This window comes from Sphingomonas sp. A2-49 (assembly GCF_025548555.1).
In the GTDB taxonomy this organism is placed as follows: domain Bacteria; phylum Pseudomonadota; class Alphaproteobacteria; order Sphingomonadales; family Sphingomonadaceae; genus Sphingomonas.
Window position 1 is genome coordinate 55,470 of the sequence record NZ_JAJLPA010000008.1, and the last position, 56,964, is coordinate 112,433.

Annotated in this window: 51 protein-coding genes (2 of these 51 running past the window's edge); 33 read left to right on the forward strand and 18 right to left on the reverse strand. The window is 70.9% G+C overall.

The features are described from left to right. The 8 genes from LPN01_RS09170 to LPN01_RS09205 form a co-directional block, all read left to right on the forward strand. A protein-coding gene (locus LPN01_RS09170) for a PilZ domain-containing protein (protein ID WP_262828079.1) crosses the window boundary here: on the forward strand, positions 1-404 show its 3' portion. It extends 208 nt beyond the left edge of the window; 404 of the gene's 612 nt are visible here — the last part of the coding sequence; the start codon falls outside the window, past its left edge; the stop codon is at positions 402-404. Between the two features lie 48 nt (positions 405-452). Further along, positions 453-1,475, forward strand: a complete 1,023-nt coding sequence (gene ruvB / locus LPN01_RS09175) for a Holliday junction branch migration DNA helicase RuvB (RefSeq protein ID WP_262828080.1) — start codon at positions 453-455, stop codon at positions 1,473-1,475. Positions 1,476-1,552: 77 nt separating this feature from the next. Next, positions 1,553-3,826 carry a phosphoenolpyruvate--protein phosphotransferase gene (ptsP, locus tag LPN01_RS09180; RefSeq protein WP_262828081.1) on the forward strand — a complete coding sequence of 758 codons (2,274 nt, stop codon included), beginning with the start codon at positions 1,553-1,555 and terminating at the stop codon, positions 3,824-3,826. Positions 3,827-3,914: 88 nt separating this feature from the next. Next, positions 3,915-4,775 (forward strand): helix-turn-helix domain-containing protein, encoded by an 861-nt coding sequence (locus LPN01_RS09185; protein ID WP_262828082.1) that lies wholly within the window; start codon positions 3,915-3,917, stop codon positions 4,773-4,775. 75 nt (positions 4,776-4,850) lie between these two features. Next, positions 4,851-5,819 carry a hypothetical protein gene (locus LPN01_RS09190; RefSeq protein ID WP_262828083.1) on the forward strand — a complete coding sequence of 323 codons (969 nt, stop codon included), beginning with the start codon at positions 4,851-4,853 and terminating at the stop codon, positions 5,817-5,819. Further along, positions 5,782-6,795 carry a tRNA lysidine(34) synthetase TilS gene (gene tilS, locus LPN01_RS09195; RefSeq protein ID WP_262828084.1) on the forward strand — a complete coding sequence of 338 codons (1,014 nt, stop codon included), beginning with the start codon at positions 5,782-5,784 and terminating at the stop codon, positions 6,793-6,795. The genes LPN01_RS09190 and tilS overlap by 38 nt, the downstream gene beginning before the upstream one ends. A 183-nt stretch (positions 6,796-6,978) precedes the next feature. After that, positions 6,979-8,946 carry an ATP-dependent zinc metalloprotease FtsH gene (gene ftsH, locus LPN01_RS09200; protein WP_262828085.1) on the forward strand — a complete coding sequence of 656 codons (1,968 nt, stop codon included), beginning with the start codon at positions 6,979-6,981 and terminating at the stop codon, positions 8,944-8,946. Positions 8,947-9,142: 196 nt separating this feature from the next. Further along, complete coding sequence (locus LPN01_RS09205; RefSeq protein WP_262828086.1) at positions 9,143-9,499, forward strand: hypothetical protein; 357 nt, start codon at positions 9,143-9,145, stop codon at positions 9,497-9,499. Between the two features lie 9 nt (positions 9,500-9,508). Here LPN01_RS09205 and LPN01_RS09210 read toward each other — a convergent pair whose 3' ends face one another. Further along, positions 9,509-10,579, reverse strand: a complete 1,071-nt coding sequence (locus LPN01_RS09210; RefSeq protein WP_262828087.1) for a DUF3667 domain-containing protein — start codon at positions 10,577-10,579, stop codon at positions 9,509-9,511. 62 nt (positions 10,580-10,641) lie between these two features. On the opposite strand from LPN01_RS09210, the gene LPN01_RS09215 reads away from it, so the two are divergent. The 13 genes from LPN01_RS09215 to LPN01_RS09275 all read left to right on the forward strand — a co-directional run bounded on the left by LPN01_RS09215 (position 10,642) and on the right by LPN01_RS09275 (position 20,182). After that, positions 10,642-11,916, forward strand: coding sequence for a glutamate-5-semialdehyde dehydrogenase (locus tag LPN01_RS09215; RefSeq protein ID WP_262828151.1), 1,275 nt, complete (start codon positions 10,642-10,644; stop codon positions 11,914-11,916). A gap of 81 nt (positions 11,917-11,997) precedes the next feature. Then, complete coding sequence (locus tag LPN01_RS09220; RefSeq protein ID WP_262828088.1) at positions 11,998-12,213, forward strand: hypothetical protein; 216 nt, start codon at positions 11,998-12,000, stop codon at positions 12,211-12,213. Next, entirely contained in the window at positions 12,204-12,488 is a 285-nt protein-coding gene (locus LPN01_RS09225) for a type II toxin-antitoxin system RelE/ParE family toxin (protein ID WP_262828089.1), read from the forward strand. The genes LPN01_RS09220 and LPN01_RS09225 overlap by 10 nt, the downstream gene beginning before the upstream one ends. Next, a complete protein-coding gene (locus LPN01_RS09230) occupies positions 12,485-13,093 on the forward strand; it encodes a nicotinate-nucleotide adenylyltransferase (protein ID WP_262828090.1) in 609 nt (202 codons plus the stop codon). The genes LPN01_RS09225 and LPN01_RS09230 overlap by 4 nt, the downstream gene beginning before the upstream one ends. 71 nt (positions 13,094-13,164) lie before the next feature. After that, positions 13,165-13,506: a ribosome silencing factor gene (rsfS, locus tag LPN01_RS09235; RefSeq protein ID WP_262828091.1), complete on the forward strand. Its 342-nt coding sequence runs from the start codon at positions 13,165-13,167 to the stop codon at positions 13,504-13,506. Between the two features lies 1 nt (position 13,507). Continuing rightward, positions 13,508-13,930 (forward strand): 23S rRNA (pseudouridine(1915)-N(3))-methyltransferase RlmH, encoded by a 423-nt coding sequence (locus LPN01_RS09240; RefSeq protein ID WP_262828152.1) that lies wholly within the window; start codon positions 13,508-13,510, stop codon positions 13,928-13,930. Between the two features lies 1 nt (position 13,931). Then, complete coding sequence (locus tag LPN01_RS09245) at positions 13,932-15,143, forward strand: murein hydrolase activator EnvC family protein (RefSeq protein ID WP_262828092.1); 1,212 nt, start codon at positions 13,932-13,934, stop codon at positions 15,141-15,143. A 103-nt stretch (positions 15,144-15,246) separates the two neighbouring features. Beyond that, complete coding sequence (locus tag LPN01_RS09250) at positions 15,247-16,596, forward strand: S41 family peptidase (RefSeq protein ID WP_262828093.1); 1,350 nt, start codon at positions 15,247-15,249, stop codon at positions 16,594-16,596. Further along, a complete protein-coding gene (locus tag LPN01_RS09255) occupies positions 16,593-17,087 on the forward strand; it encodes a disulfide bond formation protein B (RefSeq protein WP_262828094.1) in 495 nt (164 codons plus the stop codon). Before LPN01_RS09250 ends, LPN01_RS09255 begins: the two co-directional genes overlap by 4 nt. Next, positions 17,084-17,635 (forward strand): demethoxyubiquinone hydroxylase family protein, encoded by a 552-nt coding sequence (locus LPN01_RS09260; protein WP_262828095.1) that lies wholly within the window; start codon positions 17,084-17,086, stop codon positions 17,633-17,635. The genes LPN01_RS09255 and LPN01_RS09260 overlap by 4 nt, the downstream gene beginning before the upstream one ends. A gap of 13 nt (positions 17,636-17,648) precedes the next feature. Next, positions 17,649-18,173 carry a hypothetical protein gene (locus LPN01_RS09265; protein WP_262828096.1) on the forward strand — a complete coding sequence of 175 codons (525 nt, stop codon included), beginning with the start codon at positions 17,649-17,651 and terminating at the stop codon, positions 18,171-18,173. 90 nt (positions 18,174-18,263) lie between these two features. Then, positions 18,264-18,776, forward strand: a complete 513-nt coding sequence (locus tag LPN01_RS09270; RefSeq protein ID WP_262828097.1) for a hypothetical protein — start codon at positions 18,264-18,266, stop codon at positions 18,774-18,776. Between the two features lie 5 nt (positions 18,777-18,781). After that, positions 18,782-20,182: a glycosyltransferase family 39 protein gene (locus LPN01_RS09275; protein ID WP_262828098.1), complete on the forward strand. Its 1,401-nt coding sequence runs from the start codon at positions 18,782-18,784 to the stop codon at positions 20,180-20,182. Positions 20,183-20,186: 4 nt separating this feature from the next. Here the strand turns inward: LPN01_RS09275 and LPN01_RS09280 are convergent, their stop codons facing one another. Next, positions 20,187-20,825: a DedA family protein gene (locus LPN01_RS09280; RefSeq protein ID WP_262828099.1), complete on the reverse strand. Its 639-nt coding sequence runs from the start codon at positions 20,823-20,825 to the stop codon at positions 20,187-20,189. A 74-nt stretch (positions 20,826-20,899) separates the two neighbouring features. Here LPN01_RS09280 and LPN01_RS09285 point away from each other — a divergent pair, with 74 nt between their 5' ends. Next, a complete protein-coding gene (locus LPN01_RS09285; RefSeq protein WP_262828100.1) occupies positions 20,900-21,694 on the forward strand; it encodes an aldo/keto reductase in 795 nt (264 codons plus the stop codon). A 25-nt stretch (positions 21,695-21,719) separates the two neighbouring features. Here the strand turns inward: LPN01_RS09285 and LPN01_RS09290 are convergent, their stop codons facing one another. From LPN01_RS09290 to LPN01_RS09300, 3 genes are all read right to left on the reverse strand, one after another. Next, positions 21,720-23,111: a UdgX family uracil-DNA binding protein gene (locus LPN01_RS09290; RefSeq protein ID WP_262828101.1), complete on the reverse strand. Its 1,392-nt coding sequence runs from the start codon at positions 23,109-23,111 to the stop codon at positions 21,720-21,722. A 20-nt stretch (positions 23,112-23,131) separates the two neighbouring features. Further along, entirely contained in the window at positions 23,132-23,617 is a 486-nt protein-coding gene (locus LPN01_RS09295) for a hemerythrin domain-containing protein (protein WP_262828102.1), read from the reverse strand. Positions 23,618-23,678: 61 nt separating this feature from the next. Continuing rightward, positions 23,679-24,926 carry a putative DNA modification/repair radical SAM protein gene (locus tag LPN01_RS09300; protein ID WP_262828103.1) on the reverse strand — a complete coding sequence of 416 codons (1,248 nt, stop codon included), beginning with the start codon at positions 24,924-24,926 and terminating at the stop codon, positions 23,679-23,681. A 136-nt stretch (positions 24,927-25,062) separates the two neighbouring features. Between LPN01_RS09300 and LPN01_RS09305 the strand changes: the two genes are divergently transcribed. Then, complete coding sequence (locus LPN01_RS09305) at positions 25,063-25,236, forward strand: hypothetical protein (RefSeq protein ID WP_262828104.1); 174 nt, start codon at positions 25,063-25,065, stop codon at positions 25,234-25,236. A 13-nt stretch (positions 25,237-25,249) separates the two neighbouring features. Here LPN01_RS09305 and LPN01_RS09310 read toward each other — a convergent pair whose 3' ends face one another. From LPN01_RS09310 to LPN01_RS09325, 4 genes are read right to left on the reverse strand one after another with little or no spacing between them, the layout of a single operon-like run. Further along, positions 25,250-28,636, reverse strand: coding sequence for a chromosome segregation SMC family protein (locus tag LPN01_RS09310; RefSeq protein ID WP_262828105.1), 3,387 nt, complete (start codon positions 28,634-28,636; stop codon positions 25,250-25,252). A 43-nt stretch (positions 28,637-28,679) separates the two neighbouring features. Further along, the gene (locus LPN01_RS09315; RefSeq protein WP_262828106.1) at positions 28,680-29,405 is read right to left on the reverse strand and encodes a DsbA family protein; all 726 of its coding nucleotides are present in this window, start codon (positions 29,403-29,405) and stop codon (positions 28,680-28,682) included. Positions 29,406-29,419: 14 nt separating this feature from the next. Beyond that, on the reverse strand, positions 29,420-30,103 hold the full coding sequence (locus LPN01_RS09320; RefSeq protein ID WP_262828107.1) for a DsbA family protein: 684 nt from the start codon (positions 30,101-30,103) through the stop codon (positions 29,420-29,422). A 2-nt stretch (positions 30,104-30,105) separates the two neighbouring features. Continuing rightward, positions 30,106-30,618, reverse strand: a complete 513-nt coding sequence (locus LPN01_RS09325) for a DUF721 domain-containing protein (RefSeq protein ID WP_262828108.1) — start codon at positions 30,616-30,618, stop codon at positions 30,106-30,108. A gap of 26 nt (positions 30,619-30,644) precedes the next feature. Here LPN01_RS09325 and mutY point away from each other — a divergent pair, with 26 nt between their 5' ends. From mutY to nudC, 3 genes are read left to right on the forward strand one after another with little or no spacing between them, the layout of a single operon-like run. Next, a complete protein-coding gene (mutY, locus tag LPN01_RS09330) occupies positions 30,645-31,715 on the forward strand; it encodes an A/G-specific adenine glycosylase (RefSeq protein WP_262828109.1) in 1,071 nt (356 codons plus the stop codon). Beyond that, on the forward strand, positions 31,712-33,070 hold the full coding sequence (locus LPN01_RS09335) for a serine hydrolase domain-containing protein (RefSeq protein ID WP_262828110.1): 1,359 nt from the start codon (positions 31,712-31,714) through the stop codon (positions 33,068-33,070). The genes mutY and LPN01_RS09335 overlap by 4 nt, the downstream gene beginning before the upstream one ends. Next, positions 33,067-33,939: an NAD(+) diphosphatase gene (gene nudC, locus LPN01_RS09340; protein ID WP_262828111.1), complete on the forward strand. Its 873-nt coding sequence runs from the start codon at positions 33,067-33,069 to the stop codon at positions 33,937-33,939. The genes LPN01_RS09335 and nudC overlap by 4 nt, the downstream gene beginning before the upstream one ends. A gap of 19 nt (positions 33,940-33,958) precedes the next feature. On the opposite strand, the gene LPN01_RS09345 is transcribed toward nudC, so the two are convergent. From LPN01_RS09345 to LPN01_RS09375, 7 genes are all read right to left on the reverse strand, one after another. Next, positions 33,959-35,269, reverse strand: a complete 1,311-nt coding sequence (locus LPN01_RS09345; RefSeq protein ID WP_262828112.1) for a glycoside hydrolase family 130 protein — start codon at positions 35,267-35,269, stop codon at positions 33,959-33,961. A 99-nt stretch (positions 35,270-35,368) separates the two neighbouring features. Then, positions 35,369-36,586 carry a DUF885 domain-containing protein gene (locus LPN01_RS09350; RefSeq protein ID WP_262828113.1) on the reverse strand — a complete coding sequence of 406 codons (1,218 nt, stop codon included), beginning with the start codon at positions 36,584-36,586 and terminating at the stop codon, positions 35,369-35,371. Beyond that, positions 36,583-40,359: a LamG domain-containing protein gene (locus LPN01_RS09355; protein ID WP_262828114.1), complete on the reverse strand. Its 3,777-nt coding sequence runs from the start codon at positions 40,357-40,359 to the stop codon at positions 36,583-36,585. The genes LPN01_RS09350 and LPN01_RS09355 overlap by 4 nt, the downstream gene beginning before the upstream one ends. A 113-nt stretch (positions 40,360-40,472) precedes the next feature. Then, positions 40,473-41,798 (reverse strand): MFS transporter, encoded by a 1,326-nt coding sequence (locus LPN01_RS09360; protein ID WP_262828115.1) that lies wholly within the window; start codon positions 41,796-41,798, stop codon positions 40,473-40,475. Between the two features lie 31 nt (positions 41,799-41,829). Next, on the reverse strand, positions 41,830-42,618 hold the full coding sequence (locus LPN01_RS09365) for a 2-keto-4-pentenoate hydratase (RefSeq protein WP_262828116.1): 789 nt from the start codon (positions 42,616-42,618) through the stop codon (positions 41,830-41,832). Positions 42,619-42,704: 86 nt separating this feature from the next. Continuing rightward, positions 42,705-44,141 carry a mannitol dehydrogenase family protein gene (locus LPN01_RS09370; protein WP_262828117.1) on the reverse strand — a complete coding sequence of 479 codons (1,437 nt, stop codon included), beginning with the start codon at positions 44,139-44,141 and terminating at the stop codon, positions 42,705-42,707. After that, positions 44,138-45,616 carry a UxaA family hydrolase gene (locus LPN01_RS09375; RefSeq protein ID WP_262828118.1) on the reverse strand — a complete coding sequence of 493 codons (1,479 nt, stop codon included), beginning with the start codon at positions 45,614-45,616 and terminating at the stop codon, positions 44,138-44,140. Before LPN01_RS09375 ends, LPN01_RS09370 begins: the two co-directional genes overlap by 4 nt. A 100-nt stretch (positions 45,617-45,716) precedes the next feature. On the opposite strand from LPN01_RS09375, the gene LPN01_RS09380 reads away from it, so the two are divergent. The 6 genes from LPN01_RS09380 (at position 45,717) to LPN01_RS09405 (ending at position 52,623) form a co-directional block, all read left to right on the forward strand. Beyond that, positions 45,717-46,748 (forward strand): LacI family DNA-binding transcriptional regulator, encoded by a 1,032-nt coding sequence (locus LPN01_RS09380; protein WP_262828153.1) that lies wholly within the window; start codon positions 45,717-45,719, stop codon positions 46,746-46,748. A gap of 100 nt (positions 46,749-46,848) precedes the next feature. Further along, positions 46,849-48,318, forward strand: coding sequence for a glucuronate isomerase (gene uxaC, locus LPN01_RS09385; RefSeq protein ID WP_262828119.1), 1,470 nt, complete (start codon positions 46,849-46,851; stop codon positions 48,316-48,318). A gap of 26 nt (positions 48,319-48,344) precedes the next feature. Next, the gene (gene kduI / locus LPN01_RS09390; RefSeq protein WP_262828120.1) at positions 48,345-49,184 is read left to right on the forward strand and encodes a 5-dehydro-4-deoxy-D-glucuronate isomerase; all 840 of its coding nucleotides are present in this window, start codon (positions 48,345-48,347) and stop codon (positions 49,182-49,184) included. Positions 49,185-49,189: 5 nt separating this feature from the next. After that, entirely contained in the window at positions 49,190-49,945 is a 756-nt protein-coding gene (kduD, locus tag LPN01_RS09395; protein WP_262828121.1) for a 2-dehydro-3-deoxy-D-gluconate 5-dehydrogenase KduD, read from the forward strand. A 127-nt stretch (positions 49,946-50,072) separates the two neighbouring features. Next, positions 50,073-51,083: a sugar kinase gene (locus tag LPN01_RS09400; RefSeq protein ID WP_262828122.1), complete on the forward strand. Its 1,011-nt coding sequence runs from the start codon at positions 50,073-50,075 to the stop codon at positions 51,081-51,083. Further along, positions 51,070-52,623, forward strand: coding sequence for a carboxylesterase/lipase family protein (locus LPN01_RS09405; protein ID WP_262828123.1), 1,554 nt, complete (start codon positions 51,070-51,072; stop codon positions 52,621-52,623). Before LPN01_RS09400 ends, LPN01_RS09405 begins: the two co-directional genes overlap by 14 nt. Positions 52,624-52,648: 25 nt before the next feature. On the opposite strand, the gene rarD is transcribed toward LPN01_RS09405, so the two are convergent. Together rarD and LPN01_RS09415 are read right to left on the reverse strand one after the other, a co-directional pair. Further along, positions 52,649-53,539, reverse strand: a complete 891-nt coding sequence (gene rarD / locus LPN01_RS09410) for an EamA family transporter RarD (RefSeq protein ID WP_262828124.1) — start codon at positions 53,537-53,539, stop codon at positions 52,649-52,651. Positions 53,540-53,609: 70 nt separating this feature from the next. Then, a complete protein-coding gene (locus LPN01_RS09415) occupies positions 53,610-53,951 on the reverse strand; it encodes a cupin domain-containing protein (protein WP_262828154.1) in 342 nt (113 codons plus the stop codon). 374 nt (positions 53,952-54,325) lie between these two features. On the opposite strand from LPN01_RS09415, the gene LPN01_RS09420 reads away from it, so the two are divergent. Beyond that, positions 54,326-56,964: the 5' portion of a TonB-dependent receptor gene (locus LPN01_RS09420; RefSeq protein ID WP_262828125.1), read on the forward strand. Its footprint extends 391 nt past the window's final position; only the first 2,639 of its 3,030 coding nucleotides appear in the window; the start codon lies at positions 54,326-54,328; its stop codon lies off the right edge, out of view.

Genomic DNA, 56,964 nt, shown 5'->3' on the forward strand with positions numbered 1-56,964 from the left:
TCGAGGTGCGCGGCCTGCCGGAGGTCGCGGCGACGGTGCGCTGGGTCGCGGGCTTTCGCGGCGGCGTCGAGTTCGACCGGCCGCAGGATCTCGCCACCGTCTTCTGCCTGCGCGACGATCAGGGGCACGTCTCGCGCACGCCGCGCTTCGCGATGCACGCCAGTGCGGGGATGCGGATCGGCGACAGGCGGCTCGCGGTCGACATCCTCGACATCTCGCCCGGCGGGGTGAAGCTGCGCAGCGACATCGCGGTTCATACGGGACAGGCGGGCAGCGTGCTGCTGCCCGAACTCAACGCCGCCGCCTTCGGCTCGGTATGCTGGACGCGCGAGGACCGGTTCGGCTTCCGCTTCTGCACGCCGCTGCCGCTCGCCAGCCTGTCGCGCGTGCTGGGCTGCGGATAGCGGCGTTCCGGTTTGCCCGGGGCGGCGGCGGGCGCTACGGAACGTATCGTGACCGACGATCGCCTCCTCACCGCCAGCCGCCGTCCCGAGGATGTCGATGCGGCGCTGCGTCCGCGCAGCCTCGATGAATTCGTCGGCCAGCAGGCGGCGCGCGAGAATCTGCGCGTGTTCATCGAGGCGGCGCGCGGGCGCGGCGACGCGCTCGACCACGTCCTGTTCTTCGGCCCGCCCGGGCTCGGCAAGACGACGCTGGCCCAGATCATCGCGCGCGAGATGGGCGTCGGCTTCCGCGCGACATCCGGCCCGGTGATCGCCAAATCGGGCGACCTCGCCGCGCTGCTCACCAACCTCGAGGACGGCGACGTCCTGTTCATCGACGAGATCCATCGCCTGCAACCCGCGGTCGAGGAGGTGCTGTACCCGGCGATGGAGGACCGCGCGCTCGACCTGATGATCGGCGAGGGGCCATCGGCGCGCTCGGTCCGCATCGACCTGCCCAAATTCACCCTCGTCGGCGCGACGACGCGGCAGGGCCTGCTGACGACGCCGCTGCGCGACCGCTTCGGAATCCCGGTGCGGCTGCAATTCTACACCGTCGAGGAACTGACGCGCGTGGTGACCCGCGCCGCCGGGCTGCTCGACCTCGGCATCGCCCCCGACGGCGCGAGCGAGATCGCCCGGCGCGCGCGGGGCACGCCGCGCATCGCCGGGCGGCTGCTGCGCCGGGTGCGCGACTTCGCCAACGTCGCGGGCACGCCGACCGTCGACCGGATCGCCGCCGACCGCGCGCTCAACCGGCTGGAAGTCGATTCGCTGGGGCTCGACGCGATGGACCGGCGCTACCTGCACATGATCGCGGATATCTATCGCGGCGGTCCGGTGGGGGTCGAGACGCTCGCGGCCGGCCTGTCCGAACCGCGCGACACGATCGAGGAGGTGATCGAGCCGTACCTGATCCAGCTCGGGCTGGTGGCGCGCACGGCGCGCGGGCGCGTGCTCAACGCCGGCGGCTGGAAGCACCTGGGCCTCAACCCGCCCGCCGGATCGCAGGACGGCCTGTTCGACCTGTAGGCGGGGCGCGACCCCTCGCGCCGCTCCCAAGACAATGTTGCGTGGCACCCTCGCGCCGCATCTGTTAGCCCTGTCGCATGCCCAGCTCGGCCGTCGCCTCCGCCCGCGAAATCCTGACCCGCCTTCACGACGTGATGGCGGGCCGCAACCCGGCGCAGGCCAAGCTCAACGCCGTCGTCGGCATCATCGCGGAGGCGATGGATAGCGAGGTCTGCTCGATCTACCTGCTGCGCGACGGCGTGCTCGAACTGTTCGCGACGCGCGGGCTCGACCAGACCGCGGTGCACGTCACCAAGCTGGCGCTGGGCGAGGGGCTGGTCGGCACGATCGCCGAGGACGTCGAGGTGCTGAACCTCGACGAGGCCGCCAGCCATCCCGATTTCGCCTACAAGCCGGAAACGGGCGAGGAACGCTACCACAGCTTCGCCGGCGTGCCGATCATCCGCCGCGAACGCGCGGTCGGCGTGCTCGCCGTCCAGCACAGCGAGCAGCGCAAATACCAGGACGTCGAGATCGAGGCGTTGCAGACGGTCGCGATGGTCCTGTCCGAACTGATCGCCAACGCCGGGCTGATCGACACCGCGCAGACCGGCGGCGATCGTCCGCAATCGACCGCCGCGGTGCGCCTGCTCGGCCAGAAGCTGGTCGAGGGGATGGGATCGGGCCACGCCGTCTTCCATCAGCCGCGCATCGTCGTCGAGCATACCGTCGCCGAGGATGTCGATGCCGAGCGGCACCGCGTCTACGCCGCGTTCGACAAGATGCGCGAACAGATCGACCGGATGACGCGCGAGGCGGAATTCGGCGTCGGCGGGGAACACGAGGAGGTGCTCCAGACCTACAAGATGTTCGCCTATGACGAGGGCTGGGCGCGGCGGATCAACGAGGCGATCGACAGCGGCCTGACCGCGGAGGCGGCGATCGAGCGCGTCCAGCAGCGCACCCGCCAGCGCATGCGCCAGATCGACGACCCGTTGCTCGCCGACCGGATGCACGACCTGGAGGATCTCGCCAACCGGCTGTTGCGCATCGTCTCGGGCCAGATGGGCACCGCGGCGCAGATGGGGCTGCGCCAGGATACGATCCTGATCGCGCGCAACCTCGGCCCCGCCGAACTGCTCGAATACGACAAGCGCCGGCTGAAGGGCGTGATCCTGGAGGAAGGATCGCTGACCGCGCACGTCACCATCGTCGCGCGCGCGATGGGGGTGCCGGTGCTCGGCCGGGTCCGCGACGTGCGCCGGCTGATCGCGGAGGGCGATCTGCTGCTGCTCGATTCGGTTGCGGGCAACGTCTTCGTCCGCCCCTCGTCGGGCATGGAGGAGGCGTTCGAATCGAAGCTGGCGCTGCGCCAGAAGCGCAAGGCCGCCTTCGCCGCGCTGCGCGACGTGCCGCCGGTGACGCAGGACGGCCATCGCATCACGCTAATGGTCAACGCCGGGCTGCGCGACGACGTCGCGGCGCTCGACGTCACCGGCGCGGACGGCATCGGCCTGTTCCGCACCGAATTCCAGTTCCTCGTGTCCGCGACGCTGCCGCAGCGCGAACGCCAGCAGCGTCTGTACAAGGAGGTGCTGGACGCGGCCGGCAATCGCCCGGTGATCTTCCGCACCGTCGACATCGGCGGGGACAAGGCATTGCCCTATCTCAACAAGGCCGACGCGGACGAGGAGAATCCGGCGATGGGGTGGCGCGCGCTGCGCCTCGCGCTCGATCGCGACGGCCTGATGAAGGTGCAGGCGCGCGCGCTGATCGAGGCGGCGGCGGGGCGCACGCTCAACGTCATGTTCCCGATGGTGTCGGAGGCATGGGAGTTCGACGAGGCGAAGGCCCTGTTCGAGGCGCAGCGCGCCTGGCTGGCGGCACGGGTCCGCCGCGCGCCCGCCGGCATCCGCTACGGCGCGATGCTCGAGGTGCCCGCGCTCGCCGAACAACTCGACCTGCTGCTGCCGGAGATTGACTTCCTGTCGGTCGGCACCAACGACCTGACCCAGTTCCTGTTCGCCGCCGACCGCGCCAACCCGCGGCTGGCCGAACGCTACGACTGGCTGAGCCCGTCGATCCTGCGCTTCCTGGCGCGCGTCGTCGCACCGTGCCGCGCGGCGGGCGTCGACCTGGGCGTCTGTGGCGAGATGGGCGGGCGACCGGTCGAGGCGATGGCGTTGATCGGGCTGGGCATCGACCGCCTGTCGATCACGCCCGCGGCGATCGGTCCGATCAAGGCGATGGTGCGCAGCCTGGATCATGCCGCGCTGCGCGCGTTCGTCGCCGGGCTGATCGCACGGCCGCCGCGCGACATGCGCGCCGCGCTGACCGACTGGGCGGTGCAAAGCGGCGTCGATCTGGCCTAAACCGCCGTCGAACCGGGTGCCGCTTGCGTTGACTTGCAGCAAGGCATCGGGGAATGTCGCGCTCCGCAGCACTCCCTTGGAGACACGAATGGACGAGGTCGATCCCGGCCATCCCAACCCGAACCCTGTTCCGCCGGCCCGACCGGGGGACCGGTTGCGCGATGCGCGGGAAAGCAGGGGGCTGAGTCTGGCCGAAGTCGCCGCGCGGACCCGCGTGCCGCAACGGCATCTGGAGGCGCTGGAGGCGGGGGATTATACCGCGCTGCCGTCGCCGACCTATGCCATGGGATTTTCCAAGGCCTATGCGCGCGCGGTCGGCGCGGACGAGGTGGCGGTGGCGCAGGACGTGCGGCGCGACCTCAACCGGCTCGGCCCGCGCCAGCCGGAATACGTGCCCTACGAGACCGCCGATCCCGCCCGCGTGCCATCGCGCGGCGTGGCGGTGTTCGGCGTCGGCGTCGCGCTGGCGGTGCTGATCCTCGTCGGCCTGTTCTACGGCACCAACGTGTTCCGCGGCCGCACCGACACCGTCGCGGCGAACGATGCGGTGGTCAGCCAGCCGATCGCGCCGACGCCGACGCCCGTCGCCACCCCGGCGGCGCCGACCGGCGGGCAGGTGGTGCTGGCCGCCACCGACGAGGTCTGGCTGCGCGTCTACGATGCCGACAACAAGACGCTCTACCTCGGCACGATGAAGCCGGGCGAGCGGTTCGACGTGCCGGCGGGCGCGAAGAACCCGATGATAAACGTCGGCCGTCCGGACAAGCTGGCGGTGACGCTCAACGGGTCGGCGATCCCGCCACTGGGCGACGGGTCGCGCCCGATCAAGGACGTGCGCGTCAGCGGCGAGGCGATCGCCGCGCGGCTGGCGGGTGCGGCGCCGGGTGCGGGCGGCGCGACGCCGTCGGCGCAGGAGCCGGCGGCGACGGGCAATTCGTCCGCGCCTTAAGGCTGGCGACAGGTCCGTGGATGCAGCTATGACGGTGCGCTGGTGAGCGACCATGCGCCGGGGGGTGCCAAGATTATGCGTACATTCGTCCGGGCGCTCGCCGCCCCAGCCCTGATCGGAGTGACGGCGGTGCTGCTGCCGACCGCCGGATTCGCGCAAAGCGCGGTCGAGGGCCGCGTCGGCAAGCTCGAAAGCGAGATGCGCGCGGTGCAGCGCAAGGTGTTCCCGGGCGGCGCGGGCCAGTATCTCCAGCCCGAGATCACGCGTCCCGACGTGCCGCAGGCGGCGGGCGGCGTGCCCGCGACCAGCGCGGTCGCCGACCTGACCGGCCGCGTCACCGCGCTCGAGCAGCAGATGGCGTCGATGACCGACCAGATCGAACAGAACGGCTACAAGGTCCGCCAGCTCCAGGAGGCGTTCGACGCCTACAGGCGCAGCACCGATGCGAAGCTCGCCGGGCTGGCGAGCGCGCCCGCGTTGGCGACGACGCCCGCCTCCACCCCGCTCGGCGAGGACGTGGCGGCGGCCGGAGCGACCACGCGGCCCGGTCGCACGCCGCGGACGCCGCCCGCCGACCCCGCCGTCGTGCGCGACGTCGAGCCTGCGACGACGTCCGCCGCCGCCGCGACCGGTGTCGAGAAGCCGGCGACCGGCGACACGCCGGAGGACGAATATCTCTACGGCTACCGGCTGTGGGCGGCGAAGCAATATCCCCAGGCCGAGGCGCAGCTGAAGAAGATGGTCGCCGCCTATCCCAAGCATCGCCGCGCCAGCTATGCGCAGAACCTGCTCGGCCGCGCCTATCTGGACGAGGGCAAGCCCAGCCTGGCGTCGATGGCCTTCTACGACAATTACAAGAAGATGCCGGACGGCGAACGCGCCCCCGACAGCCTCTATTACCTCGCCCAGTCGCTGATGAAGCTCAACAAGCCCGCCGATGCCTGCAAGGTCTATGGCGAGCTGACCGACGTCTACGGCACCAAGGTTTCCGCGCAGATGAAGGCCGATGTCGAGAAGGGCCGTACCGCCGCCAAGTGCAAGTGAACCGTTCGCGCTAGAAGCCGAACGGTTCCATCACGACCTCATCCGCGCGCTGGGGCACGAGCCCCGCGGCGCGGTGCTCTTCGCCGTGTCCGGCGGGCCGGACAGCATGGCGATGCTGACGCTCGCCGCGGCGACGTTCGGCGCGCGGGTGCGCGTGGCGACGGTGGATCACCGGCTGCGCGCCGCGGCGGCGGACGAGGCGGCGATGGTCGCCGGTCATTGCGCCGCGATCGGCGTGGCGCATGCGACCCTGGTGCCCGCGGAACCGATCGCCGGCGCCAGCATCCAGGCCGCGGCGCGGCACGCGCGCTATCGCCTGCTCGCCGGTCATGCCGCCGCGATCGGGGCGGAGGCGCTGGCGACCGCGCATCACGTCGACGACCAGGCCGAAACCTTCCTGATGCGCGCGGCGCGGGGATCGGGCATCGCCGGGCTGGCGGGGGTGCGGCCGCGCGCGACGATCGATGGCGCCACCGTGCTGCGCCCGCTGCTGGAATGGCGGCGCGCCGAACTGCGCGCGATCGTGCGCCGTGCCGAGGTGCCGTTCGTCGACGATCCGTCCAACCACGATCCCGCGCATGATCGCACCCGGTTCCGCCGGCTGCTCGACGCCAACGAATGGCTGGGACCGCCGCAGCTCGCGCGGTCCGCGGCGGCCCTGGCGGAGGCGGACGGCGACGTCCGCGCGATCGTCGCCTGGCTGTGGGCGAGTCGCGCGACGCAGGGCGGCGGCGGCGTGCGGATCGCGGTCGACGGCCTGCCGCGCGAATTGACCCGCCGGCTCGCGCGCCGGGCGATCGGCACCGTCATCGCCGAAGCCGGGATCGTCGCGCCCAAATGGAGCGAATCGGCGAATGTCGAGGCGCTGCTCGACGCGCTGGCGGCCGGCCGGCGCGCGACCCAGGCGGGCGTACTGGTCACGCCGCAGGGGGACGAATGGCGCTTTCGCCCCGCTCCGGCGCGCCGCGCGACCTGATTCGCGCACCCGCGATTCGCGCGCAAGTCCGATTCGCTGCGGCGTCCGAATGGTCGCTGTCGTCGCTTTCGCCGTCCGGCGCCGCCAAAACGCACGGATTCGCCGTCGGGCGGCCCGAATCGGCGGTCTCGTTCCATTGCCATTAACCTGCGTGTGCTTATCTTGGCCGCCGAAAGGTCTTCCATGAACGACAACGATAAGCAGCCACAGAATGACGGCGGCAACGGCGGGGGGAACCCCTGGATGAAGAGCCTGCTCATCTGGGTCGGCATCCTGCTCGCGCTCGCGCTGTTCGTGACGATGTTCGACGGTCGCACCACCCAGGCCGGCGGCAACACCGTCGCCTATTCGAAGTTCCTCGACCAGGTCGACGAGGGCACGGTGAAGGATGTCGCGATCAGCCGCGACATGATCACCGGCACCTATTCGAGCGGCGACAAGTTCCGGACCTATCCGATCCAGGATCCGACGCTGGTCCCGCACCTGCGCGAAAAGAACGTGACGATCGCGGCCAAGCCCGACGAGGGCACGTCGATGTGGATGCTGCTGCTCTACCAGTCGCTGCCGTTCCTGCTGTTCCTCGGCATCGCGTTCTTCGTGCTGAAACAGATGCAGAAGAACACCGGCGGCGGGGCGATGGGCTTCGGCAAGAGCCGCGCGCGGATGCTGACGCAGAAGGAAGGCAAGGTTACCTTCGACGACGTCGCCGGCATCGACGAGGCGCGCTCGGAACTGACCGAGATCGTCGACTTCCTGAAGGATCCGACCAAGTTTGCGCGCCTCGGCGGCAAGATCCCCAAGGGCGCATTGCTTGTCGGGTCGCCGGGCACCGGCAAGACGCTGCTCGCCCGCGCGATCGCGGGTGAGGCGGGCGTGCCGTTCTTTACCATCTCCGGCTCCGATTTCGTCGAGATGTTCGTCGGCGTCGGCGCCAGCCGCGTCCGCGACATGTTCGAACAGGCCAAGAAGAGCGCGCCGTGCATCGTCTTCATCGACGAGATCGACGCGGTCGGCCGTCATCGCGGCGCCGGTCTCGGCAACGGCAACGACGAGCGCGAGCAGACGCTCAACCAGCTGCTGGTCGAGATGGACGGGTTCGAGGCGAACGAGGGCATCATCATCGTCGCCGCGACCAATCGTCCCGACGTGCTCGACCCCGCGCTGCTGCGTCCGGGCCGCTTCGACCGCCAGGTCGTCGTGCCGCGCCCGGATATCGAGGGCCGCATTAAGATCCTCGAAGTGCACATGAAGAAGGTGCCGCTGGCGCCCGACGTGGATGCGCGCGTCATCGCGCGCGGTACGCCCGGCTTCTCGGGCGCCGATCTCGCCAATCTCGTCAACGAGGCGGCGCTGATGGGTGCGCGCAAGGGCAAGCGCCTGGTCGCGATGGCCGAATTCGAGGAAGCCAAAGACAAGGTCATGATGGGCGCCGAGCGTCGCAGCATGGTCATGACCGAGGACGAGAAGAGGATGACCGCCTATCACGAGGCTGGCCATGCTATCGTCTCGGTGCACGAACAGGCGTCCGATCCGATCCACAAGGCGACGATCATCCCGCGCGGCCGCGCGCTGGGCATGGTGATGCGCCTGCCGGAGCGCGATTCGTACAGCTATCACCGTGACAAGATGTACGCGAACCTCGCCGTGGCGATGGGCGGCCGTGTCGCCGAAGAGATCATCTTCGGCTACGACAAGGTGTCCTCGGGCGCCTCGGGCGACATCCAGTACGCCACCGGCCTCGCCCGCGACATGGTCACCAAATGGGGCATGTCGGACAAGGTCGGCCCGGTCGAATACGCCCAGCCCGAGGGCGAATCGTTCCTCGGCTATTCCTCGTCGCAGCCGGTGCGCATGTCGAATGCGACTGCGCAGCTGATCGACGACGAGATCAAGCGGATCGTCGAGGGCGGCCTGTCGCGCGCCAAGCAGCTGCTGACCGACCATGTCGACCAGCTTCACCTGCTCGCCGGTGCGCTGCTCGACTATGAGACGCTGTCGGGCGACGAGATCAAGAAGCTGATCGCGGGCGAGGAAATCGGTCGGGCCGATCCCTCCGGTCCCAAGAGCAGCGTGCCGCGCGCCGGCACCTCGATCCCCAAGACGCGTCGTCCGGGCGGTCCGTTCGGGGCGCCGACTCCGCTCGGCGCCTGATCCGCGGGAAGCGCCCCGCCGGCGCCTGTCGATCGTCCTGCATGGGCGGCATTCCTTCGGGATGCCGCCCATGTCCTTTCGGGGCGGGAGCGCAACGAGCGCGGGGCTATCCCCTTCGCCGGTTCATCGCGCCGTCAGCCACCCGCGCGTATCGCGCGCGCTTTCCCAGCGAAAGTTTGTGGTTATGTCGCGTAACATGATGATCGCCCTCGCGCTGTCGTTCGGGCTCGCCGCGCCGGCCTCCGCCGCGATGACGGTGGGCACCTTCCTCGCCAAGGCGGCGCCGTTGCGCGCCAATCCCTTCACCGCGCTGACCAATCCCGATTATCAGGTGCTGAAGGCCGAAGCCGATGCGGCGACGCGCCAGTTGCGTGCCGAGGGCGCGGCGCGATCCGCCGCCGGCAAGCCGCCGATCGCCTGCATGCCCGAGGGGGAAAAGATCGGCATCCTCCAGATGCTGGGCGGGCTGGACGCATTGTCCGCTGCGGAAAAGCGGCTGCCGCTGAAGGAGGGGTACGCCCGCGTCCTGGCGCGCACCTATCCGTGCGGCTGATCGCCCGGGTCAGTCGGTCAGGCCGTGGACCGTCAGCAGGATGAAGAACGCGAGCAGCGCCGCCCAGGCGAACACCAGCAACGCCACGGTCCGCCACAGCGCGGAGCGTTTGCGCAGCGAATAGGCGCCGCGCAACTGCCGGAACATGTGCACCGGCGGCAGCAGGAACACCGCGAGCACGATCCAGCCGCTGCCGATCCCGGCCACGCCGAGCAGGCTGAGCGCGATGACCATCAGCATCATGAAGGCGAGGCTGTAGGTCACGAAGATCGCATGGTCGTACAGGCCGAACCGGCGCCGCCACAGGAACAGCAGCGCCACGAACGGGGTCGAGATCGGGATCAGCAGCCAGCTGTACTTATACGCGCTCGATTGCAGCTTGTAGAGCGCCAGCCCGGGGTTCTTGTTCGCTTTCTCGATGCCGTGATCGAGCGCGGGCCATCCGGTCTTCGCGTCGGTCAGCTTGAATTCGTCGCCGCTCGTGTCGCCGGCCTGCGTCCGCTTCAGGGCCTCGACCGCGGTGCGCAGGTCGGCGATGTCGCGGTCGGCCTCCTGCGTCGGCTTGCCGCGCGCGGCCAAGTCGGCGCGATGCGCGACGGCGACGTCGAGCGCTTTCTGCGCCTGGTCCGCGCCGCGCGCGAAGCCGACGATCTTGCTGCTCATCCGCTCGGGCGAAAATGCCTCGGCGATGTCGCCGCCCAGCGCGCTGATGGTCGCGAACATGAGGAAGACGGTGAACAGGAACAGCGCCAGCGGCGAGACGAAGCGGGCGCGCTCCCCCGCGACATAGCGCCGGGTCAGGTCGCCCGGTCGCCATACCAACATCGGCAGCGTCCGCCAGATCTTGCCCTCGAAATGGAATACGCCGTGCGCGATCTCATGCCCGATCGCGCCGACCGAGCGGTGGACGTGCGCACCCTGGCCGCACGCGTGGCAATGCGCGCCGATCAGCCGCGTCCCGCAATTGAGGCACAGGCCGCCGTGCGCATGCCCGCCGCCTTCCCCCGCATGCGGCTCCACCGTGCGGGCGGCGAGCGCCCCCGTGATGAAGTCCGCTGCTGCTGTGATATCCCCCGACATGGCACCATGCCTAGCAAGCCCGGGATCGTGGCGCGAGGGGGCTCGTCGTGCTAACCTTCGGCATGGCCGATGCTGAGAATCCGACACATTTGATCGCCGACATGGCCCGCCGCGCCCGGATCGCGGCGCGCACGCTCGCCGCGTTGCCGACCGCGACCAAGGCCGCCGGGCTCCACGCCGGGGCCGCGGCGCTGCGGGCGGCCGAGTCCGCGATCCTCGCGGCGAACGCGCGCGACATGACGGCCGGGGCGGGGTGCGGGCTGGCGGCGGCGATGCTCGACCGGCTGCGGCTCGACGGGGCCCGCGTCGCCGCGATGGCGGCCGGGGTCGATGCGGTGGCCGCGCTCGCCGATCCGGTCGGGCGGACGATCGACCGGAGCGAACGGCCGAACGGCCTGCGGCTGGCCCGCGTACGGGTGCCGATCGGCGTGATCGGCATCATCTATGAATCGCGCCCCAACGTCACCGCCGACGCGGCGGCTTTGTGCGTGATGGCGGGCAATGCCGCGATCCTGCGCGGCGGGTCGGAGGCGGTGCACAGCAACCGCGCGATCCACACCGCGCTGGTCGCGGGCTTCACGGCGGCGGGGCTGCCCGCGGACGCGGTGCAGCTGGTGCCGACGACCGACCGTGCCGCGGTCGGTGCCATGCTGGTGGCGGACGGCAGCGCGGGCGGCGCCATCGACCTGATCGTGCCACGCGGCGGCAAGAGCCTCGTCGCGCGGGTACAGGCGGAGGCGCGGGTACCGGTGCTCGCGCATCTCGACGGGATCAACCACGTCTATGTCGACGCCTCCGCCGATGCGGGCATGGCGCGGGCGATCGTGATCGATGCCAAGATGCGCCGTACCGGCATCTGTGGCGCGATGGAGACGCTGCTGATCGACCGCGATTTCGCCGCGCCGGCCGATCTGGTCACGGCCTTGCGCGACGCGGGGTGCGAGGTGCGCGGCGATCCGGCGGAGGCGTCGATCGGTCCGATCGTCGTGCCCGCGACCGCGGCGGACTGGGACACCGAATATCTCGACGCGATCGCCTCGGTCGCGCTGGTCGACGGCGTCGACGGCGCGATGGCGCATATCGCGCGGCACGGCTCGCACCACACCGATGCGATCGTCGCCGATGACGCGGCGGTGGCGGAACGGTTCCTCGCGGGGGTCGATTCGGCGATCGTGCTGTGGAACGCCTCGACCCAGTTCGCCGACGGCGGCGAATTCGGGCTGGGGGCGGAGATCGGGATCGCGACCGGCCGCCTGCACGCCCGCGGGCCGGTCGCGCTGGAGGGGCTGACGACCTACAAATGGGTCGGTCGCGGGACGGGGCAGGTGCGCGGTTGAGTTGAGAAGCGGTCCGCTTGCGCCTATACTCCGCTCATGGCGAGCCTGTATCCCATTCATACCGAACTCGATGCCGAAACGATGGCGATCGTCGATCGGGTCGCTCGGCGGCGCGGGATGAGCAGCCAGGCATTCGCGGCGGAGGCGATCCGGCGTGCGGCGGAGAGTGACGACGACTTCGACGCGTTCATCCAGGCCGGCGTGGACGCGCTGGATCGGGGCGAGGGTATCGCACATGACCAGGTGATGGCGGAACTCGACGGGATGATCGCCAAGCATCGGGCACGATGCGGATAATCTGGTCGCCGCCGGCGCTGGACGATCTGCGTGGTATCGACGACTGGCTGACGCGGGAGGCCACGCCGGACTTCGCGGTCCGGACGCTGGTGACGATCCGCCACCGTGTCCGGATCCTCGAAAATTTTCCGCGCGCCGGTCGCCCGATCGAGCGCGACCATCGCATCCTTCGCGTCTACGGCACGCCGTATCTGATCCGGTACAGGATCGCCGATCCGGTCGCGGAAATCGTTCGTATCCATCACGAGCGCGAAAACTGGCAACTCGATTCATGACCCCCACCGGCCTGCTCGGCGGTTCGTTCAATCCGGCGCATCGCGGGCATCGCGGGATCACGCTGGCGGCGATCCGCGCGCTCGACCTGGACGAGGCGTGGTGGCTGGTGTCGCCGGGCAATCCGCTGAAAAGCGGCGCGCGCGACATGGCGCCGCTGGCCGCGCGGCTCGCCTCGGCGCGGGCGATGGCGCGGCGGGCGCCGATCCGCGCGACCGCGATCGAGGCGCGGATGCACACCCGCTACACGTTCGACACGCTGCGCGCGCTGCGCCGCCGATACCCGCGTCGGCAGTTCGTCTGGCTGATGGGGGCGGACAATCTGGCGCAGTTCCACCGCTGGCGCGGGTGGCGCGATATCGCGCGCACGATGCCGATTGCGGTGATCGCGCGTCCGGGGTATGAGCGACAGGCCCGCGCGAGTGTCGCGATGGGTTGGCTGCGACGCTTCCAACGGCCCGCAAGCCATGCGAAGCATTGGACGACGTGGAGTTTGCCGGCACTCGTGCTGTTGCGCTTCCGCCCCGACCCGACCTCCGCGACCGCGGCCCGAGCGGCCGATCCCGACTGGCACCGGCACGTCGCCGTTCCAGCAACCCAGGAGTGACCTTGGCGAGTAACCCACAAGCCGTGCGACCGGCCGACCCGGCCGAAGTCGAGGCTTTGCATCGGCTCATCATGGCGTCGCTCGACGACGACCAGGCCGAGGAGGTCATCACGATCCCGCTCGCCGGCAAATCGTCGATCGCCGATCACATGGTGATCGCAAGCGGACGGTCGACGCGTCAGGTCGCGTCGATGGCGCACAAGCTGGCCGAGAAGATCAAGGCGGAATTCGGCCGCAGCGTCCGGATCGAGGGCCTGCAGACCGCCGACTGGGTGCTGATCGACGCGAACGACGTCATCGTCCACCTGTTCCGGCCCGAGGTCCGCACCTTCTACAACCTGGAACGGATGTGGCAGTTCGGCGATACCGTGTCGTCGTCGCTGAAGCCGCTGCCGCCCGCTACCGAGGCCTGACATCCTCCTCCACATCGTCGCGCGCGGGCGGATCGGGCGTTCGCCCGAGGGCGAACTCGTCGACCGCTATCTGAAGCGGATCGGCTGGCCGACGCGCGTCACCGAACTGCCCGATACCGGCGGCAAGCCGCCAGCGCTCGACGGGCAGACGATCCGCGTGATGCTCGATGAAAAGGGCGAGGTGCTGGGATCGGTCGACTTCGCGCGCCGGCTGGAACGCTGGCGCGACACCGGCACGCGCGAGGTGCGGTTCCTGATCGGGGCCGCGGACGGCTTCGGCGACGCCGAGCGGGCGGAGGCGGACCTGCTGCTGTCGTTCGGTCGCGCGACCTGGCCGCACATGCTGGCGCGCGCGATGCTGGCCGAGCAGCTGTTCCGCGCGACGGCGATCCTCGCGGGCCATCCCTATCATCGGGAAGGGTGAGATGACCGCAATCGCGTCCCCGCCTTTCGCCGCAGCGCCCCGCCGACGGGAACGACGGACGGCCCTGCTGGTCGTCGCGGCGCTCGCCCTGACGCTCCCCCCCGCACAGGGGCAGACGCTCCCCGATCAGCGCCAGCGCCTCGTCAGTGCCAAGCGCGCCGCCGCGCTCGCCGGCCGACGTGCCGCCGATCTCGCGCGCCGCGCCGCGGCCGAACGCGATGCCGCGGACAAGGCGCGCGCGGAGGAAGCCGCGCTCGCGGCGCGGGTGACGGCGGCCGAGGCCAATCTTGCCGCGGCGCAGGCGCGCCAGGCGATCGTCGCGCGGCTGCTCGCCGACCAGCGGGCGACGCTGGGCCGGGCGCAGGCGCCGGTCGCACGGCTGCTGGCTGCGCTGACCGCGCTCGCCCGCCGCCCGACGATCGTGGCGATCGCGCAACCCGGTTCGGTGGACGACCTCGTCCACGTCCGTGCGGTCCTCGGCGGCACGCTGCCGGTCGTCCATGCGCGGACGCAGGCGGTGCGCGACGCGATCGCGCGCAGCCGCACGCTCCAGGCCGATGCGCGGCTCGCCGCCGCGGCACTGCGCGACGGGCGGGCGCGGCTGGAGGCGGACCGCACCGCGCTCGCCCGCCTGGAGGCGACGCACCGCCGCCGCGCGCAGGCACTGGGGCGCGGCGCGATGAGCGAATCGGACCGCGCGCTGGCGCTCGGCGAACGTGCCCGCGATCTCGTCGATTCGCTCGACGAGCGCGATATCGCGCAGGCGACCGCCGCCGATCTCGGCCGCCTCCCGGGCCCGTCGCCGCGGCCGCTGGCGCCCGGCGCGACGATGCCGCCGCCGCCGCTGCGGGGCGCCTATCGCCTGCCGGTGCGCGGTCGCCTCGTCACCGGGCTCGACGAACTGTCCGATGCGGGCATCCGGTCGCGCGGGCTGACCTTTGCGGTCGCGGCGGACGCGCCGGTGGTCGCCCCCGCCGCGGGCCGGGTGCGCTACGCGCGCGTGTTCCGCGGCTTCGGCACGATCGTCATCCTCGATCACGGCGACGGCTGGACCAGCCTCGTCACCGGCCTTGCGACCGCCGACGTCGCGGCGGGGCAGCGGATCGCCGCCGGGACGCCGATCGGCCGGGCGGGGACGGGCGACGATCCGCGCGTCACGGTCGAACTGCGTCGTCGCGGCCGGCCGATGGACATCGCCGCGCTGCTCGGCTGAACCGGCGGACGCGTGCGTCAGCGCGCGTTCAGCGTCGGTGCGCTTTGCTGTTCCCCGAGAATAGAGCTAAACGTACCGGGTTTTCCCGCCTTCAGGATGTTCGATGGCCCGTCCGCTGCTTACCGCGACCGCAATCCTCGGCTCGCTGTCCCTGATCCCGCTCGCGACGGAGGCGATGGCGGCGGTGGATACCGACACCTATCGCGAATTCGACCAGTTCCTCGACGTGTTCAACCGGATCAAGGCGGATTACGTCGATAAGGTCGACGACCAGAAGCTCATCAAGGGCGCGATCGCGGGCATGCTGGCGAGCCTCGATCCGCATTCCAGCTATGTCGACGCGCTCGACTACGACAATCTGCGCATCCAGACCGAGGGCAATTACGGCGGCCTCGGCCTGACCGTCCAGATGGAGGACGGCGCGGTCAAGGTGGTGGCGCCGCAGGAGGATACGCCCGCCTGGCGCGCCGGCGTCAAGTCGGGCGACTATATCACGCACATCGACGGCAAGCTGATCTATGGCGAGACGCTGGACGAGGCGATCGGGCTGATGCGCGGCAAGCCGGGCACCAAGATCAGCCTGACATTGGTGCGCCCCGGCCAGGACAAGCCGGTCGAGGTGACGATGAACCGCGAAATCATCGTCCAGAAGCCGGTGAAGTGGGAGGTGCGCGGCCAGGTCGGCTATATCAACATCAACACCTTCTCCGAAAGCACGGGCGCGGACACGCGCGCCGCGATCATGGCGATCGACAAGAGCCTGGGGCACCGCCCGCTCGGCTATGTCGTCGACCTGCGCGACAACGGCGGTGGCCTGTTGACGCAGGCGATCGCGGTCAGCGACGCGTTCCTCGACCATGGCGAGATCGTGTCGCAGCGCGGCCGCGAAAAGAGCGACATCGAACGCTATTTCGCCAAGTCCGGCGACGACGCGCACGGCCTGCCGGTGGTCGTTCTGACCAACCCCGGCACCGCGTCTGCATCCGAGATCGTCGCCGGCGCATTGCAGGACCATCACCGCGCGCTGGTGATGGGCGAACGCAGCTTCGGCAAGGGATCAGTACAGACCCTGCTCCAGCTCGGCCCGCAGACCGCGCTGCGCCTGACCACGGCGCGCTATTACACGCCGTCGGGGCGCAGCGTGCAGGAAGGCGGGATCGAACCCGACATCCGCGTGCCGCAGATCAGCGATCCCGACTTCAAGACGCGCCCGGTGTTCCGCGAGGCCGACCTGCGCCGCCACCTCATCAACGAGGTGAAGGCCGACAACAAGGTGCTCGAGGAGGACGTCAAGGACGATCCCCGCTTCGCGATGACCGCGGAGCAGCTGAAGAAACAGGGCATCGACGACTTCCAGCTCTATTATGCGCTGAAGACCGTCGCGCGATTGGGCGGGCCGGTACAGGTCGCCGCCGCGACCCGGCCGGTGCCGTCGGCGACGAAGCCCAAGTGAGCCGTCCGCTGACCCCGCCGCAGCGGCGCGCGCGGCTGATCGCGTTGCTGCTCCCCGCCGCGCTGCTCGCCGGCGCCTGGGGATCGCAGCTGATCGGCCACCTGTATCCGTGCGAAATGTGCCATTGGCAGCGCTGGCCGCATTATGCGGCGCTGGGCATCGCGGCGCTCGCCTTCGTCGTCCCGCAGCGCAGCGTCCAAAAGATGCTGGTGATCGTCGCGGCGCTGCTGATCGCCGTGTCCGGCGCGATCGGCGTCGCGCATGCGGGGGTCGAATACCATTGGTGGAACGGCTTCACCGCCTGCACCCAGACGGTCGACCTGCGCGGGCTGGGGCCGGAGGCGCGCCTCGATGCGCTGATGAAGGCGCCGGTGGTGCGCTGCGACGTCGCGCAATGGACCTTCGCGGGAATTTCGCTCGCGGGGTTCAACGCGATCCTGTCATTGGGCGGCGCGATCACCATCTTGTGGCTGATGAGGAGAGCGCGATGACCCCGCAGGCTGCACCCCGCTGGCGCCCCGGCGACCGGCGCGAACCCGTCCCGGCGATGATCCGCGTCGACCAGGCGGGCGAATATGGCGCGACGCGGATTTACGCTGGCCAGCTCGCCGTGTTCGGCGACCGACATCCGGCGAGCCGGGCGATCCATCACATGGCGGCGCAGGAGGAACGCCATCGCGCCTTCTTCGATGCGCTGATCGTCGAACGCGGCGTGCGGCCGACGCTGTTCCAGCCCTTCTGGGACAAGGCGGGCTTCGCGCTAGGCGCGATCACCGCGGCGATCGGCCCCAATGCCGCGATGGCCTGCACGGCGGCGGTGGAGACCGAGATCGACATGCATTACCAGGAACAGCGCGATGCGCTGGGCGACAGCGACCCGCAATTGTCGGACGCCATCGCCGATTTCCAGGCGGAAGAGCTGGAGCACCGCGACCATGCGCTGGCCAACGGCGCGGAGAATGCGGTCGGCTATCCGATGCTGAGCGGCCTGATCCGGTTCGGCTGCAAGGTCGCGATCGCCGCCGCGAAGAGGATTTGAGAGAGGAATGCCGATGCGCGCACTCATCGCTACCGGGCTGTTGCTGACGGCGGGACCCGCGCTGGCCCAGACCACGGGGGCCCAGACCACCACGGTCCAGACCACGACCGCGCGGGCCGCGACGCCGCAGGCATCGGCCACGGCTCAGCCGGCGCTGCCCGGCGCGGCCAAGCCGGTCGTCATCGCCGCTCCCGGCGAGGTCGCCCGCCGCGCGCCGGTCAACGGCGTGCTCGTCCTCTATGGCAACGAACGCTGCCCGACCAACACCGACGGTGCCGAGATCGTCATTTGCGAACGCCGCAGCGCGCGCGAACAATTTCGCGTTCCCAAGGAGCTGCGCGAATTCCAGGTGACGCCGCAGAACGAGAGCTGGGCGGCGCGTGCGCAGGGCACGCTCGACGCGGGCGTCGGCGCCAACAGTACCGGCAGTTGCTCGACCGTGGGTGCGAGCGGCCAGACCGGTTGCTTCCTCCAGAACGCCCGCGCCGCGCGCAAGGAAAACCAGGCCCGCAAGATCGAGGAAGCACGCGTCCCCTGAGCCGGCGCCGGCCGCGGGCGCGGTTCGACGCCCTTGCCTCTCGCGTCGCAGGCGATACCCTGTCCTTACGGGTAACCGGGGGGACACGGCGTGGCGACGATCATCGATACCGGCGCCGTTCGGGCGAGCCCGCAGGCGCCCGACACGTTCGAGCGGGTGCTCGCGGCCGGGGCGGTCGTGCTGCTGGCCGCGGTGTTCGCCGCGCTGGTGCGGGGGCATGCGCAATGGGGCACGGTACCCGGCATCGTCTGGGCCCACATCGCCACCATCCTCGTGGCGCTCGCGCTGACCCCCGTTCTCCTGCTCGGCCGCCGCGGCGGTCGCCGCCACCGGTGGCTCGGCCGCATCTGGGCCGCGGCGATGCTGCTCACCGCGGCGCTGTCGTTCGGCATCCACCTGGGCAACCCCGGCGGGTTCAGCGTCATCCACATCCTGTCCGCCTGGGTGCTGATCCAGGCGCCGCTGCTCTGGCATAGCGCCCGCACGCACCGGGTCGCGCGCCATCGCCGCCACGTCCGCGGGCTGGTGACCGGCGCGCTGCTCGTCGCCGGCGCGTTCACCTTTCCCTTCGACCGGCTGCTCGGCCGCTGGCTGTTCGGCTGAACCCGATGCGCCGCGTGCGTATCGTGCTGTTCGCGCTGGTCTGGTTCAGCTGCGTCTGGTTCGGATCGTGGGAGCTCAACGCCAATACCGCGACGCGTCTGTTCGCGGCGATCAGCCTCGTCGAGGACGGCGACGCGACGATCGACGAATTCGCGCCGCTGACGATCGACAAGGCGATGTTCGACGGCCACGTCTTCCTCGACAAGGCGCCGGGCATGACGCTGATGGCGCTGCCCGCGGTGCGGATCGCCGATGCGTCGACGGGGGAGCGCGCCGCCACGTTCGGCGCCGCGCCCGCCGGACCGGCGTTCGAACGCTACCTGCGGCTGCGGACGCGGCTCGCGGTGGCGACCGGGCCCGCGCTGTTGACCGCGCTCGCCGCGGTGCTGCTGTTCGACATGGCGCAGGGAATCAGCGGCAGCGCCGCCGCGGGCCTGTTCGCCGCGCTCGGCTATGCGCTGGGCACGCCGGTCTGGGGCTGGTCGACGACGCTGCTCGGCCATGCCGTCGTCGCGGATTGCTACGCCGTCGCGCTGTGGGCGGTGTGGCGGGGCACGCGCGACCCGGCCGGGGGAACCGGCCATGCGCTGCTCGCCGGCGCGAGCCTCGGCTGGGCGGTCGTCGTCGAATATCAGGCGGTGCTGGCCGGCGCGGCAATCGCGATCTGGGCGGTCTGGCGCGCGTGGCCCCGGCCGGACCGCTGGCGGCTGATCGCGGCGGCCTGCGTCGCCGGATGCGTCGCGCTGCTGCCGCTCGGGATCTACAACGTGATCGCGTTCGGAACGCCGTTCCGCGTCGGCTATTCGGGCGTCGTCGGGTGGGAGGGCATGCACCAGGGGCTGTTCGGGCTCGGCGTGCCGCGGCTGCGCGTGCTCCAGTCGATCCTGTTCAGCTTCCGGCTGGGGCTGATCTGGGTCGCGCCGGTGCTCGCGCTGGCGCCGCTCGGCCTCTGGTACTGGGCGCGGCGCCGCAAGACCCGCGACATCGCGCTGGCGGCGGCGGTCGCGGCGCTGATCGTGCTGCTGGTCAACGCCGCCTATGTCTATTGGGACGGCGGCAACACGACCGGGCCCCGCTTCGCCATCCCCGCGGTCGCGCCAATGGCGCTGGGCCTCGCCGCGGAATGGATGCGCTCCCCCGGCCGCGGCGAACGGTGGGTGATGGCGGCGGTATTGATGCTGTCGATCGCGATCAACGCCGCGATCGCGGCGGCCGACATCTTCGCGCCCCCGGTCACCGCCTTTCCGGTGTGGCAGTGGGTGATCGCCGGCAATTTCGCGCACGGCTTCCTGCGCACGGTCCCCAGCGAATGGTTCGGCTGGAGCGCCTGGGCCGGCTTCGCCTGGTGGATGGCGCTGGCCCTGCCGGCGATGGCGTGGCTGGCGCGGGCGGTCCGGCGGGGCTGACGCCTTACGGCTGAGGGGGGCGCTTCAGGCCGCGGACGCGGTGCCAGATGTAGAAGGCGACGAGCGCGACGAGGACGATGCCGATCAGCAGGTCGGCGCGGTGGAACGCGGCCTTCACGCGGGGGTCGCTGTCCCACGTGTCGCCGAGCTTCATGCCGACCCAGGCGAGGCCGAAGCACCACGGCCAGCTGCCGAGGAAGGTGTAGACGTGGAACGGCACCAGCCGCATCCGGGCGACCCCGGCCGGGAAGGCGATGAAGCTGCGGATCACCGGCAGCAGCCGCCCGATCAGGACGGCGAGGCTGCCCCAGCGCGCGAAGAAGCGGTCGGCGGCGTCGAGCTCGCCCGGCCCGATCAGCAGGTAGCGGCCCCAGCGTTCCGCCACCGGTCGCCCGCCGCGCTTGCCGATCTCATAGGCGACGATCGATCCCAGGTTGCATCCGATCGCGCCCGCGGTCGCGGCGAGGTACAGGTCGAAGCGCCCGGTCGATACCAGATAGCCCGCGAACGGCATGATGATCTCCGACGGCAGCGGGATGCACGCGCTCTCGATCGCCATCAGGATCGCGATGCCGACATAGCCGCCGCTGGAGATCACCCAGATGGTGAAGGTGGCGAGGACGCCCAGGATCTTTTCGAACATGGCGCCGGGACTTGGCGGATCGCCGCAAGGAAGGGAAGGGGGAACCCGCACGGCGCCTGCGCGCTTGGAGCGGCATGACAGACCTTACGCTCAACGACGGCCGCACCATCCCGCAACTGGGGCTGGGCACGTGGAAGCTTCCCGATGCGCAGGCACCCGCGGTCGTGCGCCGCGCGCTCGACACCGGCTATCGCCTGATCGACACCGCCGCGATCTATCGCAACGAGCGCGGCGTCGGCGAGGGCGTGCAGGCGACCGATGCCTTCGTCACGACGAAGCTGTGGAACGATCGCCAGGGCGATCCCGCCGCGGCGCTCGACGAAAGTCTCGCGCTGCTCGGGCTCGACGCCGTGGACCTGTACCTGATCCACTGGCCCGCGCCGGGGCAGGGCCAGTATGTCGACGCGTGGAAGGCGCTGGTCGACCTGCGTGCCGCCGGCAAGGCGCGATCGATCGGCGTGTCTAACTTCCTGCCGCAGCATCTCGACGCGATCGTCGACGCGACGGGGGTGGTGCCGGTGGTCAACCAGATCGAGCTGCATCCGCGCCACCAGCGCCGCGACGAACGCGCCTATCACGAAAGGCACGGCATCGTGACGCAGTCGTGGAGCCCGCTGGGTCAGGGCGGCGACCTGTTGCGCGATCCCGCCATCGTTCGCGTGGCGGACCGGCACGGCCGGTCGGCGGCACAGGTGGTGATCGCCTGGCATCTGGCGCACGGTTTCTCGGTGATCCCGAAGGCCGCGGACCCTGAGCACATGAGCGACAATTTCGCCGCGCTCGACCTGACGCTGGACGCGGACGACATCGCGGCGATCGATGCGCTGGAAACGGGCGAGCGGATGGGCGAGGACGCGCTGGCGATGTGACCCGGCGCGGCCGGCGGGGAGCGGGCTACGCCAGCGCCGCCTTCGCCAGCCTCAGGTCCTCGACGAAGCGCGCGAATTCGTCCCGCTTCTGCGCCTCGTCCGGCAGGCGCAGAAGGTAGCTCGGGTGGACGGTGATCCATGCCTCGCCACCGTCGGGCAGGCGGATCGGCCGGCCCCGCTCGCGCCCGATCGTGACCGTACGCCCCAGCAGCGATCGCGCCGCGGTCGCCCCCAGCGCCACCGTCACCTGGGGGCGGACCAGCATGCGCTCCTGATCGATCCACCAGCGGCAGGCGTCGATCTCGCCGGTATCCGGCTTTGCATGGATGCGGCGCTTGCCGCGCGGCTCGAACTTGAAATGCTTGACGGCGTTGGTGACGTAGACGCGCGTGCGATCGATATCGGCGGCGGCGATCGCGCGATCGAACACCTGCCCCGCCGGCCCGACGAAGGGCTTGCCGGCAAGATCCTCCTGATCGCCGGGCTGTTCGCCGACGAACATCATCGCCGCATCGACCGGCCCTTCGCCGAACACCGTCTGCGTCGCCGGCCTGTACAGCGGGCACCGCGTGCAGGACGCCGCCTCGTCGCGCAGCGCCGTCCACGCAGCCTCGGCGTTGCCCCCCATGCTCGTCCGCGCCGTCTCGATCATCCCGCTTTCCCGTGCCTGCGCGCCCGCGATCAATTGCCCGACCAGCGCGGTTTCGGGCATGTTCTTCCAGTATTTGCGCGGCATTTCCTTCAGCATCGCGCCGATCTTGACGCGCGCGGGGTTGAAGATGCTGGCGTAATAGGTCTTCCACACCTCTTCGGTCGGGTCGCCGTCGGGCGCGTCCGCGTTGCTGGCGCCGGGCCCCTCCGACAGCGCCTTGCCATCCCAGTGCAGCGATACCTCCGGCGTCAGGATCGACCAGCGCATCGACGCGAAGCGATTGACGAAGAAGGCGGCATTGGCGCGCACGATATGGTGTTCGGGTTCGAACCAGGCGACGAAGCGGGCGACGCCGTCGTCGTCCTGCACCTCGCGGAAGCGCAGGAAGGCGCGCATCTTGTGGATGTCGCGGCGCACGGTCTTGGCGATCACCTCCAGCCGGCGGATCAGCGGATCGGCCTGATCCTCCATCAGCCTGGGTTCGGTGCGCAGGCGGCAGAGCGCGGTGTAGAGCAGCGCGAACCGCTCCGGCTCCGCCGCCATCGCGACGCTGCGCGCGAGATCGATGAACGCGCGCGGCACCGACAGCGCGCCGGCGGACGGCGCCGGCGGCGGCATGTCCGGCGCCGCGGCGAACAGGTCGACGGGGGTGTCGCCGACCTGCCAGACCACGTCCTCCGGAGGCACCTGTTCGGCGGCGAGCGCGCGCGCGGCGTCGCGCCACGCGTCGAAATCGTCCGCCGCGGGAAGCGTCGCTACGCGCATCGGTGCCGCCGCACGGTCATCTAGTCGCGCTCGTCGCCACCCGGCGGATTGGCCTTCGCCAGCGCCAGTTCCTCGGGCTTGCGCTCCTCGTAGATCAAGGCGAGCTCGCTTTCCGTGGCGCTATCGAGTTCCTCCGCGGCGGCGGGGAACATCTCCTCCTCCTCCTCGGTGATGTGATGCTCGTAGCGGCGGCGCATGTGGAAGAAGGATTCGCTCCAGGCGTCCGATCCGAATTCGACGTCCGCCATCTCGCCGAGCAGGTCGTCGACCTCCTTGTGCTCGCTCACCGAATGACGCGCGTCGTCGCGCAGCGCGGGATCGCGCAGCATCGTCGCATAGAGCGATTCCTCCTCGGCGGCGGCGTGGCTCTGGATCTCCAGCCGGAACGCCTCGAACAGCGTCTTGCGTTCGTCGCTCGCGCCCTGCATCTCGGCAAGCTGTCGCAGCATGTCCCGTTGCTTGTCGTGGTCCCGTTTCAGGTCCGCGTAAATCTGTGCCAGCGCCATGTCGGTCTCCTTCGCCCGCTCAACCGGCGAGCGCGCCCGTCGTTTCACCTGTGAATCATTCTCACGCGGCGAACAGCTCGAACTGCTGCGCCCTGGGTGCGACGAGCGGGCGCAGTTCGGCGCGATCGGCGAGCATGACCGGGCGCCAATCCTCGGTGACGATGAACGGGCGCACCTTGTTGACGCTGACGGTCAGCCGCGCGACATCGTCGAGCCGCAGCCGTCGCCATTTCCGGCTGGCGACGATCCGGTCGACCGCCTTCACCCCCAGCCCCGGCACGCGCAATAGCATCTCGCGCGGCGCGCGGTTGACGTCGACCGGGAAATTGCCGCGGAACTTGAGCGCCCAGGCGAGCTTGGGATCGATGTCGAGCGGCAGCATGCCCGTCGCGTCGTCCGCCGCGGCGACGACCTCGTGCGGGCTGTAATCGTAGAAGCGCATCAGCCAGTCCGACTGGTAGAGGCGATGCTCGCGCATCAGCGGCGGACGCTGCAACGGCAGCACGGTGCTGGCGTCGGGAATCGGGCTGAACGCGCTGTAATAGACGCGGCGCAGGCCGAACCGGTCGTAGAGGGTCGAGGCGCGCGTGACGATCTCTCCGTCCGTCGCCGCGTCGGCGCCTACGATCATCTGCGTCGACTGGCCCGCCGGCGCGAACCGGGGGGCGGACTTGTACTTCTTTCGCGCGTCGCCGTTGTCGGCGATCGACGTCTTGACGTCCTTCATCGCGCTCTCGATCCGCGTGCCGTCCTTTTCCGGGGCCAGCCGCTTCAGCCCGCTGACCGTCGGCAGCTCGACGTTGATCGACACGCGGTCGGCGTAGAGGCCCGCCTGATGCACCAGTTCGGGATCGGCGTCGGGAATCGTCTTGAGGTGAATGTATCCGCGGAAATGGTGATCCTCGCGCAATGCGCGCGCCACTTCGACCATCTGTTCCATCGTATAGTTCGACGATTTGATGATCCCGGACGAAAGGAACAGCCCCTCGATATAATTGCGCTTGTAGAAGGCGATCGTCAGCTTGACGACCTCGTCCGCGGTGAAGCGCGCGCGGCGGACGTTGCTGCTCTTGCGGTTGATGCAATAATGGCAGTCGAAGATGCAGCTGTTGGTGAGCAGGATCTTGAGCAGGCTGATACAGCGGCCGTCGGGCGCATAGGCGTGGCAGATGCCCATGCCCTCGGTCGAACCCAGCCCCACGCCGTCGCGACTGTTGCGCTTGGCGGTGCCCGACGAGGCGCAGGACGCATCGTATTTGGCGGCATCGGCGAGGATCGCCAGCTTTTCACGCGTGTCGAGCTGGGCCATCCGTTCGATATACGTTCCGCAGGGGCGGGCGACAACCCCGGGACCGTGCAACACGATATTGATCGACCGCAACATGCGCGCAATGCGGCGGTGCCAGACCCGGTCGGGCAGGGGCCACAGCCGGAAGGACCATCCGATGGACCGCAACGAAACGCCCTATTTTTCCGATCGATCGTTCGTCGAGGCGATCCGGTCGATCCAGGCGGAGCATCCGGCCGCCGCGGCGGTGCATCAGGAGATGTGCCTGCTCTACACCGGGCGGGTGCTCGCCGACCTGTTGCGTCGGCGGGGCGCGGCACCGGACGACTGACCGGGCGGCGGCGTCATTCCGCCGCGACGAGCCGCGTCGCGCCGCCGAGGTCCACCGACACCAGCCGGCTCACCCCGCGTTCGACCATGGTGACGCCGAACAGGCGGTGCATGCGGCTCATCGTCACCGCATTGTGGGTGACGATCAGGTAACGCGTCGCCGTCTCGCGCGTCATCCGGTCGAGCAGGCCGCAGAATCGCTCGATATTGGCGTCGTCGAGCGGCGCGTCGACCTCGTCGAGGACGCAGATCGGCGCCGGGTTGGTCAGGAACAGCGCAAAGATCAGCGCGACCGCGGTCAGCGCCTGTTCGCCGCCGGACAGCAACGTCAGCGACTGAAGCCGCTTGCCGGGCGGCTGCGCCATGATCTCCAGCCCCGCCTCGAGCGGGTCGTCGGCGTCGACCAGCGCCAGATGCGCCGCGCCGCCGTCGAACAGCGTCGCGAACAGCCGGCGGAAATGGCCGTCGACCGCCTCGAACGCGGCGAGCAGGCGCTGGCGCCCTTCGCGGTTGAGCGTGCCGATCGATCCGCGCAACCGGTGGACCGCCTGTCCCAGCTCGTCGCGCTCGGTGGCATTGGTGCGGTTCGTCGCCTCCAGATCGGCGAGCTCCTGCGTCGCGACGAGGTTGACCGGTCCGATCCGCTCGCGCTCGGCGGCCAGGCGCTCGTGCGCGGCGGCTTCGTCGCTTGCGCCGCGGACCGTGTCGACCGCGAAGCCGAGCCGTTCGGGCAGCACCGGCGCGGGACAGGCGAAGCGCTCTCCCGACAGCCGGCCCATTTCCACGCGACGCAGCTCCTGATTCTCCAGCCGCGCGAGCGTGCCGGCGCGGGCCTCGCGCGCCTGCGACAGCGCCTCGACCGCATGGCGGTGCGCGTCCTCTCCGGCGCGCAACGCGGTTTCCGCCGCACGCTCGGCAGCGGCGGAGCGATCGGCATCGATGCGCGCGACGGCGTGCTCGCCCTCCAGCGCGGCGACCGCGGCGTCGAGCGCCGCGGGGCGGTCGACGACCTCCGCCGCGTCGCGCTCCAGCGCTGCATCGCGGCGATCGATGTCGGCGATGCGCCGCGCCGCTTCCCCCGCGCGGGCGCGCCAGCTCCGCATGTCCGCCTGGGCCGCGGCGAGCCGTTCGCGGTCGCGCTGTGCCCGCTGGTCGAGCGCGCCGCGTGCGGCACGCGCCTGCGCGACGGTGGTGCGGCAGCGATCCGCGGCCCGCGACAGCGCCGCGACCGCCGCCGCGCCGTCGCGACCGTCGGGCAGCGCGTCGCGGGTGGCGCGGGCCGCGGCCAGCTCCGCCTGCGCCTCGGCGCGTTCGCCCGCGATCCGGGCGGCCCGCGCGTCGAGGTCGGCGTGCTGGCCGGCGAAACGGTCGAGCGCCGCGGCGGCGCGGTCCTCGTCGCGCTCCGCCTCGCGACCGGCGGCGTCGGCCTGCGCGAGGGTGGCGCGCGCCGCCTGCGCGGCGGTGCGGGCGGTGGCGATCGCGCGCTCGGCCGCCGCCCGCACGCCGTCGGCCGTGTCGCGGGCGGCGACCGCTGCGGGACGTGCCGCGACGAGCGTCCGCAGCCGGTTGCGCCGTTCGAGCCGTTCGGCGGCGGCGGCACCGCTGCCGCGGGCGACGAGGCCGTCCCAACGGCGCAGCGCGCCGTCGCGGGTGACGAGCCGCTGCCCGACCGCCAGCGGCTGGCCGATGTCCGCCCCGACGAAGGTCTGCGCCAGCCGCCGGGCGAGCGCGTCGGGCGCGGCGACATGGCCGGACAGCGGCTCGGCATCCGCGGGTGCGGCGGGATCGCCGGCCTGCGGGGCGGCGCCCGTCCAGGCGGCGAGCGCCGTATCGAGATCGTCGCCGAGCGCGGCGGCGAGCGCGCGCTCATAGCCGGCCGCGGGATCGACATGGTCGAGCAGGCGGTCGCCACCGGCGTGCTGCGTCGCGCGGGTCAGCGCCGCGATCTCGCCTTCGATCGCGGCGAGTTCGGCGCGCGCGGCCGCCCGGTCGCTCTCCGCGGTGTCGCGGCCCGTGATCGCGGCGCGTTCGGCGGCATCTGCCTCCGCCAACGAAGCGCGTGCACCATCCGCGGCGGTGGCGGCGGCCCGGCGGCGCGCCGCCGCCGCATCGCGCGCGGCGGCCAGCGGTGCGGCCTCGCCGAGCGCGGCGAGCGCCTGCGCCACCTGTGCGGCGTCGCGTTCCGCCCGGTCGGCGCGCGTCCGTGCCGCGGCCAGGGCGGCATCGGCGACGCGGGCCTCGGCCGCCTCGCTCGCCTGCCGGCCGAGCCCCTGCGCCAGCGCCACCTCGGCATCGCGCGCCTGCCGTTCCGCCATCGCCAGCGTCGCGTCCAGCGCGGGTGCCTCGTCCGCGGCGGCACCGATCGCGCGGTCGAGCGCCTTGCCCTCGCCGGCGAGCCGGGCGAGCGCCTCGGCGGCATCGTTCGCCAGCGTGCCCTCGCGGGTGCGATCCTCCGCGATACGGCGGCGTGCCTCGGCGAGCTCGCCGACGCGGCGTGCGGCGGCGCTGCGTTCGGTGCGCAGCGCGGACAGGCGGTGCCCGGCCTCGCCCGCGCGGTCGCGCGCGGCGAGCGCGGCGGCGCGTTCGGTGGCGAGCGTCTCGACGGCATCCTGCCGGGCGGCGGCGGCGTCGCGTTCGGCGGCGGTGGCGGTGGCGACCAGCGCCCCGGCGGCGGTGGCCTCCGCCCGCGCGGCATCCACGGCGGCGGCGGCGTCGCGCCAGCGGGCGAAGATCATCCGCGCCTCCGCGACCCGGATCTGGTCCGACAGCGCGCGATAGCGTTCGGCGGCGCGCGCCTGCCGCCGCAGTGCCGCGGCGCGCAGGTCCTGGTCGGCGATCAGTTCGTCGAGCCGCGCCAGATTCGCCTCGGTCGCGCGCAATTTCTGTTCGGCGTCCTTGCGACGGACGTGGAGGCCGGCGATGCCCGCCGCCTCTTCCAGCATCGCGCGGCGTTCGGCGGGACGCGCGGCGATGACCGCGCCGATCCGGTTCTGGCTGACCAGCGCCGGGCTGTGCGCGCCCGTCGCCGCGTCGGCGAACAGCAGGCCGACGTCGCGCGCGCGCACGTCACGGCCGTCGATGCGATAGGCGCTGCCCGCACCGCGTTCGATCCGCCGCACCACCTCGCGCTCGTCGCCGTCGGCGCCGTCGAGCAGGATCGACACTTCGGCGAAATCGCGCGGCGGCCGCGTCGCGGTACCGGCGAAGATCACGTCCTCCATGCCCGCACCGCGCAGCGACTTCGCGCTGCTTTCGCCCATCGTCCAGCGCAGCGCCTCGAGCAAATTCGATTTGCCGCAGCCGTTGGGCCCGACGACCCCGGTCAGCCCCGGCTCGATGGCCAGGTCGGCGGGATCGACGAAGCTCTTGAACCCGGCGATGCGGAGCCGCTTGATCTGCACCGCGACGGGGTGCCGTGGATGGCGCCCCGTTGCAAGCGTGCGATCAGGCGCCGGCGGCCTTGAGCAGCGGTTCCAGCTGGCCCCAGCTCACCGCGTCCACCTTCTTGCCGTTGATGAGCAGCGTCGGCGTGCCGGCGACGGTGCCGTCGGCGCTCTTGTCCTGCGTCTGCTTGGTCCAGCGGTCGATCTGGCCCATGTCGCCCAGGCACTGGCGCGCCTTCGCCTCCGGGATGCCGCGCTGCTTGGCGAAATCGATCAGGCCCATCTGTTCGGCCATGACGCGGATCGCGTCGACCGGCTTGGCGGTCTGCAATTGCGTCTGGAGCACGGGCGGCATCGCCTGCAGCTTGGTGTTGAAGCCGTCCTGCGCCTGATACATCTGCTCCAGGATCGGGAAGAAGGCGGCGGTATCGGTGCAATTGCCGAGCAGCGCGGGCGGCAGGTCGGGCGCGCCATGGACCAGGAATTCGCGATATTCGAAGCTGACCTTGCCGGTCTTGACGTACCGGTCGAGCAGCGGCGCGAACGCCTCGCGCGCCAGCGCGCCGCAGGTCGGGCACAGGCGCGAGCCATATTCGACCAGCTTGATCGGTGCGTTCGGGTTGCCGACCACGGTGCCCTCGGCGGTTCGCGCGGCGACATCGGTCCAGCTCTGGCCGGCGGGTGCGGCGGTCGCGGCGACGGGGCTGGCGGCGGTGCCGGCGGCATCGGGTTTGGAACACGCCGTCAGCATCAGCGGCAGGGCGATCAGGGACGCGAGCATTTTCATCGGGTTACGCTCCATTACTTGGCGCCGTGCGCGCGCAGGACGGGTTCGAACTGGCTCCAGGTCATCGGCGCCTGGAGTTCGCCGTTCAGATAGAAGGTGGGCGTGCTGCGCACCTCGATCGGGGCATCGCCGGTCATCGCGGTGATCCGGGCGACCGCCGCCGTGTCGGCGAAACAGGCGTCGATCCGCGGCGGCGTCAGCCCGCGCGCGCGCATCGCCGCGGTCAGCCCGCCCGCGTCGGCGTACAGGCGTGCCTGCGCGACGATCGGCTTCTGGTCGATATCGGGATGCGCGCGCTGATAGGCGGCGACCTTGTCCAGCCACGTCGCCTGCGTCGCGAAGATCATCGCATGCGCAGCCGGAAAGCCGCGCGCGCCGGCGCACCGCGCCAGGATCGCCGCACCCAGATCGGCGGGATCGCGGATCAGGTGACGATATTCCAGGCTGACCCGCCCCGACCGGATCATCCCGTCCTTCAGCACCGGTGCGCTGTCGCGCGCGAAATCGGCGCAATGCGAACAGGTGTAGCTGCCATATTCGACCAGCTTCACCGGCGCGGCGGGGTTGCCGAGGACATAGGCGCCCTTTGCGGTCGGCCGCGCGACCTGGCTCCAGTCGGTCGCCGCGGCGGTGGCGAACGCGACGGGGGCGGCGACGAACGCCGCGAGCGTGGCGAACAGGGGCACAGGACGGGCCATCGTCATCCTATCTTGGGAAGGCCGCGGGTGGCGTGGACCCCCGCGGCGAGGGATTCGAGCACGGCGCGCAATTCGGGATCGACGATCGCCTTCAGTCCCTCGCCGATCTCCGGCGGCGCGGGCTTCAGCGACGGCGGCGCGGTGCGGGCCATCGGCTTCGCGACCTCGCCCTGCCGGATCGTCAGTCGCGCGACCGCGGCATAGCCGAAGAAGCGATTGACCCGCTCGACGATTTCGGGCGCGATATGCTGCATCATCGGCGCATGCGCGCCGCGCACGACGATGGTCAGCACCCCGTCCGCCTTCCTGCCGGGCGGGAAGCGGAGCGATTCGGGATTGGAAGCGGCGGCCCAGCGCTCGCCGACGATTTCGGGCCAGCGGGTCACGAGCGCGCTCTGCACGAAGCCGAACCGCTTGAACGCGGCGCCGTGGATCGCGGGCATCAGTTCGCTGACCGCGCGGGCACGGTTCTGGCGGGGGGCTTCGAAAGGGGGGGCGCCGGCGCGCTTGCTCATTGGCGCTCCCATGCCATAGCCGGCGCGTGGACGCTACACGCTCTTGCCCCGACGCTGCCGCCGAACCGGCCGCGATCGCTCCTGCGCTGCTCGACTGGTACGATCGCCACCGCCGCGTGCTGCCGTGGCGCGCCCTGCCGGGCGAGACCGCCGATCCGTACCGGGTGTGGCTGTCGGAGGTGATGCTGCAACAGACGACCGTCGCCGCGGTCCGCCCCCGATTCGCGGCCTGGACCGCGCGCTGGCCCGATTTCGCGAGCCTCGCCGCCGCGGACGAGGCGGAGGTGATGGCCGCCTGGGCGGGCCTCGGCTATTATGCGCGGGCGCGCAACCTGGTCGCCGCGGCGAAAGTGGTGGTCGCCGAGCATGGCGGCGCCTTTCCGTCCGACGAGGCGACGCTGCGCACGCTGCCGGGGCTCGGCGCCTATACCGCGGCGGCGGTCGCCGCGATCGCGTTCGGGCGACGCGCGGTGGTGGTCGACGCCAATGTCGAACGCGTGGTGGCACGGCTGTTCGCCATAGCCGAACCGCTGCCGGCCGCGCGCGTCGCGATCCGTGCCGCGGCGGACCGGGTGACGCCGGCGGCGCGCGCGGGCGATTTCGCGCAGGCGATGATGGATCTGGGCTCGGCCATCTGTACGCCGAAGACCCCGTCGTGCCTGCTGTGCCCGCTCGCCGCGCGCTGCCGCGGCTTTCGCGACGGCGCGCCCGAACGGCTGCCGGTCAAGGCGGCGAAAAAGGCGAAACCGCAGCGGCACGGCACCATCTTCTGGTTGCAGCGGGGGCAGGCGGTGCTGCTCGAACGCCGGCCCGACAAGGGGTTGCTCGGCGGCATGCGCGCGCTGCCGACGGGGCCGTGGGTCGACCGGCCGCCGGGGCTGGAGGGGGCGCCGGCCGCCGCCGACTGGCGGTTGCGCAACGCGACGGTGTCGCATGGCTTCACCCATTTCGATCTGGAACTGTCGCTTGCGGTGGCGGAGACGGACGCGCATCACGACGGCGACGGCCTGTGGTGGCCGATCGCGGAGCTGGACCGCGCCGGGCTGCCGACGCTGTTCGCAAAGGCCGCGGCGGCGGTGACGAGGAGGGACGAATGACGCGGACGTACCGGATCGCCGGATTGGGTCTGGCAGGAATGCTCGCGACGGCGGCGGTCGGCGGGCAGGCGCTGCGTCGGGCGGCGCCCGTACCCGCATCGCAGGAGGTCGTCTCGGAGGGGCTGCGGGTGTCGTTCCTGCCGACGACGCAGGCGCTGTTCGACGGCTATGTCCGCGACGGCAAGATGCCGGGGATCGTCGCGGCGTTCGGCGTCGGCGACCGGCCGACGTGGTTCGTCGCCGCCGGACGGCTCGCGACCGATCCCGGCGCCGCGGCGGCGATGCCGGACAGCCTGTGGCGCGTCTATTCGATGACCAAGCCGATCACCGCGATGGCGGCGATGATGCTGATCGAACAGGGCAGGATCGGCCTCGACGATCCGGTTTCGAAATACATCCCGGCGTTCGCGACGATGCGGGTCGCGACCAGCCCGGAGACCAGCCTCGCCAGCGTGCCGGCGCAACGGCCGATCACGATCCGCATGCTGCTGACCCACACGTCCGGCCTCACCTACAACATCATCGCCAGGGGCGCTCTGCTCAAGGAATACGAGCGGCTCGGCATCCTGCCCGCCGCGGTCGGCGCTTCGATCGAGCCGGGCATGCGGCGGGTGCGCCCGGCGACGCTCGCCGCCTTCGCCGATCGGGTGGCGCAGGCGCCGCTGATCGCGCAGCCGGGCACCGCCTGGAACTATTCGGTCGGGCTCGACGTGATGGGCCGGGTGATCGAGGTCGCGTCGGGCATGCCGTTCGACCGGTTCGTCGACACCCGCATCTTCGCGCCGCTGAAGATGACGTCGAGCTACTGGACGGTGCCGCGCGCCGAGGCCGGGCGGCTCGCGACCAACTACGCCTGGACCGCCGACACGCTGGCGCCGCTCGATCCCGGCGCGACCTCGATCTGGCTCCAGCCGCCCAGCTTTCCCTACGGCGGCGCCGGCCTCGTGATGTCGGCGCGCGACTATGACCGTTTCCTGCACATGCTCGCCGACGAGGGCGCGCTGGACGGCGTGCGGATCATGAAGCCCGGGACGGTGCGGCTGGCGATGTCGAACCTGTTGCCCGCGGGCGTGACCTTCGGCGGGGTCGGCGGCGCGACCGGCGGCGCGGCGGCGAACGCGACGCCGATGGGCTTCGGCGCGGGCGGCTCGGTCTATCTCGCCGACGGCCCCGGCGGCATGCCGTCGAAGGGGACCTATGGCTGGGGCGGGGCGGCGGGCACGGTGGCGTTCGTCGATCCGGTGAAGAAGGTACGCGGCACGATCATGGTCAATTACTTCCCCGCCGATCGCTGGCCGGTGCGGCAGGAGGCGGTGCGTGCGCTCGCCGCCGATCTGACGCGGCTGCGCCGATGACCCCGCCCGGCTTCACCGGCGGCACGCTCGACCGCGCCGACGCGCTGCGCCACGATCCCGCTGCGCTGTCGGCGAAGCTCGACTGGCGTGCGCGGCTGCTGCGGCTCGACGGACTGACGCCCGCGATCGAGGACGGGCGGCTCGCCTGGACCAGCCTCGCCGACCTGCCGGAGGGCGCGGAGGTGATCCTGCTCGGGCTCGACGCGCAGGACCGCGCGCACGTCGCCGCGCTGCTGCCCGACAGCGGCGAGGGCACGACGCCGGCGATGCGGTCGCCCGCGCTGATGCAGATGCTCGGCGCGCTGCATGCCGGCGAGGCGGCGACCTATGCCGCGGCGCGCAGCCTGCTCGACTGGCATGCGCGGCACCGCTTCTGCGCGCGCTGCGGGTCGACCACGCACCTGTTCCGCGCCGGCTGGGGGCGGCAGTGCGACGCCTGCTACACCGAACATTTTCCGCGCGTCGATCCGGTCGTCATCATGATCGCCGAACACGACGGCCGCGCGCTGCTCGGCCGCGGCAAGGGCTGGCCGGCGGGCCGCTATTCAGCGCTCGCCGGCTTCCTGGAGCCGGGCGAATCGGTCGAAGAAGCCGTCGCGCGCGAAATCGCGGAGGAAGCGGGCGTGTGCGTGACGAACGTCCGCTACGTCGCCAGCCAGCCATGGCCGTTCCCGTCGTCGCTGATGATCGCCTGCGTCGCGGAGGCGCAGGACGATGCGATCGCACTCGACACCAACGAGCTGGAGGATGCGATGTGGGTGCCGCGCGACCTCGTCCGCGCGGTGCTGGCGGGCGAGCCGGGGCCGTTCCTGCCGCCCCCGCCCTATGCCATCGCGCATACGCTGCTGACGGAGTGGGCGGCGGGCTGACACGCCCGCCCGGCCGCGCTCACCGCATCGCGGCGACCAGATCGTCGAGCGAGGCGGTGGCAAAGCTCGTCATGTCGTCGGCGAGCGCATAGGGCAGCAGCAGCGTGCGGCCGCGCACCAGCCCGCCGCACGAATAGACGACGTTGGGGACATAGCCGTCCCAGGTCTCGCCGTCGGGCTGGATCATCGGTTCGGGCAGGCGGCCGAGCACCTTGGTCGGATCGTCGCGGTCGAGCAGCGCGGCACCGATGCAATAGCTGCGCACGATGCCGACGCCATGGGTGATGACCAGCCAGCCCTCGTCGATCTCGATCGGCGACCCGCAATTGCCGATCTGGACGAACTCCCACGGATATTCCGGCGTCATGATCCGGACCGGATCCGCCCAGGCGAGCGGCGTGTCGCTGGTGCCGTACCACAGGTTCTCGTTGTCGTGGCGGAAGAGGGCGGCGAAACGGCCGCCGATCTTGCGCGGGAACATCGCCATGCCCTTGCCGGGCGCCACCGGCCCCTCGACCGGGTGCATGTGGAACAGGCGGAAATCGTCGGTCTGCAACACCTCCTGCCGCGCCGCCTGCGCGCTGACCGCGGTGTAGGTGCCGATATAGGTCTTGTGGCCGTCCTCTTCGGCGAACTGCACCAGCCGCAGGTCCTCGATGCCGCGGTTCTGGCTCTCGATCACCGGGAACAGCACGGTTTCCGACGGTTCGCGCGCGTCGCGGCAATTGAGCTGGACCAGCGCCTTCGCGCCGATCTGGCGGACGAGCTCGGGATCGGGTTCCTCGATCACCGGCGGCACGCCCTGCCGGCTCGGCGTGTCGATGACGAGATCGTCGTCGTCCGGCCCCCAGGTGCCGGTGCGGAAGGTGACCGAGGACAGGTGCCCCTCGCCGATCCCGCGCAGCGACAGGACGAACCGGATCGCGCCGTCGGGGCAATCGCCCTGATCGGGATGCGGCACGATGCTGGGGTTGAACAGCGCCGCCGCCTCGAACGAATATTCCGCGCTGAAATAGCCGCCGATCAGCATCTTGCGGTGGTCGGATATCCCCGCGTCGAGCTTCAGCTCGCCCGCCACCTCATCGAAGCGGCGAAGCAGCAGCGCGGGGATCTCGCGATGGCGCGCGCCGAGCCCGTCGATGATGACGGTCACCAGGTCCTCCACCGCCGCGTCGGGCATGGCGAGCGTGCGCTCGACGATGCGGTCGCCCCGCGGCTTCCCCTCGACGCGGAACGGATCGGGGTCGCCGGGCAGGAACGGGCGGATCACCGTCCGCTTGGGATCGGGCAGCAAGGTCGGGGCGAGGTGACGGACGAAGGAAGCGGCCAAGGTTACCCTCCGGAAGGCGCGGACCGGCGGGCGCCGGTCGTGTCGGGCATCAGACGCGCGACGGGGGCGGCCGGGTCCGTGCCCGCGGCCCGATCCGGGTTAGGAAATGTTGCCGACCGCGTCGCTGCGCATCCGGCCGTGGACCAGCAGACGGCGGTGGCAAACGATCCGCGCCATGCCGCGCCGGTCGCCGACGGCGTCGTCGATCGCCAGCCATGCCATCGCCTCGGCGACGCGCGACGCCGGCTCCTGTACGATGCGGGCGAGTTCGGTGTCGAACGGCGCGAAATAGGCCGGCTCGCCCTGCCAGGCGATCAGCCGGGCGTGCGCCGCGTCCATGCTCCAGCGGTCGAGGTGGATGCCGATGTCGACCAGCGCGCGCGCGACGCGGAAGATCAGCCAGTGGAGGTGGCCGAGCATCGCCCGCGGATCGGCGAACGCGCCGTCCGCCGCCGCCAGCGTCTCGGCATGCACGCCCCAGCCTTCGACGAAGCTTGCCGCATAGGCGATGCGCAGCGGATGCGGCGGATCGATGCCCTCCAGCCCCAGCTGGATCATGTGGCCGGGCAGCAGCTCGTGCACGACGACGCCGGGCATCGTCCACCGTGGCCGACGGCCGAGCTGCTTCAGGTCGACGATATACCCGCCCTGCCGGTCGGGCGCGGGAACGATGCGATAGCCGGGTCGGCCGGCGGCGACCTCGGCGGGGGACAGGCTGCGGACGAAGACGTCGGTGCACCAGCCCGGCACGCGCCCGACCTGCCCGGCGACGCGGCCGCGCGCCGCGGCGAGCAGCCGGGTCATGTCGGCGACCGCCGCGTCCGCGTCGGCATAGCGATAGCGGTCGTCCCGCCACAGGCGAAGGTAGCGCTCGCCGATGCTGCCGTCGCGGTCGCCGATCGCGGCGAAGGCGGCCGCGGCACGCGCATGCAGGCGTGCCAGCACCTGCGCCAGCCGCGCCTGCGCGGCGCGCGGCGCGACCGGGCCGAGCGAGCGGGCGAGCAGCAGCGCGTAATGATCGGGCGCGATCGTGCCCGCGCCCGCGGCCGGTCGATAGCCCTTCGCCGCGCCGGCCGTATCGGGCAGCAGCGCCAGCCGCGCGTCGATGGCGAGGCCGGCGCGCGCGGTGACGAGGTCGAGCCGCCGGCCCGGCGGCAGCGCGGCGGCATCGACCGCCGCCAGCCGCGCGAGCCCCGCCGCCGGCGGCAGCGCCGCGGCCGCGTCGAGCGCCGCGACCGCGTCGTCGGCGCTTCGGCGGACCGGTACCGCGAGCGTCGCGGCGAGCCCGCCGAGCAGCGCGCGCCGGTCCGGCCTCATCGCGCCGGCACCGCCACGACGTTGTTGCGGCGGGTGACCTCCGGCGCGTCCCCGGCAAGAGCGATGCGGACGTGCGTCCCGCGTGCGGCGGTCGGCATCGTCAGCCGGACCGTCGCGGTGCGGGGCATCAGGTCGACCGGCGCGGCGAGCGCGGGGATCGGTGCGCCCGCGATCGTCCGGCCGTCGGCGTTGACGAGCGTCGCGACGCCCGGCCCGGACGGCACCGAGCCGAGGCCGTGGACGGTCACGGTCAGCGTCCGGCCCTTCACCGCCACGTCGTCGGTGCCGATGCCGATGTCGGGGCGCCGTTCGACCGGGGTGCCGGCGCGGACCAGCTCCGCCTCGATCACGGTGGTGGCATGGGGGGCGAAGGTCACGTCGGTGCCCGCGCTGCGTTCCAGCGTCACCGGCGTCCACGCCCCGGCGGCACGCGTCGTGCGGCCGTCGTCGTCGCTGGTGCCGGTGCGGATCCGCCAATTGCCCGCGGTGACGTTCCACGTCGACATGGTCGCGGCCTGCGCGGTGTCGCCGGTGTTGTAGGCGACGACGCGGAACCGCTCGCGCGTCGCGCCGGGGACCAGGATCGCGACCCGCTCGGCCCCGCCGGGGGTCGCGAACCGCCAGCTGACGGTATTGCCCGGCCACGTCTGGTTGCGGCGCAGCGCGATGCCGCCCAGCCGTTCGCGTTGCAGGATCTCGTTGGGCTGGTCGACGCGATCCGACCACCAATGCCCCTCGGTATACATATATTGGTGCTGCGCCTTGTCGGCATAGGCGTCGGCGTGGAGCGCGGCGAGCGTCGCGGTGTCGCCGGTCGCCGCCCAGGCCGCATAGCGGGCGAACGGGTCGCTCCCCGCGGCCCTGGCGATCCGGTCGCGCAGCGCGGCGCCCCCGGGCATCGTATCGAACGCATTCTCGTTGAATTCGGCGAGGCCCGCGCCGCTCTTGCCGACGCGGCCGAGGATCGGGCGCAGGTAGCGATCGTCGCCGGTGAAGCGCCATGCCGCCCACGCCCCCTGCAACGGCGTGGTGACGCCGCCGCCGTCGCCGACGCGGGTGGCGTCGGTGTTCCAGTCGATCTCGTTGGGATAGTTCCAGCCGCCGTCGGCCCCTTGCGTGCCGTGCGCCATCCACCCGTCGATGACGCCGGTGACCAGCCCGCGCGCGGCGGGGCTGGCGTTGTAGAGGCCGAGCAGGATCGGCGCGTGCAGCACGGTGAAGCTGTACGGCTTCTGCCAGGCGAAGGCGCCTTCGCGATAGACCTTGCGCCCGCCGTACCAGTTGGTGGCGAAATGCATGTGCCCGGCGGCGTTTTTCAGGATCACGCCCTGCAGCGCGCGGGTCGTCGCCATCAGCCGTTCGAGCGCCTTCGGCTCGCCCCAGTTGAGGTACAGGCGCTGTGCGTCGGAATTGAGCCCTTCCTCATAGGCGTGGAGTTCGTCGGTGGTGATATAGCCGAGGCCGTTCACCCGCATGCCGTTGCGATAGACCGCGTCGGACACCGCGCGCAGCGACGCGTTCACCTTGTCCGGCTCGACACCCATCAGCGCGAGGCCGGGCCATTGCTGCGTCAGGTCGGTGTCGTCGGAAATGCCGCCGCCGAAGTCGCCGTAGGGCACCTGGCGGTGATCGATCCACCACGTCACGAAATCGCGGGTGATGCGCAAATCGTCGAGCTGCCGCGCCGCCCAGGCCGGCACCCCGGCGGGGACCGGCGGCAGCGCGACGGCGGGCATGTTCTCGGGCCGGTAATTGATGTCGGCCCAATAGGCGCGGCCCTGCACATGGTCGGGATCGACGCGCAGCAGGTCGCCGATGTCGGCGAAGACCCGCTGGTAGAGCCCTTCGCGCTTCGACGCGGTATGCTCCTCGACCAGGAACCCCCAATTGTCGCGGACCTGGTTGAAGCGGTCGGCGACATGCTCCTTCACCGCCTGGTCGCGCGGCTTGAAGACCAGCCGGATGCGCGCGCCGTCGAGGCTTTGCGCGTCGAAATCGGGCGCGGCGGAGGCGATCGTCAGGTACAGGCTGTCGTTCGACAGGATGCGGTCGCGCAGGTCGAGCCACAGCGTCCGCGCCGCGCCCGGGCGGACCGACACCGACAGGTCGATCATCGCGCGGCCCGGCCAGATCGGGTCGGCGACGCGGATGTTGAGCGCGATCAGGCCGCGCGCGTCGGGCTTCGCCGTCAGCGCGGGCAGGTCGATCGCGATGCCGTCGAGCCCGTCGTGGACGTTCTGCCAGCCGTAATCCCAGGCGCGCGCCAGCGGCTTGTCGGGATAGGCGTCGCCGAAGCTCGCGGGGATCAGGACGTGGACGATCGGCTTGCCCGCCGCGCGCGCCACCGGCGCGGCGCCGCCGCCCGCCGCGCCGGCGCCGACCGCGACCTTCATTCCCGACGACGGCATCGCGACCACCGTCGCGCGCTCGTCCGCGGGATAGCGGCCGGCGATATAGCCGTTGAGCCCGTCGAGGATCGCCATCCGCGGCGATGCGGCGGCATTGACGGTATAGCTCAGCCTGAAACTGCCCGCGGGTTCGGGGGCGGTGCCGACGTCATAGGCCCACAGCTCCTGGATCGGCTGTTCCTGCATGACGTTGGTGAAGCTCAGCACCCCGCCGGTGCGCGGTGCCACCGCATCGACGCTGCGCACGACGCCCTTCGCCCGCGTCGCGATGCGCGTGCCGTTCCAGCTCAACGTGCCATAGGCGGCACCGCGCAGCTCGACGCGGTTGAACCGCTGCCCCTCGGGAACGGTCAGGTCGTAGCGCTTGCCGCCCTCGACATAGACGTTCCAGTCCGGCAGCTCGAAATAATCGTCGCGGCCGGGCAGCTTCGACCGGTTGTAGACGCCGGGCCACGTCGTTTCGGCGATGCCGTCGACGCCCTTGTACATCCATTGCTTGAGGTCCTTCGCATCGGCGAATTCGATGCGGCGGACGCTGGTGACGGGATCGGCGAGGACGGGCGGCGCGCCCGTGTCCCAGCCGTAGCGGTGGAGCCAGGCGGTGCGTTCGCCGGCGGTATCGGCGGGGGCGGCTGCGCCCGGTTCGCCGCGGACGGCGAGCGCGGCGACATCGGCCGTCGCGAGCATATGGTCGTAGACCCGGATCTCGTCGAGGTCGCTGCCGCGCATGAAGCTGTAGCGACTCTGCACCTGATGCGGCGAGATGACGCGGCCGGCCATGCCGAACTGGTCGAGCCCCGAATCGAGGTCGGCGCGCTGGTCGAGCCGCGCGACCTCCTTGCCGTCGACGAACAGGCGGACGCCGCGCGTCTCGTCCCAGGCGAAGGCGATATGCTCCCATTGCGCCGCGGTGGGCGGCGTCGGCATCCGCCACGACACGCGCAGCCGCGACAGATTGGCGTCGGTGACGAAGGCGTCGAAGCCGTGGCCGTTCCAGTCGATGCGCAGGAACGCCATGTCCCAGCTGGTATGGTCGGCGAAGCCGGCGCGGAAGATGACGAACGGCGCGTCGGTGACGGGCGTGCGCGCGCGCCAGAAGAAGGCGAGCGTGCCGCGCTGTGCGATCATGTTGCCCGGCGCCTTCCACGCGACATAGCCTTCGTCCGCCCAGCGCGCCGCGCCGCCGATCGCGCCGTCGGGGGTCACCGTCACCGCGCTCCGGAAATTGGGGACGGGATCGCCGCCCGCCTTGTCCGCGGTCAGGTCCCGGTCCGCGGAAACGCGGAACAGCAGGCCGTCCTGTGCCGCGGCCGCCGGGGCGGCGATGAGGGCGGTGGCAAGCGCAAGCGTGGAGGTGAGTTTCATTGTGCCTCTCCGGCGATCACCCTCGCCCTGCGCCGCCTTCGGCGTCTTTCCCTCTCCCGATGGGAGAGGGAGGGAGCGGCAAGGCCGCGGAAGGGTGAGGGTGATGTAAGGTGTTACCCCGCGTCGACGCGGGCGAGGCGCGGGCTGAGCAGGTGGATGACGATCACGGCGACCAGATAGGTCGATCCGGCGACCGCGAAGATCGGCGTGTAGCTGCCCGTCGTCTCGAGGATGTAGCCGGTGAACTTCGACATCATCATGCCGCCGATCGCGCCCATCGTGCCGCCGATGCCGATCACCGAACCCACCGCCGCGCGCGGGAACATGTCCGACGGCAGCGTGTAGAGATTGGCGCTGAACGCCTGGTGCGCCGCGGTGGCGAGGCCGACGATCGCCACCGCGGTCCAGACGCTGCTGGCATATTGGGCGAAGAAGATCGGCATCACCAGGATTGCGCAGACCAGCATCGTGATCTTGCGTGCCGCATTGGCGGTGAGGCCGCGCTTCATCAGCCGCGACGACGACCAGCCGCCGGCGACCGAGCCCAGGTCGGAGATGATGTAGATGACGACCAGCGGCGGCCCGAAGCTCTTGAGATCGAGGTTGTAGGTCTTGCCGAGGAAATCGGGCGTCCAGAACAGGAACAGCCACCACACCGGATCGATCAGGAACTTGCCGAGCGCGTACGCCCAGGTCTCGCGATAGCGGATCAGCTTGCCCCACGAAATCGGCTCGACCGGATCGGCGGGATCGCTCTCGATATAGGCGAGTTCGTCGGCGCTGACCTTGGTGCTCTCGCGCGGGCGACGATACAGCGCGATCCACGCGACCAGCCAGCCGAGGCTGGCGATGCCGGTGATGACGAACGCCATCCGCCAGCCGAGGCCGAGGTCGATGACGATCCACGGCACCACCAGGGGCGTGACGATCGCGCCGATGTTGGCGCCCGCGTTGAACACGCCGGTCGCCAGCGCGCGTTCCTTGGCGGGAAACCATTCGGTCACCGCCTTGATCCCCGCCGGGAAATTGCCGCTTTCGCCGATGCCCAGCACCGAACGCGCCAGCGAGAACTGGAAGGCGGTGTTGACGAAGCCGCACAGGATATGCCCCGAGGTCCAGATGACGAAGGCGATCGAATAGCCGATGCGTGCGCCGACCACGTCGACGATCTTGCCGAAGCTGAGATAGCCGATGGCGTAGGCCGCCTGGAACCAGAAGATCACGTCGGCATAGGTCGTTTCCGACCAGCCCAGTTCGGCCGAGATCGTCGGCTTGAGCACGCCGATCATCTGCCGGTCGACGTAGTTGATCGCGGTCGCCGCGAACAGCAGCGCGCAGATCACCCAGCGATAGCGGCCGACCGTCGATGCGGCGGCGGCGATCTGCGCATCGCGCGCCGCCCCCGCCCGATCCGTGCCGTTGCCCCGCTCATTGGTCATCGCCATCATCTCTCTCCGTAGCGGGGGCCTCTTAGCGGGCCTCGATCGTGCAGCCGACGGTGTAGCGGCCATCGAAGGTCGCGACCACCCGGTCGCCGACCGCGACCGGATGGACGCCGGTGACCGCGCCGCTCGATATCCACTGGCCCGGCTGGAGCGCGATGCCGCGTGCCGCCATGTGTTCGAACAGGAATCGCGCCGCGCCGATCGGGCCGTCCAGCATCGTCGCCGCGGTCGCCGCGCCGATCGGCGCGCCGTTGATCTCGAGCGTCACCGGCCAGCGATTGAGGTCGACGTCGCGCCAGTCGGCGATGGCGTCGCCGACGACCAGCCCGTTGTTGTTGCCGAAATCGGAGATGGTGACGGTCGCGCCATGGGTGTTGATGCCGGGAAAGGGCGAACTCGCGATCTCGATCCCGACGTGCACCGCGTCGATCAGGTCGCGCGCCTCGTCCATCGTGTACCGCATCTTGGCGGGATCGGGGGCGGCGGCGATGCGGATCAGGAATTCCGCCTCCGCCGCGCCGAAGCCGTCGGCGAAGACCGGCATCGGCAGGTCGCCGTCGGTCGCCTCGAACACGGTGTCGGCGAAGATCGGGCCGCTCAGCCGGTCGATACCGTCGATCGGCGGGTTGATCCGCCCCACCTTCCATCCCGCGACCTTGCCCGTCGCGAGACCCAGTGCGGCGTCCTGCACGCGATAGGCTGTGGCGAGGTCGGGCGGGATCGCGCCGGGATAGTCGGGCAGCGCGTGGCCGTCGCGGCGCGCCGCGACGAAGGCGTGCGCGATGGCGTGGATGGCGGTATCGGTCTGTGGCATCGGATCGGGCCTCGCGCCCCCCTCTCGCTGTTATCGTCGTTGGGGCGAGGGGTATGGGAAACCGGTGTCAATGACAAGTATCCGGATCAGCCGAACAGATCGGACCAGCGCTTTTCGTGCGCCGCGACGGCGGCACGTGCGATTCCCGCGTGCAGCGGCGGGTCGCCCGCGACCTGCGGCGGCAGGCCGAGACCGGCGTCGACGAGGCGGCGGACCAGCGTGACCGGATCGGCCCCCTGCGCGGCGGCGGCAAGGCGCTCGCCGGCGGGGTCGGCGATCGCCTGCCCCCCTGCGGTGCGCGCGATCAGGAAGGCGACCCAGCCGCCGAGCGCGGCGACGACGTGGCCGGGCATCCGCCCCGCGGCGCGGTTGGCCGCCAGCGTATCGCCGAGGCGGTAGGGCAGCTTCTGCGACCCGTCGATCGCGATCTGGTCGAGCCGGTGGACGATCGCGGGGTTGCGGAAGCGTGCCAGCACCTGCTCGCGATAGGCGTCGAGGTCGAGCCCCGGCACCGCGGGCAGCATCGGCACGATGTCCTGCCGGATCATCGCATCGACGAACGCGGCGAGCGCCTCGTCCCCCATCGCCTCCGCCACGCTGGCATGGCCGCGCAGCAGGCCGAGATAGGCGAGCGTCGAATGTGCGCCGTTGAGGATGCGCAGCTTCGCCTTCTCATAGCCCGCGACGTCGCCGGTCAGCGTCGCGCCCGCGCCGGCGAGATCGGGGCCGAGCGGCACGCAGACGTCCTGGATCACCCATTGGGTGAAGCGCTCGCGCTGGACGGCGGCACGGTCCTCCAGCCCCAATGTCGCGGCGACGCTGGCGTAGAGTGCCTCATCCGAGGCCGGTGTGATCGAATCGACCATCGTCGAGGGCACGCGCACCTCGCCCGCGATCCAGTCCGCCAGTGCCGGATCGGTGGCACGCGCGAAGGCGACGAGCGCGGCGTGCAGCTTGGCGCCGTTGCTGGCCAGATTGTCGCACGGCATCGGCACGAACGGCGCGACGCCCGCCGCACGGCGCGCGGCGAGGCCCGCGACGATCCAGCCGACGACGCTCGCCGGCACCGCGGTCCCGGCGAGGTCGCGGACGATGTCGGGATGCGCCATGTCGAGCGTGCCGTCGCCGGCGAGGCAATAGCCCTTTTCGGTGACCGTGGTGGTGACCAGCGCGACCGCGGGGTCGGCGAGCAGTGCGTGCGTGTCCGCCGCGGCGTCGGGGGCGAGGAAGCGGCGATGCGCGCCGATGACGCGCATGGCGGGTTCGGCGTCGCGGATCGCCAGCGTGTAGAGGCCGTCCTGCGCCTCCAGCGCCTCGACCGTGCCGCGGCTGCGCATCGATACCGCGGCGATGCCCCAGCGCGGATCGTGTTGCAGGACCGTGTCGACATAGGCCGCCTGGTGCGCGCGGTGGAACGCGCCCGGGCCGAAATGCACGATGCCGACGCCGGGGTCGGGGCGGCCGGCGGGCGAGGACACGGCGGCGGGCAGCGACGCGAGCGTCGCGCGGGTCAGTCGGATCACAGCGTCACACCTCGTTTCCAGATCGCGATCTCGCGCTCGTCGTTGGTTTCCGCCGCGGTCGGCGCGCCCGACGCGATCGCGCAGATGCGTGCGAGCAGCAACGCCTCCGCCGCCTCGAACCCCTGGTCGAGCACCGCGCCGGCATCGAAGTCGATCCAGCCCGGCTTGCGCGCGGCGAGATCGGCGTTGGACGCGATCTTGACCGTCGGCACCGGGAAGCCGAGCGGCGTGCCGCGGCCGGTGGTGAACAGGATCGCGGTCGCTCCCGCCGCCGCCAGCGCGGTCGACGAGACCGCGTCGTTGCCCGGCGCCTCGAGCAGCGTGAGGCCGTCGCCGCGGATGCGCTCGCCATAGCCGATCACGTCGGCGATCCGGCCCCGGCCCGCCTTCTGCACCGCGCCCAGCGACTTTTCCTCCAGCGTGGTGATGCCGCCGGCGACGTTGCCGGGCGAGGGATTCTCGCTGATCGGCTCGCCGTGATCGATGAAATACTGGCGGAAGCCGGTGATGACGCCGACCATCGCGTCGAACACGCGCGCGTCGGCGGCGCGGTCCATCAGCATCTGTTCGGCGCCGAACATCTCTGGCACCTCGGTAAAGACGACGCGGCCGCCCGCCTCGCCGACGCGGTCGCTGATCCGGCCGACCAGCGGATTGGCGGTCAGGCCCGACAGCCCGTCCGATCCGCCGCACTTGACGCCGAGGACCAGCTTGTCGAGCCCCACCGTCTGCCGCGGCATCGCGGCATGCGCGGCGAGCTCGGCGACCAGCGCGCAGCCCTCCTCGACCTCGTCGGCGCTGAACTGTGCGGTGAGGTAGCGGATCGCGCCGTGCCGCTCGGGCGGGATCGCCGCGAGCAGGTCCTTGACCTGGTTCTCCTCGCAGCCGAGCCCGACGAGCAGCACGCCGCCGGCATTGGGGTGGCAGGCGAGGCTGGCGAGGATCGCGCGAACGCCGGCGAGGTCCTGGCCCAGCTGCGAACAGCCGTGCGGGTGGGTGAAGGCGTGGACGCCGTCGACGTGCGGCGGCAAGGCGGCGCCGGCGCGCTTCGCGATCCGTTCGGCGGTGCGCGCGACGCAGCCGACGGTGGGCAGGATCCAGATCTCGTTGCGCGTGCCGACGCGGCCGTCGGCGCGGACATAGCCCTCGAACGTCGCGCCGGTCGCCGCGGCGGGCTCCGGCGCCGGGCGCGGATCGTAGCGATAGCGTTCGGTGCCCGACAGGCCGGTCGCCAGGTTGTCGCTGTGGACGTGGTCGCCCGGTGCGATTCCGCGACGCGCGCGGCCGATCGGGAAGCCGAACTTCAGCACCGGTTGCCCGGCGGCGAGCGGATGCAGCGCCACCTTGTGGCCGCGCGGTATCGCGGTGGCGAGCGTCACGCCGGCGATGCGCTCGCCCGCCTCCGCATCGTCCAGCAGCGTCGCCACGCTGTCGCCCGCGGCAATCGTCAGCGCCTTGCCCATCGATCCTCTCATCCGACCAGTCCACCGGTGTCATCCACCCATGACGCAGCGTCCCGCCGCTTGCAAGGCTGGTGGGTGGCGGAAGCGCCGGCTGGCGGCTATCGTGACCGCCATGCGCAAATCCGGCCAGCCGACGATCAACGACGTGGCCCGGATCGCGGGCGTTTCGAAAAAGACGGTCAGCCGCGTCATCAACCGGTCGCCCCTGCTCAACGACGACACCCGGAAACGGGTCGAGGACGTGATCGGCGAACTCGGCTATATCCCCAATCCGCAGGCGCGCGCGCTGGCGCTGCGGCGCAATTTCCTGATCGGCCTCGTCCACGACAATCCCAATGCGCAGACGGTGATGAACGTCCAGCAGGGCATGCTGGAGGCGTTGCACGACACCGAATTCGAGATGGTCGTGCGTCCCGTCGATCGCGGCTCGGCGACGATGCTCGAGGATCTGCGCCACTTCCTCGAACGCCAGCGGCTGTTCGGCGTGCTGCTGATGCCGCCGATCAGCGAGAACGACAGCGTCGCCAGGCTGTGCGACGATATCGGATGCCGCTACGTCCGGATGGGATCGGCCGTGCTCGACGGGCCGACGCACATGGTCGCCTCCAACGACCGCGAGGCGGTGCGCGCCGCGACCGACTATCTGATCGCGCAGGGGCATCGCCGGATCGGCTTCGTCGGCGGGCCGCACGGGTTCCGCTCGGCGCGCGAACGCCGCGCGGGTTTCGAGGAGGCGCTGTCCGCCGCCGGCATCGCGATGCCGCGCAGCATGATCGCCGACGGCAATTACACCTTCGATTCGGGGCTGGTCGCGGCCGACCGCCTGCTCGACGTGATCCCGCGACCGACCGCGATCTTTTCGAGCAACGACGAAATGGCGGCGGGCGTCATCCACGCCGCCCGCCAGCGCGGGCTCGACATCCCGCGCGACCTGTCGATCATCGGGTTCGACGACACGCCGATCGCCGCGCACGTCTGGCCCCCGCTGACGACGGTGCGCTGGCCGATCGCGTCGATGGCGCGATCGGCGGCGCTGAAGCTGATCGCGGGCGAGCAGGAGGGCGATGCCGACGTCGAGGAACCCTCGCTGTTCCTGTCGACGCTGATCCGGCGCGCCTCGGTCGCGGCGCCGCCGGGCGGTTGACCGCGCGCGACCGGCCGGCGGCGGCAAAGACGGTTGCACGTATATCTGACACCGGTTACCAGAACGGCAACCGCGAGCGACGACGGAGAGGATCAAGGCTGTGACCCGGGCACTCGAACTGCACCCCGACCGGCTGTTTCCCGCCGACCCGACGACGCGCTCGATCGCCCGGACGCTCTATGCCGGGGTCGCCGACCTGCCGATCGTCAGCCCGCACGGTCACACCGATCCCGTCTGGTTCGCCGACGACACCAACTGGACCGACGCGACGACGCTGCTGCTCGCGCCCGATCACTATCTCTATCGCATGCTCTACAGCCAGGGCGTCGATCTCGACGCGCTCGCGATTCCCCGCCGCGACGGCGTGCCGACGACCGACACGCGCGCGGCGTGGCGCGTGCTGGCGGACCATTACCACCTGTTCCGCGGCACGCCGTCGCGGATGTGGCTCGACCACGTCTTCGCCGAGGTGTTCGGCATGACGCAGGCGTTCGAGCCCGCCACCGCCGACCTGTATTTCGACGCGATCGGCGAAAAGCTGGCGACCGACGCCTTTCGCCCGCGCGCGCTGTTCGACCGGTTCCGGATCGATTTCCTCGCCACCACCGAAGGCGCGCACGACAGCCTCGACGCGCATGCCCGCATCCGCGACAGCGGCTGGAACGGCCGCGTCGTCACCACCTATCGCCCGGACGGCGTCATCGACGTCGAACACGAACAGTTCGCGGGTGCGATGCGCCGCTTCGCCGAACTGACGAACGAGGACGTCTACGGCTGGCAGGGTTATCTCGCCGCGCACCGCAGGCGCCGCGCCGATTTCCGCGCCGCCGGCGCGACCGCCACCGATCACGGCCACCCCACCGCCGCCACCGCCAACCTGTCGCCGCCCGAATGCGAGGCGCTGTTCGCGCGGATTACCGGGGGCGACTGGACACCCGCCGACGCCGAGCTGTTCCGCGCGCAGATGCTGACCGAAATGGCGGCGATGAGCGTGGAGGACGGCATGGTGATGCAGATCCACCCCGGATCGGTGCGCAACCACAATGCAGGGCTGTTCGCCAGCCACGGTCGCGACAAGGGCGCGGACATTCCCGGCCGCACCGATTACGTCCATGCGCTGAAACCGCTGCTCGATCGCTTCGGCACCTCGACCGACCTGTCGATCATCCTCTTCACGCTCGACGAGAGCGTCTACGCACGCGAACTCGCGCCGCTCGCGGGCCATTATCCGTGCCTGAAGCTCGGCCCGAGCTGGTGGTTCCACGACAGTCCCGAAGGGATGCGCCGCTTCCGCGAGATGACCACCGAGACGGCGGGATTCTACAACACCGTCGGGTTCAACGACGACACGCGCGCCTTCCTGTCGATCCCGGCGCGCCACGACGTCGCGCGGCGCATCGACTGCGGCTTCCTCGCCCGCCTCGTCGCCGAACACCGGCTCGAGGACTGGGAGGCGGCCGAGCTGGCGCAGGAGCTGACCAGCGGCCTCGTCCGTCGCGCCTATCGCATCGACGCGCACGATGATAAAGGCTTGGGAAGCCGTTCCAGTATTTGCAACATCGCTGCCTGACGGCAGCACCAACGTTCGGAGTCATCATGTTCGACCGCACCTATTACGCCACGCATCCCGACATGATGGACTGCGTCAGCAACGACGAACTGCGCGACCGCTACCTGATCCAGGATCTGTTTCGGGCGGGCGAATGCGTGCTCAACTACACGCATGCCGACCGCTTCGTGATCGGCGGGGTCCAGGTCGAAAGCGGCTCGGTCGCGCTCCCGGCGCAGGAGGAGCCCGCCTCGGCGAAGGGCCATCCGTTCCTGGAGCGGCGCGAGCTGGCGATCGTCAACGTCGGCAATGTCGAAGGCACGGTGACCGTCGACGGCGAGACGTTCACCCTCGGCAACAAGGACTGCCTGTACGTCACGATGGGCGCGAAGGACGTGACCTTCGCCGGCGACGGCGCGCGCTTTTACCTGGCGTCCTGCCCGGCGCACAAGGCGTTCCAGACGCGCAAGCTGGGGATTGCCGACGCCAACGCGCTGGAGCGCGGCAGCCTTGAGGAATCGAACGAGCGCACGATCTTCCAGCTGGTTATCCCCGGCGTCTGCGACAGCGCGCAGCTGGTCATGGGCCTCACCGTGCTGAAGCCCGGTTCGGTGTGGAACACGATGCCGCCGCACATCCACGAGCGCCGCAGCGAGATCTATTTCTACTTCGAACTGGATGGCCCGAACGACCGCGTCATGCACTTCATGGGTGAAGGCGATGCGATGCGCCATATCGTCGTCGGCAACGAGGAATCGGTGATCTCGCCGCCGTGGTCGATCCACATGGGGTCGGGCACCAAGGCCTATGCCTTCATCTGGGCGATGGCGGGCGAGAACCAGGACTATACCGACATGAACGTCCTCGACATCTGCCAGCTGGCGTAGGCGCGATGGGCAACCCTTTCGACCTCAACGGCAAGGTCGCGGTCGTCACCGGTGCGAACACCGGGATCGGCCAGGCGATCGCGGTGGCGCTGGCCGCCGCGGGGGCCGACGTCGCCTGCGTCGGCCGCACGCCCGCCGAGGACACGGTGGCGCGCATCCGCGCCCTCGGCCGCCGCGCCGAGATCGTCTCCGCCGACCTGTCGACGATCGAGCCGGTCGGCCGCATCGTCGACGAGACGGTGACGACGCTCGGCCGGCTCGACATCCTCGTCAACAATGCCGGGATCATCCGCCGCGCCGACGCGGTCGACTTCAGCGAGGCGGACTGGGACGCGGTCGTCGACACCAACCTCAAATCGGTGTTCTTCCTCTGCCAGGCGGCGGGGCGGTACATGATCGCGAACGGTGGCGGCAAGATCATCAACATCGCCTCGATGCTGACCTTCCAGGGCGGCATCCGCGTGCCGAGCTATACCGCGTCGAAGAGCGGGATCGGCGGCCTGACCAAGCTGCTCGCCAACGAATGGGCGGCCAAGGGCATCAACGTCAACGCGATCGCGCCGGGCTATATCGCGACCAACAACACCGCGGCGCTGCAGGCGGACGCGGCACGCAACACCGCGATCCTCGATCGTATCCCGGCGGGCAAATGGGGCGATGCCGACGACCTCGGCGGTGCGGCGGTGTTCCTCGCCAGCCGTGCGGCGGATTACGTGCAGGGGCATATCCTAGCGGTCGACGGCGGCTGGCTGGCGCGGTGACGTAACGCCGCGTCGCCCTCACCCTTCCGCAGCCTTGCTGCTCCCTCCCTCTCCCCGCGCGAGAGGGAAGAGACGCCGGAGGCGGCGATAGGGTGAGGGTGGATGCGGGACGATTGGGAGAGATACATTGGCCAAGTTCCTGGCGTTCGGCGAGATCATGTTGCGGTTGTCGCCGCCGGGGCGCGAATTGCTGCTCCAGACGCCTCGGTTCGACGTCTGGGTCGCCGGCGCGGAGGCGAACGTCGCCACCGCGCTCGCGAAACTCGGCCACGACGTCGGCTTCGCCAGCAGGGTGCCCGACAACGACCTAGGCCGCTCCGCCATCGCGACGCTGCGCGGGCATGGCGTCGATACCCGCGCCATCCAGACCGGCGGCGACCGCATGGGCCTGTATTTCGTCACGTCGGGCGCGGGCATGCGCGCGACCGAGGTGATCTACGACCGGGCGTATTCGGCGTTCGCCGAGGCGCCGGCGACGGCCTGGGACTGGGACGCGCTGCTCGACGGGGTCGACGGCTTCCACCTGTCGGGCATCACCCCCGCGCTCGGCCCGGTCCCGGCGCAGAGCGCGATCGCCGCGGTGCGTGCCGCCGCCGCGCGCGGCATCCCGATCTCGTTCGACGGCAATTACCGCGCGAAGCTGTGGGAGCGGTGGGACGGCGATCCGCGCGCGCTGCTGACGCAGCTGGTCGAGCATGCCGAGCTGTTGTTCGGCAACCATCGCGACATCGCGCTGCTGCTCGATCGCGACTTCGCCGGCCATGATGGCGAGGATCGCCGCCGCGACGCCGCCGAGGCCGCGTTCGCCGCCTTCCCGAAGCTCCGGACGATCGCATCCACCGCGCGCCACGTCGAGAACGTCGACCTCCACCGCGTGTCCGCGCGCATCGACACGCGCGACGGCCATGCCCAGACCGAAGAGGTCGTGCTCGCCGGCATCGTCGACCGGATCGGCGGGGGCGACGCCTTCGCCAGCGGCGTGCTGCACGCGCTGCGCCGCGGCGGCGACATCGGCGATGCGGCGGCGACGGGTCTCGCGCTCACCGCACTCAAGCATTCGCTGCCGGGCGACGCCTCGCTGTTCCGCCAGGCGGATATCGACGCCTATCTCGCCGGCGGGCTCGATGTCCGGCGCTAGCCGCGACGGTGGCCTGACCCGCCGCGCCGCGATGGGCGGCGGCGCGGCGATGCTGCTCGCTTCCGGAGCAGGCGCACAGGACATGGCGGCGGTGCGCGCGCCCGCGGGCGATTTCGTCGGCACGACGGATGCGGGCGTCCACGCCTTTCGCGGCATCCGCTACGGCCGCGCCGACCGTTTCCGCGCGCCGGTCGCGGTGGCGCAGCCGGGTCGCACGGTCCGGGTGCAGGCGTTCGGCCCCGTCTGTCCGCAAAAGGGCGCGTACGGGCCGCAGGACGAGGATTGCCTGTTCCTCAACGTCTGGACGGCGGTGCCGCGCCGGGGCGCGAACAGGCCGGTGATGCTCTATATCCATGGCGGCGCCTATTCGAACGGCAGCGTCACCGATCCGCTCAACGACGGGCAGCGGCTTGCGGCGCGCGGCGACGTCGTGGTGGTGACGGTGAACCATCGGCTCAACGCGCTCGGCTACCTCTATCTCGCCCGGCTCGACCCGCGCTTTCCCGACAGCGGCAATGCGGGGCAGCTCGACCTGATCCTCGCGCTGAAATGGGTGCGCGACAACATCGCCGCGTTCGGCGGCGACCCGGATCGCGTCATGGTGTTCGGCCAGTCGGGCGGCGGCGCCAAGATCGCGACGATGATGGCGATGCCCGCCGCGAAGGGGCTGTTCCACCGCGCCGCGACGATGAGCGGGCAACAGGTGACCGCGTCGGGCCCGCTCAACGCGACCGCGCGGGCAAAGGCGTTCCTCGCCAGGCTGGGCGACGGCGACGTCGCGACCATGCCCGTCGCGCGGCTGGTCGCGGCGCTCGACGCGGTCGATCCGGTGCTGGGCGGGGGCGTCTATTTCGGGCCGGTGCTCGACATGCGCTGGCTGACCCGCCACCCGTTCTGGCCCGACGCCGCGCCACAGGGCTGCGCGATCCCGATGATGCTGGGCAACGTCCACGACGAGACGCGCGCGTTCATCGGCGTCGATTCGCGGCGGATGCGCGGGCTGACGTGGGACAATCTGGCCGACCGGATGGCGCCCGAGCTGCGCATCGACATCCAGCCCGAATGGGTGGTGGGGCAATATCGTGCGCACTTCCCCGACTGGACACCGGTCGACGTCTTCTACGGCGCCACCACCGCCGGGCGCAGCTGGCGCGGGCAGGTGATCGAGGCGGAGGAGCGCGCGCGGGCCGGCGCCCCCGCCTTCGTCTATCAGGTCGATTTCGCCTCGCGCACCGATCCCCGGCGCGGTGCCTTCCACACCATGGACATCCCGCTGGTGTTCGGCACGCTCGATGCGAAGGGATCCGAAACCGGCACGGGCGCGGATGCGCGCGCCGCCAGCCGGGCGATGCAGGACGGCTTCGTCGCCTTCGCGGCGACCGGCGATCCCAATCACGCCGGGCTCGCCCGCTGGCCGCGCTACACGCTGGCGCGGCGCGCGACGATGATCTTCGACGTCCGTTCGCGGGTGGAGGACGATCCGCGCCGCTGGCAGCGCGAGCTGTTCGCGCGCGTCCCCTATATCCAGCCGGGCACGTAGCGCCGGGGTCGGGGCGCGCGGGGGGTCAGGCCGCCGCGGTCCGGCGCGCCACGGCGATGCTGCTCCATGCATAGAGCGCGCAGCCGACCCAGATCAGCGCGAAGGTCGCCAGCTGCGCGGCGCGCACCGGCTCGCGGTACAGCAGCACCGCTTCGAGGAACTGCAACGTCGGCGCGATGAACTGGAGCAGCCCCATCGTCGTATAGCGCAGCCGCCGTGCGCCCGCCGCGAACATCAGCAGCGGCGCGGCGGTGACCGGCCCGGCGAGGATCAGCAGCAGGTCCATCGTGCCGCTGCGCCCGAACGCCGCGCTGCCGTCGCTGCCGGCGATCAGCAGGACCGCGAGCGCGACCGGCGCGAGGATCGCGGTCTCGATCGTCAGCCCGCCCAGCGCGTCGATCGCAGCGACCTTGCGGATCAGGCCGTAGACGCCGAAGCTCAGCGCGAGGGCGAGCGAGATCCAGATCGCGCCGCCGCCGCTCGCCGCGAGGATCACCACGCCGATGCCGGCGACGCCGATCGCGGCCCCCTGCAACCGGTCGAGCCGTTCCCCGAGCAGCAGCGTGCCGAGCGCGACGTTGACCAGCGGGTTGATGAAATAGCCGAGGCTCGCCTCGACCAGCCGATCGTTGGCGACCGCCCAGATATAGACGAACCAGTTGACCGCGATCAGCGCGGCGCTGGCGGTCAGCATCGCCAGCACGCGTCCGCGCGCCTGCGCCAGCAACGGGCGCAGCCGGCGGGTCGCGATCACCACCGCCGCCAGCAGTAACAGCGACCACAGCACGCGATGCGACAGCACCTGCGCCGGCGGCACCGCCTTCAACAGGTGCAGGTACAGCGGCAGCACGCCCCAGAGCGTATACGCGCCGATGCCATAGGCGAGGCCGGCGCGGGAGGGGGAGGGATCGGCCATCGCCACGCCTGTGGCGGCTGCCGCGCCGCGGCGCAACGGCGAGCCGCGCGGAGCGGCCGCCGTCACCGGCTCAGCGCACCACCGGATAGGCGACGATCAGCGTCAGCGGCGTTTTCCCCACCTGACGGATGCCCACGGTCGCGCCGGTGTACAGATAGGCCGCCATGCCGGCGCGCAGCGGCGTCGCCTGCGTCCCCGACGACACCAGGCCTTCGCCCGACAGCACGTAATAGACCTCGTCATGGGCGAGCGGATGCGCGCCGATCGCGGCGCCGACGTGGAGCACACGCTTGCGGAATTCCATCGTCCGCCCGGGGACGGCGTCGCTGATCCGATAGGCGGTGCTCATGCCGATCCGGCCGTGCGGAGTCGGCTCGTCGCGCCGCACCGAGGCTTCGTCGACGATCACCATCGCGCGTTCGGGGGTGGCGGGGGTGACGGGCGCGGCCGTTCCGGTGGCGGGTGGGGACGCGGACGGGACGGCGATGGCGGTCTGGCCGAGCGCCAGCAGGGCGGGGATCAGGATCGTTGTCATTGTCGCGTCCATCTTTGCGGTTTGCGGGATGTTGACATGCGGCCATCGGCGCAGCATGCTTGTGACACCGGTTACCTATGCGAGGCAAGGGACCGGCGACGCGACCGTCAACGGACGGCCGTCGCGGGGGGGATGGCAGGCCGGAAGGCTGTCCGAGCATCATGTCCCCCGAACAGAACAGGCAGGGATGGCGGCCCTTGGGCCGGCATCGGTACACGATGGCGGCTGCGGCCGGATGGGGAGTGATTGCGATGACTGGACGTTCGACCTTTGCCCGCCGCGGCGTGCGCCGCATGGCCGGCGTGTCGACCGGGGCGCTGGTGCTCGGCATGCTGTTGCCCGCGGCCGCCTTCGCGCAGGCGGCGACGATCCCGGCGAGCCCCGCGCAGCCGGGCAGCCCGCCGCACACCGATCCCGCCCCCGCACAGACTGCGGTGGTTCCCGCCGGCCAACCGCAGGACGCCGCCGCCGAGGTGGCGGCGCAGACGACCGCGCCCGACGGGACCGAAAGCGGCGCCGACATCGTGGTCACCGGTTTCCGCCGCTCGCTCGACGCGGCGCTCAACGTGAAGCGCGAATCGGTGTCCGCGGTCGACGCGATCGTCGCCGAGGATATCGCCAAATTCCCCGACCAGAACCTCGCCGAATCGCTGCAGCGCATTCCCGGCATCTCGATCCAGCGCGACGCTGGCGAAGGCCGCGCGATCACCGTCCGCGGGCTCGGCGCCCAGTTCACGCGGGTGCGCGTCAACGGGCTGGAAACGGTCGCGACCTCCACCGACGGCGCCTCGTCCAACCGTGACCGCGCGTTCGATTTCAACGTCTTCGCATCCGAGCTGTTCAATTCGATCGTCGTCCACAAGACCGCGGAGGCGAGCCTCGACGAAGGGTCGCTGGGCGCGGTGGTCGACCTCAACACCGGCAATCCGCTGGGTGGCAAGACCGGCTTCACCGGCGTGCTGTCGGCGCAGGCGAGCTACAACGACCTCAGCAAGAACACCCGGCCGCGGCTTGCCGGGCTGCTGTCGTACAAGTCGCCCGATGGCACCTTCGGCGCGGCGGTGTCCGCCGCCTATCAGAAGACCGACAACCTCGAACTCGGCAACAACACCGTCCGCTGGGCGCAGGCGCGCTTCGATTCGGTCAACGGCACGCCGTGCTTCTACAACAGCAACACCGGCACGACGCCGGTCGCCAATGCGGGCGGCTTCTACCGGTCGAGCACTGCGTGCGACACCGCGGCACTGGCCTTCCACCCCCGCATCCCGCGCTATGGCGAGGTGTTCCACGGCCGCGAGCGGCTGGGCATCACCGGCAGCGTGCAATGGGCGCCGAGCGACGCGACCAAGGTGTCGATCGATGGCCTCTATTCGCGCTTCAAGGAAAAGCGCGAGGAGCAATGGGGCGAGGTGCTGCTGCGCTCGAACGAACGCTCGATCGACCTCATCAACCCGGTCTACGACGCCAACAAGAACCTCGTGTCGGGCACGCTCAACGACGCCTGGGTCCGCACCGAACATTACCTGCGCCGCTCGCAGACCGAATTCTATCAATTGGGCGGCAGCTGGGACCAGGACGTCACCGACCACTTTCGCTTCACCGTGCTGGGCGGTTTCTCGAAATCCACCGCGGACATTCCGGTCGAGACGACGGTGGTGTTCGACGATCGCGACGCGCAGGGCTACAAGTTCGACTATACCGACAGCCGCACGCCGCTGCTGGCGTTCGGAACCAGCGTGACCGATCCCGCCAACTTCCAGCTGGCGGAAATCCGCGACCGGCCGTCGACCGTCGTCAACAAGTTCCGCACCGGACAGGTCCGCACCGAATGGGACGTCGCCGACGGCTATACGCTGAAGCTCGGCGGCGTGTACCGCCGCTTCGACTTCGACAGCACGTCGTTCCAGCGCGATACCGCGGTCTGCGGCAACGGCGGCCGCGACCTGGTGCTGGGTACGATCACCTGTTCGGCGAGCAGCGCGTTCGGGCCGACCGCGATCTACGGCTTCCCGGTCACGCCCGCGCTCAGCCAGCTGTTCACGCTCGGCAACGCCGGCCAGCCGGCGGGCACGACGACGCAGTGGCTGGTCCCCAACCTCGCCGCGGCGACCGATTTCACCAAGCTGTACAGCCGCACGCCGACGCTGATCGTCGGCGACAATCGCAGCGTGACCGAAGAGGTGACGGGCGGCTATTTCCAGGTCGATGCCAAGGGCGACCTCGCCGGCCTGCGCTACGCACTGAACGCCGGCGTCCGCTATGCGCATACCGCGCAAAGCTCGACCGGGATCAATTCGGGCGCGGTGGTGACGGTCAAGCGCGACTATGACGACTGGCTGCCCGCGGTGAACCTGGCGCTGTTCCCGACCGACAAGGTCATCCTGCGCGCCTCGGCGTCGAAGGTGATGACGCGGCCGACGCTGGGCAATCTGACGCCGGGCGGATCGGCGGACGGGTTCAACTATCGCGTGTCGTTCGGCAACCCGCAGCTGCAACCGTTCCGCGCCGCGGCGTACGACCTGGCGGCGGAATGGTATTTCGCGCCGCAGTCGATCTTCTCGGTCGCCCTGTTCAAGAAGAACGTCGAAAGCTTCCCGGTGTCGTCGGCGATCACCAACGCCACCTTCACCTCGACCGGCCTGCCGGCGTCCGTGCTCGGCGCGTCGTCGCCCGCGGCGCTCAATCCGGCGCAGCAGGGGCTGCCGATCTGGACGATCACGACGACGGTCAACGGCACCGGCGCATCGTTGAAGGGTGCGGAAATCTCGCTCCAGGCGACGTTCAGCTTCCTGCCGGGGTTCCTCAAGAACTTCGGCGTGCTCGCCAACGCGACCTTCGTCGATTCGAGCGCGAGCTACACCGTACAGGGGCCGGCGGTGTCGGCCTGCGT

Bases quoted from the DNA above. Each gene is read 5' to 3' on its own strand.
- ptsP (WP_262828081.1), top strand. From the start codon at position 1,553: ATGCCCAGCTCGGCCGTCGCCTCCGCCCGCGAAATCCTGACCCGCCTT.
- LPN01_RS09185 (WP_262828082.1), top strand. From the start codon at position 3,915: ATGGACGAGGTCGATCCCGGCCATCCCAACCCGAACCCTGTTCCGCCG.
- LPN01_RS09190 (WP_262828083.1), top strand. From the start codon at position 4,851: ATGCGTACATTCGTCCGGGCGCTCGCCGCCCCAGCCCTGATCGGAGTG.
- tilS (WP_262828084.1), top strand. From the start codon at position 5,782: ATGTCGAGAAGGGCCGTACCGCCGCCAAGTGCAAGTGAACCGTTCGCG.
- ftsH (WP_262828085.1), top strand. From the start codon at position 6,979: ATGAACGACAACGATAAGCAGCCACAGAATGACGGCGGCAACGGCGGG.
- LPN01_RS09205 (WP_262828086.1), top strand. From the start codon at position 9,143: ATGATGATCGCCCTCGCGCTGTCGTTCGGGCTCGCCGCGCCGGCCTCC.
- LPN01_RS09210 (WP_262828087.1), bottom strand. From the start codon at position 10,579: ATGTCGGGGGATATCACAGCAGCAGCGGACTTCATCACGGGGGCGCTC.
- LPN01_RS09215 (WP_262828151.1), top strand. From the start codon at position 10,642: ATGGCCGATGCTGAGAATCCGACACATTTGATCGCCGACATGGCCCGC.
- LPN01_RS09220 (WP_262828088.1), top strand. From the start codon at position 11,998: ATGGCGATCGTCGATCGGGTCGCTCGGCGGCGCGGGATGAGCAGCCAG.
- LPN01_RS09225 (WP_262828089.1), top strand. From the start codon at position 12,204: ATGCGGATAATCTGGTCGCCGCCGGCGCTGGACGATCTGCGTGGTATC.
- LPN01_RS09230 (WP_262828090.1), top strand. From the start codon at position 12,485: ATGACCCCCACCGGCCTGCTCGGCGGTTCGTTCAATCCGGCGCATCGC.
- rsfS (WP_262828091.1), top strand. From the start codon at position 13,165: ATGGCGTCGCTCGACGACGACCAGGCCGAGGAGGTCATCACGATCCCG.
- LPN01_RS09245 (WP_262828092.1), top strand. From the start codon at position 13,932: ATGACCGCAATCGCGTCCCCGCCTTTCGCCGCAGCGCCCCGCCGACGG.
- LPN01_RS09250 (WP_262828093.1), top strand. From the start codon at position 15,247: ATGGCCCGTCCGCTGCTTACCGCGACCGCAATCCTCGGCTCGCTGTCC.
- LPN01_RS09260 (WP_262828095.1), top strand. From the start codon at position 17,084: ATGACCCCGCAGGCTGCACCCCGCTGGCGCCCCGGCGACCGGCGCGAA.
- LPN01_RS09265 (WP_262828096.1), top strand. From the start codon at position 17,649: ATGCGCGCACTCATCGCTACCGGGCTGTTGCTGACGGCGGGACCCGCG.
- LPN01_RS09275 (WP_262828098.1), top strand. From the start codon at position 18,782: ATGCGCCGCGTGCGTATCGTGCTGTTCGCGCTGGTCTGGTTCAGCTGC.
- LPN01_RS09280 (WP_262828099.1), bottom strand. From the start codon at position 20,825: ATGTTCGAAAAGATCCTGGGCGTCCTCGCCACCTTCACCATCTGGGTG.
- LPN01_RS09285 (WP_262828100.1), top strand. From the start codon at position 20,900: ATGACAGACCTTACGCTCAACGACGGCCGCACCATCCCGCAACTGGGG.
- LPN01_RS09290 (WP_262828101.1), bottom strand. From the start codon at position 23,111: ATGCGCGTAGCGACGCTTCCCGCGGCGGACGATTTCGACGCGTGGCGC.
- LPN01_RS09295 (WP_262828102.1), bottom strand. From the start codon at position 23,617: ATGGCGCTGGCACAGATTTACGCGGACCTGAAACGGGACCACGACAAG.
- LPN01_RS09300 (WP_262828103.1), bottom strand. From the start codon at position 24,926: ATGGCCCAGCTCGACACGCGTGAAAAGCTGGCGATCCTCGCCGATGCC.
- LPN01_RS09305 (WP_262828104.1), top strand. From the start codon at position 25,063: ATGGACCGCAACGAAACGCCCTATTTTTCCGATCGATCGTTCGTCGAG.
- LPN01_RS09315 (WP_262828106.1), bottom strand. From the start codon at position 29,405: ATGAAAATGCTCGCGTCCCTGATCGCCCTGCCGCTGATGCTGACGGCG.
- LPN01_RS09320 (WP_262828107.1), bottom strand. From the start codon at position 30,103: ATGGCCCGTCCTGTGCCCCTGTTCGCCACGCTCGCGGCGTTCGTCGCC.
- LPN01_RS09325 (WP_262828108.1), bottom strand. From the start codon at position 30,618: ATGAGCAAGCGCGCCGGCGCCCCCCCTTTCGAAGCCCCCCGCCAGAAC.
- LPN01_RS09335 (WP_262828110.1), top strand. From the start codon at position 31,712: ATGACGCGGACGTACCGGATCGCCGGATTGGGTCTGGCAGGAATGCTC.
- nudC (WP_262828111.1), top strand. From the start codon at position 33,067: ATGACCCCGCCCGGCTTCACCGGCGGCACGCTCGACCGCGCCGACGCG.
- LPN01_RS09350 (WP_262828113.1), bottom strand. From the start codon at position 36,586: ATGAGGCCGGACCGGCGCGCGCTGCTCGGCGGGCTCGCCGCGACGCTC.
- LPN01_RS09355 (WP_262828114.1), bottom strand. From the start codon at position 40,359: ATGAAACTCACCTCCACGCTTGCGCTTGCCACCGCCCTCATCGCCGCC.
- LPN01_RS09360 (WP_262828115.1), bottom strand. From the start codon at position 41,798: ATGACCAATGAGCGGGGCAACGGCACGGATCGGGCGGGGGCGGCGCGC.
- LPN01_RS09365 (WP_262828116.1), bottom strand. From the start codon at position 42,618: ATGCCACAGACCGATACCGCCATCCACGCCATCGCGCACGCCTTCGTC.
- LPN01_RS09375 (WP_262828118.1), bottom strand. From the start codon at position 45,616: ATGAGAGGATCGATGGGCAAGGCGCTGACGATTGCCGCGGGCGACAGC.
- LPN01_RS09380 (WP_262828153.1), top strand. From the start codon at position 45,717: ATGCGCAAATCCGGCCAGCCGACGATCAACGACGTGGCCCGGATCGCG.
- kduI (WP_262828120.1), top strand. From the start codon at position 48,345: ATGTTCGACCGCACCTATTACGCCACGCATCCCGACATGATGGACTGC.
- kduD (WP_262828121.1), top strand. From the start codon at position 49,190: ATGGGCAACCCTTTCGACCTCAACGGCAAGGTCGCGGTCGTCACCGGT.
- LPN01_RS09405 (WP_262828123.1), top strand. From the start codon at position 51,070: ATGTCCGGCGCTAGCCGCGACGGTGGCCTGACCCGCCGCGCCGCGATG.
- rarD (WP_262828124.1), bottom strand. From the start codon at position 53,539: ATGGCCGATCCCTCCCCCTCCCGCGCCGGCCTCGCCTATGGCATCGGC.
- LPN01_RS09415 (WP_262828154.1), bottom strand. From the start codon at position 53,951: ATGGTGATCGTCGACGAAGCCTCGGTGCGGCGCGACGAGCCGACTCCG.